Origin of the sequence: Thermosipho sp. 1074 (genome assembly GCF_001999655.1) — a bacterium.
GTDB classification, from domain to species: Bacteria; Thermotogota; Thermotogae; order Thermotogales; family Fervidobacteriaceae; genus Thermosipho; species Thermosipho affectus.
In genome coordinates, this window is sequence record NZ_LBEX01000003.1 from 57672 (window position 1) to 115342 (window position 57671).

Below are 57671 nucleotides of genomic sequence, written 5' to 3' on the forward strand. Positions count from 1 at the left end.
GCCAAGATATTGTAATTTTCTACAATTTCTTCCACATCTACGTGTTTTATAAATTCACAGTACTTGTCTGAAAATTCATCGTCAAAATAAAACTTCATATGAGTTAATATAACAGTTAAAACTAAATGATTAATTTTCAATCTCGTGGCTGTTGAGCTTGCTAAAAACGGCTCAGTTGTCAAATAAACAGCTTCGTTCAAATCATCCGTTTTACTAACTATCACACCATAAATTGGATATTTCGTTGTGTAAATAACGAAAATATCACCTGCAACTAATCTCGAACCGTTGTTTATTTCTATAAAATCCGCTTTAAACTCTTTATTATATTCTTCATAAAGTTCTAATTCACTTTTTAAGAAATTCATAATACCCTCCTTTTTTATTCCTCTCTATTTATTATTACGTAACTTTTCACAAATTTCTGACATATAAATACGGATAGCCAACAAAAATTCTTTTTCAGTGATACCATTTTCTTGAACAAGTTTCTTTAACTTTTCCTTTGTTCTTTGGATAATCTTATATTTTGCATTTTTTGTTTTTTCAGAAAAACATATTTCTTCAGAACGTGATACTTTGTATAAATAAAAGCACAAATACTCATCATTCATTTTACATAGCTCTTTAAAAAAATACTGTGCTACAACCACAGTTTCAGAGCTGTCACTTAAACTGTCATTTAAATCTTCTGAATGAAAAAAATATTCAATTCTATTTTCAAAATCATCACTTTCATTGTCTAAAGAAATATTAAATCTATAATTCCTCAAAATATCCACAATATGATTTTTTATCATGGTATATAAATACGCGCCATGATTATCTGATAAATTTTTAAATATATGTGCTTTATTCCTTATTTTTATCAAAATATCGTTTGATATCTCATTTATTGCATCTTCAATACTTCCGTAACATGCCTTAATCCCACTTTGATATGTTTTGTTTTTTGAAATAATACTTATCACAATTCCTTTTACAGAATTTAAAAATTTTTCACTAACTTTATTATTTATAATATAATTCAACAACTCTTTCCTAAACAAATCTTTTTTCAAGTTTTCTTCACCCCTTTAAAAAGTCATCTAGATTCTTCTTACATACCCCACACTTTTTAAAATATTTATCTACTATCTCTCTTGGGATACCATCAAAAATAAACTTACCTTTCTCCTTAAAAGCATAAGACATTTTATTTAAATTACATTCTTTCGAAACAGAACACTCCCTTCTTATATCTATCTTTATTTTGGAATAATTTTTTGTTGATAAGAACAAAAGTCTACACGTATTATTTTCTAAATATTCAACAAAAACAGGCCTATTAGTTCTAGGCCTCTCTTTTGATCTCCAAAGTGATTGTGTTTTTACTATTTTCGAAAATTTCCTCAACCCTGTCATTATACCTATTACAGATTTAAAGTATCTTTTAAATTCATTTTCAGTTTTAAATATTTCATCAATCAATTTTTTAATTTTACATCACCGTAAAGATTATAACATATTCAATAAAAATTACAAAAGATTATTTGAAACAATCCATTTTACTTTTCCATCAACTTCTTTATTAAAAACAGCACTTGAATTAAAGTAATATATTACAACACTATCCTTTCTTTCATCAATTACTCTCTTTAGTCTTCCTATTAACTGTTTTAAATTTGATTGTGTTATTTTTCCTTCAAATGTTGAATTTTGTTGCCATACAAGATATTCTTTTACAATTTTATGTACTCTACTTACCCTCTTTTCATTAACATCATATGTAAGAAGAATGTATCTAATAAACTCACCCCCTATCCCTAAAACCCCGATAATTTTCTTCACCCTTGAGATGCCTTATAAGTTTATAACATTCATGTAATATAACAGTTTTAAAAGAAACTTTTTGATTTGGATATATTTCTACTGTTTTTTCTAATCTTTTTTCAAGTTCTAAAACAAATTTCTTTTTTCCTTCTTTTGACAGATAAATTCCATCACTTATCGGTTCAAAATCAGATTTCTGGACAATTTTATTGTTTACCAGATATAAAATTACCTTATCAACTATAATAGGTTTAAAAATTTCAGAAATATCAAGTTGTAAAGAAAATTTTTTGTTTTTAGGTTCATGTAGAAAACTTATTTGAGGTTCTAAAGAAGTCTTATAAATCTCAGATAACACTATATTGTACAAAATTGTATTTCCATAACTTATTAAAGCATTTATTTCGTCTTTCGGAGGTTTTCTTTTTCTTTCCTCAAAACTAAAATCTTTCTTACCAACTATCTTTCCAAAAGCTTTGTAATACCTTTTTCTTATATTTCCTTCAATAGCCATTAAAGCTGGAATATTTGTCTGTTTATCAAGCGTTGATTTAATCTTTTCAACATACAGTATTTCATCATATACCAGTTTCTTAAAATTCCTTAAAACTTTCAACATATTATGAACAGCAGCTTTTAATATCTCTTTTGCAATTAAGATACGTTTTTCCATATCGTTATAATGTTCAAATTGCAAAAGCAATGTCTTTCCCGTTTTATTCTTTTCCCTTGGATAAAAAGTTCCCAGATAATTTCCATAATAGCCAAAAAAATGCAATGGTATTTCTTCTTTACAGAGCATTTCTAAAAACCTTTTATTTATACTCACTTCTGAAAAAATCATAATAGAACTAACATTTTTTAATGGAACAATCATTGGTTTTTTTTCTTCAGATTTTGGAATCAAATACATCGCATTATTTTTCTTTCTGATTTCGCCATCTGTAAAAACATATAATGTTTCCATAAACTCCCTCCTATATAATACTGGAAATTGTTGATTTGGGTTCACCAATATAGTGCCTATAAGGAACAAACTCTTTTTTTAAAATATACCAATATATACTATCCTCATTTTCAACAATTATGTTCTGTATTTCCATTCTCAATTCATTAAAATCTTTCTCTGTTATTCTACCCTCAAAAACAGATCTTTGTACCCAACGTAAATATTTTCTAGCAATTCTTAAAACTTTTGAAACCCTTTTTCTATTAACATCGTAAATCATAATAACATACATAAAATTCCCTCCCAATTAACTCTCCTTTCATTTATAATTACGAATCTAAACAAAAAAATCTGACAAAATAAAAAATTTTTTCAAATAAAAATTTTACATCCCATTCCTCATAGGTATGTTCTAAACCTTGCATGGAAGAAACGGAGGTGCTGCGGTGGGAGCGGTTTCCATTCCTCATAGGTATGTTCTAAACTTACTACATAGACTTTGTTCCAAACGTACAGTTGGCAGTTTCCATTCCTCATAGGTATGTTCTAAACGAAAATATGGAAAGATATCTAAAAACAAGATTTCATGGTTTCCATTCCTCATAGGTATGTTCTAAACGAGATATTATGGAAATCATGGTGAAATATGTAAACTGTTGTTTCCATTCCTCATAGGTATGTTCTAAACGAATTTATAAAAGAAAATCAAAAAAATAATTCTTGTTTCCATTCCTCATAGGTATGTTCTAAACTGTCTTTAGGGTCAAATATGAACTGCCCATTATTGTCTTTGTTTCCATTCCTCATAGGTATGTTCTAAACTGAAATTCATGTGAGCAAGTATGTAGTTGATGAAGAATGTTTCCATTCCTCATAGGTATGTTCTAAACCGTTAAATCCTACCAGGATGACCTTAACGTTAACTGAGTTTCCATTCCTCATAGGTATGTTCTAAACAATGAAACCATCTAAAAAAAAGAATAAACTTTCAACTTTGTTTCCATTCCTCATAGGTATGTTCTAAACTGAAGTTAAAGTTTTTGAAAAAGACGTAGAAATCAGTCGTGTTTCCATTCCTCATAGGTATGTTCTAAACTGATATTTGTAGAAAGATTTAATATTCAATATTGGTTTCCATTCCTCATAGGTATGTTCTAAACTTTAGAACAGAAAGTTTATGATAAATTCTTTAAGTTTCCATTCCTCATAGGTATGTTCTAAACCAATTAAAAAACCTCATAAATTATTATGAACCAAGATATTTTCATTTTGATTAACCGGAAGTTACCTAAAAGTAAACATGTTATTTTAAGCCACATACAAGCTTTTTGTTAACGGAAAAGGTCGTTGAAAATCTTATATATTTTTTATCTTAACCTAAACGTTACAATTGGTTACAATTAATATATTATTAAATAAGGTATTTTTGATGAGTTTGTGTAAATGGAAAACCTATTAGTTAATTTATTTTTATTTATTTATAATTAACAAATTAGATTAATTTTTATTTTGTTTTACATTACGTAATTTTATTTTTATTATTTATAATAAACGATATTATTTTTGTTTAAAAGCGATATATATGTTATTAGATATTAAGTAATATAATCATAATATTATAATAATTAAATGATTTGTTGTTAAGATAAATAAAATATATAATTAACTATAGAAAATAAAATTTAATATCATTAAAAACAAAGAAAAATAATGCTTAAAAGATTTCATGAAATATTATTATTGGCAATGTAAAATAAAAGCTGTAAAAACAAAAAGTGACATGTGTTTTGGAATAAATAAGTGAAAAAACTTATTACAAATGAGGAGTATATGGCGTGGCACGGAAATCAAAAAAAGAATAAGTCAAAATTGGCTATACAAAAATAAAACTTATTGGAATTAAAAAAACACAAATTATAGCTTCTTCATTTTTTTCAATTATATAAATTATCATTTTAAAGCTATAATTTGGTTTATATCCATTAACAAAATAATATTTTCAAGAATTCCACAACTAAAACTCAAATACACTTCCTGCAAGACATTCACAAATTTTTGTTTTTAGGTTCTTTTTAAAAATGTCAATTGCAATATCTCCCGTACAATGACAAGGATAAAGCACATCAATTTGAAAATCATTTAAAAGATTTGAAATTTGTAAAAGTTCCTCATTTGTCTTATTTAAAAGATGAAATCCTCCGATAACTGTCTTAATCTTACCTTTTTTTGATAAATGAAAAATTATATTTACTATTCCCCTGTGAGAACAACCTGTAAGTACAATAGCACCATCTGATGATTCAATAAAAAGATATAACTCATCATCAAACAAATCCTGTTCTTTTTTAGAACCAATTTTAAATTTTTTCTCTGAATATTTGGAAGTTTTCAAAGGTGCAGCTGTAATAATCTTAACACCTTTAAATATTTCCAAATCATTTTGAACAATCTCAAAATTTCCACCAATTCTCTCGTAGAAAATTCTATTATGTTTAATACCAGCATACTTTTCTCCACTATACCTAAGGTTAAAAAATCCATCTCCTACATAAATTTTTTTAGGCCCAATTTTTTTTAATAAAAATTCCAATCCATTTCCGTGATCATAATGTCCATGACTTATGACAACTGCATCTAAATCCAAAAGATTTAAATCCAATTTTTCTACATTTTTTAGAAAAAGATCGCTTTGTCCTGTATCAAAAAGAATTTTCTTCCCATTAACCTCAGTTAATACACTAAAACCATGTTCAGAATAAAACCCGCTTTTTGCTTTATCATTCATTAAAATCCAAATCTTCATATCCTCACCACCGATTAAATAGAGATTTGCTCTTAATTAAAAATAACTTATTTTTCAAGTGGTATTTTTCTTATTGAAAAATTTTTTTCAAATAAATATGCTAAAGAAAATAATTTTTCCTCTTCAAATTCTCTTGCAGAAAAAGTTAATCCAAAAGGTCCTGTATCGGTATACCCAGCAGGTACAGTTATTGAAGGATATTTTGCCTTTGCAGTTATGTGAGCACCATAATTTGCGGGAAATAAAAGTGCTGTTAAGTTATATTTTTCAAATAACCAATCTATTCCCCCTTTTGCATACTTTCTATCATTTAATAATGACTCTATATATTCTCTTTCATTAATATCTGTTGTATCTGATCTTAATAAAATACTTTGTCCATATGGAATTGCATCTTTATTTTCAAAATTAAAATTAATTACATCTGTTAGCGTTTTAACTTGCAAATCTTTATCCTTCAAATAATTATTTATTCCATGTTTAAATTCATAAAATAAAACATTTATATTATTTATCTTATCAAGATTTTCAAACTTTATTTCAACTACTTTTCCATTTAATTTTTCAACCTTCTTCAAACTATCTTTAAATAACAAAATCTGTTCATGTGTCAACCAATTAAAAAATTGTTTGCTATATCCAAAAATCATTCCAGAATAATCAGATATTTCTTTTATCTTTTCTGGAACTTTTTTATTTTTTACTATATAAGTTGCAGGATCATTTAAATCAAAACCATATATAATCCTAAATACTTCAAATGCATCTTCAACTGTTCGAGTTATAGGTCCAGCTGTATCCTGTGTATATGATATAGGAATAATTCCATTTCTACTAACTGTACCAACAGTTGGCTTTAATCCAACACATGAATTACTACTTGAAGGTGAAAGTATTGAACCTGATGTTTCAGTACCAATTGAAACAAGCGCAAAATCAGCTGCAACAGCCACTGCAGATCCCGAACTTGAACCACCAACATCAAAATTTCCATACGGGTTTTTCGTCTGTCCACCCAACCTACTATAACCATTAGGCATCTCATACGACACAAAATTTGCAAATTCAGTTAAATTTGACTTACCAATTATAACCGCTCCAGCTTCCCTTAATTTTTTTACTAAAAACGCATCATTATTCACATAATTTCCTAAAAGTGCCTTTGCACCTCCTGTTGTTTGCATTTTGTCTTTTGTATCAATATTTCCCTTGATTATTACCGGAACCCCATGCAAGTTACTCCGTTTTTTGTTATTTTTTCTTTCCTCATCCATTGCTCTTGCGATAAATAAGGCATCTGGATTAATTTCCAAAACAGCATTTAAAGAAATACTTGAAATACGTTCCAAATAAAATTCCACCAATTTTTCAGAAGTTATTTTACCTTCATCGTATAGTTTATTAAATCTCTTAATAGTTAAATCTCTCAAAATAATAGTTAAATTTCTCAAAAAAATCACCCCTTAACAGATCCAGCAGAAAGACCTGCAATAATCTTCTTTTGAAAAATCAACACAAGTGCTACCAATGGAGTAGTAACAATTACAGCAGCTGCCATAATCTGTCCCCACGGTATTTCATACTGTGAAGCACCTTTAAACAATGCAATTGCCACTGGAACCGTATATTTACTGGGCCTTTGCATAAACGTAAGTGCATATAAAAATTCATTCCAAGCTGATATAAAAGTTAAAAGTCCAGTAGCCACAAGCCCTGGAGCAGACATAGGTAAAACAATAGACCATAAAGTTCTAAATCTTGAACAACCATCAATGGCAGCTGATTCCTCAACTTCTTTAGGAAGTTCTCTAAAAAAATTCTGTAAAATCCAAGTAGTCAACGGAAGCGTCATAGAAACGTATGGAAAAATAAGTCCCGAATACGTATTTATCAACTTAAACTTTCTTAAAATTACAAACAAAGATCCCAAAATGGATACCTGTGGGAACATACTAACCGCCAAAATTAAAGACATAACAACTATTTTTCCCTTAAATTTAAGTCTTGCAATTGCGTATGCAGCAAGTGAACCAATCGCCAGTGAAAACAACGTAGTAATTCCTGAAACAACAATACTATTCCAAATATTTATATGAAAAGGCCTTTCAGAAAAGACTTTTATATAATTTTCAAATGTAATTTGCCTTGGAAAAAGTGAAGGATTTAATTCGAATAAATCCTTGTCCGGTTTTAAAGATGACACAATAGCCCAATAAAACGGAAAAACACACCATATAAAAATCAAAATAACTGCTAAGTACAAGAAAAATTTATAAATCACTCTTTTATATTTCACGATTCTCACTCCTTAGTCAATCTGCAATTTTAACGATTTAATATAAATTATCGCAAAAATGGAAATCAACAAAAAAATGACCACAGAAAGACTAGAACCGTATCCAAACCATCTTCCTGTAAAAGCCCTGTCCATCAAAAGAGACCTATTATACACAGATAATGTTTCGGTACCTACACTCCCACGCGTCATAACATATACAACATCAAAAACTCTCAATGCATCTAAAGTTCTGAATATTAAAGCAATCCCAATAGTTTGCATAATTTGAGGTAGGGTAATTTTAAAAAATCTCTGTACCATGTTAGCCCCATCAATTTTAGCAGCTTCGTACAATTGTTCTGGAATTAACTGTAACCCTGCTAAAATAAGTAGTGCCATAAACGGTGTAGTCTTCCATACATCCACTTGTATAATTGCCCATAAAGCAAGTCCCGGTCTTCCTAAAATTGGAGTCCCAGGTTTTATTATTCCTAGAGCCTCATACAACTTAGAAATAATACCGAATTGATCGTTAAACATCCATCTCCACATTTGAGAAGAAATTGCTGTGGGAATCGCCCATGGAATTAACATAGCAGCTCTTACTAATCCCCTAAATTTAAAATTTTGATGCACCACTAAAGCAATCAAAAGTCCCAAAACAGTTTCAAGCAACACAGAAACAACTGTAAAAATTATTGTTGTTTTAAATGCCGCCCAAAATCTACTATCATTAAATAGTTTAATATAATTTCCAAAACCAACAAACTCTCTTTTAAACATAGGATTCAATCCAAAGTCAAAAAAACTATCGTAAAATGTCTTGAACAACGGAAAAAACGCAATAACTGAGATCACAAAAATGGCAGGAAAGATCATCCAAAAGGCCACAATTGGTTCTTTTTTATTCATTCCTCTACCACCTCACATTAAAATCGGGGGGTATTCCCCCCCAGATTTTTTTATTTATTAAGAAGCATTTTTAATTCTTTTTCAAGATCCTTTATAGCTTGTTCTGGAGTTACCTGCCTTGTTAAAGCAGCATGTACATGCCTTTGTATTGAATCTGAAATTTCAGCGTAATTTACCGCCCTTGGTCTTGGCAAAGCATTAATAAATACATCAAATAATTCGACCATAAATGGGTTTGCCTTTTTTAATTCTGGCACCTCATACACTTCCATCCTTGTTGGATTTTGTCCTGCATTTACCGCCTTATACAACTGTTCCTTTGAACTTGTTAAAAACTTTATTAATTTCTTAGCAGCTTCTTTTTCTTTCGGAGAAGAATTTGCATTTATTCCCAAATTCCAACCACCTAAAGTTGCAGCATGCTTTCCACCAGGACCTTTTGGCAATGGAGCAATACCAACTTTTCCCTTAATTGGAGAATCATCTGAATTTGCAAGTGACCATGCATACGGCCAATTTCTCATAAAGACTGCATTACCACTCTGGAATATCCTTCGTGCATCTTCCTCCATATACGTAGTCACACCTTCAGGTGAAATTCCATCTTTATAAATTAGATCTACCATAAATTGTAATGCTTCAATAGCTTTTGGATTGTTTACAATAATATTACCATTTTCATCAAGTACGTCTGCACCAAATGACCACAAGTACTCCATAAAATCACAAACAAGTCCTTCATACCTTGCTCCTTGCCAAACAAAGCCTTCAATTCCCTCTGCTTTTGAGATCTTTTTAGCCATTTCTACAAGTTCGTCCCATGTTTCAGGTGGTTTTTTGTAACCATACTTCTCAAGCAAATCCTTTCTGTAGTACAAAAGACCCGCATCTGTAAACCAAGGCACTGCAACAATTCTTCCCATTACAGTAACAGACTTTACAGTTCCAGGTAAAAACTTGTTCAATTCAAAATAATCATAATCAGCTGTTAAATCTTCTAAAAATGGAGCAAATTCTGGTGGCCAAATAACATCTAGCATCAAAACATCTGGATCACTTTCTCCTGCAGCCAAATACGTAACGTATAAATCATGCCTTTCTGTTGACGAATCAGGCATTGGTATTACGGTTACAACAATATCTGGATTTTGCTTCATAAATTCTTTTAACTGAGCATAAAGTACCTCAAGTTCTTTTCCAACCCCACCCGATGTCATTGTTATGGTAGTAATAGCAAATGAAAAAGCAAACACAAATACCAACATACTCAAAACAAACAGTTTTTTCATATTAAAACACCTCCTTTTTTTGATGTTCAAAGTAATAGTAACATAATACAATGGAAAAATCTAAATTATATAAGATTCAGAATTTTATCAATAATAAAAAATATATTCTTATAATACCGGATAACTCAAAATATTTAATATTGGAAATGTTTCAAATAAAAAGATTTACACTTAGAAATTAATAGAAAAATAATATATTATTCTAAATTATCCTTAAATACATATTTTAAATTATTTATTACTTCAAATTGCTTAAATTTGCTCTATTTTTCAAATACAATTAATGTGTTAGAATTATTTCGATAATCAAAAAAAGTCGGGGGTGCTTATATATGAAAGTACAACTTCCTCAAAAAAGTATAAAAGATTACTTAAAAATTGCCAAAGAAGATGTAGAAGAGTTATTTGAAATGGCAAAGGACTTAAAAGATCTAAAAATAGTACACGTAAATGCAACATCATACGGTGGTGGAGTTGCTGAGCTTTTATACACCTTAATTCCCTTAATGAACGACTTAGGTATAAATACCCAATGGGAAATACTTGAAGCACCTATGGAGTTTTTCAACGTAACAAAGAAACTACACAATGCATTTCAAGGTGCCAAAGTTGATTTAATTGATGAAGAACTTGATCTTTATGTTAAAATAAATAAAGAAAATGCAAAGAATTTAGATTTAGATGCAGATGTTATAATTATACATGATCCACAACCTTACTTAATTCCAATATTTAAAGAGGGTAAATACATATGGAGATGTCATATAGACACTTCTACGCCAAATAAAAAGATATGGAATAAAATAATACCCATGGCATGTGATAAATATTCAAAGGCATTATTTCATCTTGAAGAATACATACAAAAGCCTTTTGAACAAATTGCCATAGAATTTCCGCCAAGCATAGATCCACTAAGTCATAAAAACAAAAAGCTCTCGAAAGACCAAATACAAAAAATAGCAAAAAGGTACAACATAGATCTTGAAAGACCGATAATCACCGTTGTAGCAAGATTTGATCCCTGGAAAGATTTAAAAAGTGCTATTGATGTTTATAGAATTTTAAAAGAAAAATCTGACATTCAACTTTTAATAGTTTCTGCAATGGCAAAAGATGACCCAGAAGGTTGGATTTTATTTGAAGATATTTTAAGATATGCAGGAACAGATCCTGATATACACTTTTTAACAGATTTAAAAGGTGTAGGACATTTAGAAGTTAATGCATTTCAAACTATTTCTACTGCAGGACTCCACACAGCAACTAAAGAAGGATTTGGTCTTGTAATTGCAGAAATGTTATGGAAAGGAAATCCTATAGTTGCAAGACCTGTTGGTGGTATAAAATTACAAGTAATTGATGGATACAATGGGTATTTAAACACAGAAGTTAATGAACTTTCAAACGCATTGTATAAAATAATTTCAGACAAAAGTTTAAAAGATGAACTGGGAAAAAATGCCATAAAGAGTGTAAAGGAAAAATTCTTGACAACTTCACATTTAAAAAGATATTTGCAAATCATAAAAGAGGTGGTTTAATGGAACTTACTACAACAAAAAAAATACTTTTAGAATTACTTATTAAAAAAGAAACAAGTAGAAAAGAACTTGAAAACGTATTAAACATTACATCTTCCACCCTTTCATATACATTAAAAAAAATAAAAGACTACATTCTAATTTCCAATAGAAAAAGTATTGGTCTTGGAAGACCAACCCAATATGTACTTTTAAATCCAAATTATTGGTATTCAGTTGGAATAAAAGTGGGAAGAGATTACATAAATGCCACAATATTTAACTCAAAATTTGAAATCTTAGAAAAAAATGCATTGAAGATCACAAAAGAATACATGGGAAATGAAAACATTTCCAAGCTACTAGATTCCGTACTCTCAAAGCTAAGTCTAAAAGACAAAATAAAATCCATTGGCATAGCATTTTCTGGTAATGTAATTGATAAAAAAGTTAATTCCTATATATTAAAACTTAAAGACTACTCACCAAAAGATATCATTAAAAAGCATTTTGGTAATATCCCATTTACAATTTTAAATGATGTTGAAGCAATAGCAACGGAAGAATTTGTAAATCACGCTGGAGAAAAAATACTTGTTTTAAACTATGGAACAGGTATTGGCGCTTGCTACCTAGAATCATTAGACTATTTCAATAAAAACTATAAAAAAATAATAGAACTGGGACACTTTTACGCAGGTGGCAATGAAAAATGTTATTGTGGTTCAACAGGTTGTCTTGAAACTCTTGCATCAGAATACGCTATACTAAAAAAATATAAATTTAGAGACTTAAAAATTACAGAATTTATAGAAAATGAGGAACAATACGAAATAGATTTGAAAGAAATAAGAAAATTATATAAAAATTTCAAAAAGAAAGCTGAAATAATTTATGAAGATGTATTTAAACATCTAACCGTGTCTATTATTAACACGTTTAAACTCTTATCACCCAAAAAAATAATTTTGACAGGTGAGGGAGTTACCCCTTGGTTTTCGCAAGTTCTACAAAAAAAAGTTCTATCTGTTAGTAAAGAACCTATACCAATTGTATATAGAGGAATTGAAAGCAACATAGAACTTGGTGCAGCAATAACCGCATTGCAATATTACATTATTCAAAGCAAATTATAACTTCCGTACCTATTAAATAATCGGAGTTTATCTTAAGCTCACAATTTAAAATCTTACAAATATGCTTTACAATTGATAATCCTAATCCAGAACCATATGCCATTTTAATAGCATCTTTGCTTCTATAAAATCTTTCTGTAACTTTTTCAACTTCTTCTTTTTTTATTCCAATTCCACGATCTTTAACACGTATTTTATCTTTTTCAACGGTAATATAAATTTTGGAATCTTCATAAGAGTACTTTATAGAATTAGAAATAATATTTTTTAAAATTGTGTATAACATAAAACCATCGTTAAAAAATTCCTTTTGAAATACTGATATTTCAAAAGACAATCTTTTTTTATTAATCCTTTCAGAAAATTCCTCTAAAATTTCTTTTAAGATTTTTTCCACATCAACTACATTTTTCTGTGGAGTATACATACCAAGTTCCAACATTGCGATAATTTTTAACTGCTTAATTATCCTTTCCATGCGTTTTATAGCATGTTCCATTTGTTCCAAAGGTTCTATATCTCCAAAAGTATCCCTTAATAGATACAAATTCCCCTTTATAACAGAAAGTGGTGTAAAAAGTTCATGTGAAACAGATGTTGTAAAATTTACTTTTGCCTCATTAATTCTCATTTCATCTGTTAAATCTTTAATATAGATAAAACCGTTAAAATACTTTAATCGAACATATCTTTCATCTGAAAGATAAAAGAAATAAAACTTATCTTCTATCATAAAATTTTCTTTTTTGATTATTTTCTCCACCACTACATCAACTTTCTCAAAAGTAAAAACCGACAGTATGTCATTTCCTTCAAAAAAACCAAGAGATTTCGCAACTTCGTTAGAATTTAAAATTTTCAAAAAATCGAGTTTTATTATCGCATCATCGAAATTTTCAAAAAAACTAAAGTCTTCCATTATATCCCCTCGCATTAAATTTATAACCTGCTCCTCTAACAGTAATTATCCATTCCTTCCCCAATTTGTTTCTTATATTACTTATATGTACATCCACCACTCTATCGGAAATGAACTCATCCTTCCACACTAAATCTAATATTCTATTTCTCGAAAAAACAACATTTTGATTTTTTGCAAGTAGACATAAAATCTCAAACTCCTTAGCCGTCAAATCCACTTCTTGACCTTCTTTTAATACCACATAATCATCACAGTATATTTCCAAATTACCAAAGCGCAGTACTTCTTTCTTCCCGGAAACCCTTCTAAAATAAGCCTTTATTCGTGCCACTACCTCTCTTGGATTAAAAGGTTTTGTAATATAATCATCAGCTCCTATTTCCAATCCAAATATTTTATCACTATCACTATCCTTTGCAGAAATTATAATAATTCCAACTTCGGGATACTCTACCTTAATTTCAGGTAGTTCATCTGTAGATAATCCATCTGGCAACATTATATCTAACAGTATTAAATCGTACTTTCCTTCCTCCAATTTTTTTCTCAAATCAAAAACACTTTCAACTTCATCAATTTCAAATCCTTCTAATACAATATATTTCTTTAATACATCTCTTATCAAAGGATCATCCTCAACTATTAATATTTTTTTCATATATCTAACTCCTTCAATTCTTTACCTGTTTCAATGTAAACAATTTCCTCACACAAATTATTTAAATGATCTCCAATCCTTTCAAGATCTCTTGCAATTAGTATGTTAGTAATCATTATATCTTTCTCTTCCAATTTCGATTTTTCTCTTATTTCAATCTCTATTCTATCTAATTCTTTATCGCGTTCCCATATCTTCTTTAAAAGTTTTACATCTTTTGTTGAAAACGCCAAAAATGTATCGTGAAGCATTTTCAATGCAACACCAAACATTTCCTTTATCTCTTTAATTATCCTGTATTTTATTCCTTTTTTTGTAACATCCAAAACCTTCTCAGCTATATTACAGGACAAATCGGCAATTCTTTCCAAATTATTCGAAAATTTTATCATCGTAATCACATATCTTAAATCTTTTGCTTTGGGGTTATATCTTGCTATAATCTCATAAATTTTCTCTTCAATTTCCCTATTTAAAAGATCTATTGCATCATCATCTTCTATAACTTTATTTGCAAGATTTACATCTAAAAACTCCAACGAATCGATTGAACTTTCAAATGATTTTGAAACAAAAGATAACATCTTTGAAATATCTGCTTTCAAAAGTGCATATTCTCTTTCAAAATGTAATGTCTCCATCTTATCACTCCTTAACCTATTTTTCCATTCAAATACGCTTCTGTTAATTTCGATTTTGGCTTTTTCACCATAGAAGAAGTATCTGAAAACTCCACTAATTCTCCCTGGTACAGAAAAGCGATATAATCTGATATCCTTATTGCCTGTGCAAGGTTGTGAGTTACTATTACTATTGTATAACTTTCAGATAACTTTTCCAATAGAGATTCTATCTTTTGAGTAGCAATTGGATCCAAAGCAGAAGTTGGCTCATCTAAAAGCAATACCTCTGGTTCGATAGCTAGAGTTCTTGCAATACAAAGTCTTTGTTGTTGACCTCCAGATAGAGCATTTGCGCTTTTTTTCAATTCATGTTTTACCTCATTCCATAGAGCTGCTTGCTTCAGAGACTTCTCTACTATTTCGTCCAATTTATTCTTTCCTTTTATACCATGTATTTTCAATCCAAATGCAATGTTATCATATATACTCATAGGAAAAGGTACGGGTTTTTGAAATACCATTCCAATTTTCTTTCTCAAAATAGTAATATCGTCTATTTCTCTATAGATATCTTTTCCCTCAAATAATATTTGACCTTCAACTCTAAATCCAGGAATCGTATCATTTATTCTATTGATACTCCTCAAAAGTGTTGACTTACCACAACCAGATGGTCCAATAATAGCGGTAATTTTATTTTTTGCCACATTAAAACTTACATCTTTTACCACCTTTTTATCGCCATAGTATGCACTAAAATCCTTTATTTCAATCATCTCTTGATACCTCCAATTTTAAAAGCTAAAAAATATAAAATTAAAACAAAAATCAGGAGTAACGCCGCACTTGCGCTAGCCATCCAAATTGAACTCTTTCCATATGCAGCTATAAGATAGTAAATATGTGTGGGCAAAGTCATAACTGGAGAGAAGATGTTTTTTGGTAATGAAGTTGCGTAAAAAACAGCACCAGTAATTAAGATTGGAGCGGTTTCTCCTAAAGTTCTACCAAAACCTATCAAAGAAGCAGTAACTATACGTGTTCTTGCCGCAGGAATCAAAACTTTAAAAATCACCTCATTTTGCTTTGCACCTAGCGCATAAGCTGATTCTTTCAACTCATTTGGTAAACTTGATAAAGCCTCCTTAACCGAAGAAGAAATAACAGGCAACGTCATTAAAGAAAGAGTAAGTGAAGCAGAAAGAACACTTGTTCCAAATCCCAACGCAATGGAAAACATAGCATATCCAAAAAGTCCAAATACAATTGAAGGAAGTCCACTCAAAGAAGTTACAGCCCAATCAACTATCCTAGATAAAATACTATTTTTATATTCTTCTAAAAAAACGCCTGTAAAAATCCCAAGTGGTATTGAAAAAGCTGCACTCACAGTCACTATATAAAAACTTCCCAAGATCGCCGGAAAAATCCCTCCTTTTTTCATTCCATCTGAAGGATATTTAGTAAAAAAATCTAAAGAAAAATACCTTATACCATCGAATATTACAGACATAATAAGTGCTAATATTAAAAAAACCACAAAATAAGTTAATACCTTTAAAAAATAATTCATAAACCTATCCATCTATTCTACCCCTTTTCTTTGCATAATAAGTAAGTATTAAAGATATACACAAGAGTATTAAACCAGCAAGGAACAAAGCATGATAATGCATACTATTTACACCTGCTTCTCCAATTTCACTTGCAATTGCCGCAGTAAGAGGTTTTATTGGATCAAAAATTGAAGTGGGAATTATTGCCGCACCACCACCAACTAGTAACACAACCATTGTCTCACCAATAACCCTATTTATAGTTAATACCGCAGCATTAAGTATTCCATTTATAGAAGCCTTTGTTGTTATTTTTAGTGTTGTAATAAATTTACTTGCACCAAGTGCCAGTGAACTTTCTTCTAGCTCTCTAGGTACATCTTCTAACGAATCTGTCATTAATGATACTGAATAAGGCAACGAAAGGAAAGATAACCCTAATACAGCAAGAAAAAGATTTTCCGTTGACCAAATATCAAAATTAAGTAAAATAGGAGAAACAAATATTAAAATTGCTGCACCAATAATTACTGATGGAACACCAGATAAAACTGAAATAATGTATTTTATTATATGTTTTTCTCTATCGCTTGCATATGTATGCAAATAAAAGGAAATAAAATAACCAAGTGGAATGGTAATCACAGAAGAAAGTACAGTAACAAGCAATGTATCCACTATAAGTGCAAGCATTCCAAACTCTGGTGGATCGTAAGTAGGATACCAATACAAACTTATAAAAGGTTTTATTTTTAAATGTATAATTGCAGGCAAGGATTCCTTTACTATGAAAAATATCAAAAAGATGAGCGCTGCAATGGAAAACAGCGCGAATGTAAACATTAAAGTCAACTGAAAATAATATTTTATATTTCTCATATAATTCCTCCTAAAATCCGTATGCTGCTACATATCCAGCTTTTTCAACTAATTCTTGCCCCTCTTTAGATAATCCAAACGTAATGTACTTTTTTATAGCTCCTGAATCTGGATATCCATTTGTTGCATCCAAAAACATATAAAGTGCTCTTGAGATTGGATAAACTCCATTTAAAATATTTTCTTTTGTTGGTAAAATACCTTCAACCTTTAACACTCTCACATCATCTGTAACATATCCAATGCCAACGTATGCTATTGCATATGGATTCTTTTCAACTGTTTCCAATTCAAATCTTGTACTTTCAACCATACGTACCCACGGTGCCATCTTTTCTTTGTTTAAAACAATTTTTTCAAATGTTTCAAAAGTTCCAGATGCTGTGTTTCTTGAATATATCTGTATTTGTTTTTTAGGTAAATTTGGATCAACCTGATTCCAATATCTAATTTTTCCAGTATATATTTTCTTTAAAGTATTTAACGATATTTTTTCTAAGTTCAGTTTTTTATTTACAATTATGGCAATACCATCATATCCTATAACAATAGGTATAAAATATCTTCCTTCTTTGTGCATCTTTGCAATTTCACTTTCCTTTAACCATCTACTTGCATTCGCTATATCCGCAGTTTTGTTAAATAAAGCTGCTATTCCCGTAGATGAACCTGCTCCTTCTAATGTTATTTCAAGATCAGGATAAATCGTTTTTAATTTCTCAATCCAAAGCTGTGCGATAGGAAATATGGTATTTGAACCCTTTATCACTAGAGTTTCCGAAAATAAAAACACAGTAAATACAAAAAGAATTAACACAAGAAACTTTCTCATAAAAAACACCTCCTGTTTTTAGTCTCCAGGAGGATTTTCTCAAAAATTTATTTAAAGTATTTTAAATTATATTAAGAAATGTTAAGATTACTTCCATTCTCTTCTTAAAAGTCCCATTACAATTACATCCCAATATTTTCCATCCCTAAATAACTCTTCCCTTAAAACTCCCTCTTTTTTAAAACCAAGTTTTTCATAACTCCTTATAGCCCTTTGATTAAAAGAATAGACATGTAACTTTATCTTATTAATATTCATTTCTTTAAACACAAAATCTACTAAAAGTTCCATTGCTTCTGTTCCATATCCTTTATTCCAGTAAGACATTCCAAGAAAAATACCAAGTTCACACACCGAATTCTTCCAATCTACCTTATTAACACCACATCCTCCTATATACTCATTGTTTTCTTTTAACTCAATTGCAAAAGAATAGTTATCAGAAAAAGCATTAAAACCCTCATACCATTTTATTTCATCTTCTACCTTTAGAGGATATGGAATACCGGGCATTGTGTATTTTAAAACATTGTTCACCATATTTCTTGCTTTTTCTAAATCCTCCCTTCTGTATTCCCTTAATCTAACCTTTTTACCATCTAACACAAATATTCCTCCTTTCTTACAAAATGTTATAATATACTTAGGGGGAAAATAATGGATAAGAAAAAAATATTCGAATCAATTTTTAATTTAGTAGTCAACTTTACACAGTTTTTTCAACAAAATAGCACTTTTTCGAAGATGACAACAAATGAATTCTACTTATTCTTATTCGTCAATTTTAACTCACCTGTATCTATGAAATATTGCTCTGAAAAAATGGGACTTTCCAAAAGTGCTATTACCGTACTTATTGACAAATTGGAAAATAAAAAATTGGTTAAACGAAACCGTTCAAGTGAAGATAGAAGGCTCATACTTATTTCCCCCACCAATAATGGTAAAAAGCTCTTTGAAAGTTTTTCAAAGGATTTTTACAAAATAATAGATTTTACTATTTCAAAGATCCCAGATAAAGAACTAGAAATTATAAATAAAGGATTTGAACTACTTCTTAGAAATATCTCCAAAAAATAACTCTTCTTAATTTTACACCAAAAACAAAAAATTTTTTAAATAACTGTTCATAATCGGCTTTAATAACTTAGCCAATAATTTTGTTTTATTTTATAAATAGTTTATAATATAAACGATTCAAAATATAAACTATTTAAGAAGGTGAAAAAATGATATTTATAACAGGTGGTTCTGGACATTTGGGGAATGTCTTAATAAGGAAATTAATATGTAATGGTGAAAAAGTTGTAACTCTTGTTCACCCAAGTGATAAATGCGAAAGTTTAATGGATTTAGATGTGAAAATTATAAAAGGTGATGTTAGAGATTATAATTTGGTAAAAAACATAGCAGAGGATGCCGATATAATAATACATCTTGCTGCAATTATTTCAATCCTTCCATGGGAAAAAAGACAAGTCTTTTCTGTTAATATAAATGGTACAAAAAACATATTAAATATTGGAAAAAGGCTTAACAAAAAAATAATTTACGTTAGTTCAGTACACGCATTTATAGAACCTAAAAAAGGTACAACAATTGATGAAAGTATAGAAATAAATCCCAAAAAAACCGTTGGAATTTACGGAAAATCAAAAGCTTTTGCTGCACTTGAAGTCTTAAATGCAGCAAAATCCGGCCTTGATATCATAACAATATGCCCAACAGGTATTATTGGACCATATGATTTTAAACCATCTGAAATGGGAAAATTCTTTATACACTATTTACAGGGAAAATTAAAATACATAATAAATGGCAGCTTTGACTTTGTCGATGTAAGGGATGTTGCAAATGGAATTATAAAATTAATAACCTATGGAAAAAAATCGGAATTTTATATTTTAGGGAATGAGACTATTTCAATAAAAAGGATTGTAAAATTATTAAACAAAATTACAGGAGAAAAAAAATTCCCAAAAACAATTAACTCACGCTTTGCCTATTTTATATCATGGCTTGCCGCAATATATGGTTTTTTTACAAATACAAAACCTCTTTTTACACCTTACTCAATCCACACACTTACTAGAAATTACAAATTTTCACACAAAAAAGCAAAAAAAGAGATTAATTACACTCCTCGCCCAATTGAAGAGACACTCTTTGATACACTTGAATGGTTTAAAAATTATCTAAGAAATTCTTTAAATTTCACTTATTTCCACCATGTTTAACAAATCAATTACATCTTCTTTTTTACATAATTCTGTGCCAGGCGTCATAACAGCTGCAGTCCCAGCGGCATTTGCCCATCTAAAAGCTTCCTTTCTTCCTAGTTCTCTTTTTAACACATAAGCTGCCAAAAAGGAATCTCCTGCTCCCACAGCACTTTTCACTTCTACATCCAAAGGCTTTGCATAATAACATTCATCTTCTGAAACTAACATAGCACCCTTACCACCTAAGGTTAAAAGAATTTCCTTTAAATTAAACCTTTTCAAAATCTTCTTACCTTCTACTTTAAAATCTTCCAAACTCTTTAATTTTTTTCCGACAAGTCTCTGAAATTCATGTTCATTTGGTTTTATAACATCTGGATTTCCAAGAAGTCCCGCCTTAAGCTTCTCACCATCTGCATCAAAATATACATATACTCCCCATTGCTTTAACGCAAATATTATTCCAGTGTAAAAATCTGGTGAAACTCCTTTTGGAAGGCTTCCTGAAATTATGATTACATCACCTTCTCTAACAATTGCATTTAAAACTTCAAGAATCACTTGTAGTTTCTTTTTCGAAATCTTTTCACCTGGCATACTAAATCTATACTGTCCTTCTTTTGTCTCCATTATTATATTAGTCCTTGTTTCAACTTCTACCCTTATAGTACTATAAATAACACCTTCTTTATCAAGCATTTCCTCAATTCTTCGCCCAGTTTCACCACCAAGTAATGAAATAGCAACAGATACTCCCCCAAGTTCTTTAATTACTCTTGAAACATCTATACCTTTTCCCGCTGGATAGTCAACAACATTTTTTACACGAATTGTATCATCTAAAACTAATTTATCAACGTATAAATACCTATCCAAACAAGGATTCATCGTAAGCGTAAAAATCAAAATTTCACCCCTTTCAAAAAGGCCAGATTAAATCTGGCCTTAAATTACTAATCCACCATCCACTCCTATTACTTGACCTGTAATGTATGAGGAATCATCAGATGCTAAAAATAGATAAACCTTTGCAACTTCTTCTGCTTCTCCCATTCTTTTTAAAGGTATTTTTTCATTTAAAGCTTGTATTATTTTCTCAGGAACTTTTTCCGTCATTGGTGTTTTAATAAACCCGGGAGCTACTGCATTTACCCTAATTTGTGCACCTTTTCTTGCAAGTTCTTTTGCCCATGTCTTTGTCATACCAATTATACCTGATTTTGTTGCGGCGTAATTTGTTTGGCCTATATTTCCATATACCCCCACAACTGATGAGGTATTTATGATACTTCCCTTTCCATTTTTTAACATTATTGGTGCAACAGCCTGTGTCATGTTAAAAACACCCTTTAAATTGACATCTATTACTTTATCCCAATCTTCTTCTTTCATCTTTAACAATAAAGCGTCTCTTGTAATTCCAGCATTATTTACTAAAACATCTATTTTACCGTATTTTTCGACTATTTCGTCCACCATTTTCTTAATTGCACTCCTATCACAAACATCTAATTTATAAGTATCAATACTTTCATTTTCCTCCTTTAATTTTTTTAAATTTTCCTCAACTACATCACAAGCTATCACTTTTGCCCCTTCTTTTGCAAATAACAAGGCTGCAACCTTCCCTATTCCACTACCTGCACCTGTAATTATACAAACTTTTCCTTCTAATTTCATATTCTAACCCCCTTAAGTTAGTCTTGTTTAACATTTTAATTATACAATCTCTATAACTTAAATACAAGAATAAAAATTAAAATAGAAATTGAAAAAATTAAAAATAAAGTATCCCGAATACTCCAACATAATTTATAATAGCTTTTTCTCTCAAATAGCCCGTATTTTCTTGCTTGCAATGCAATTGAAATTTCTTCTGCCTTTCTTATTGATGAAACAAGAAGAGGGACGATTATTACAATTATCGCTTGAAGTTTATACTTTAGCCCTTTTTGGTCAAATTTTGCCCCTCTTGCAATTTGCGCTTTAATTATTCTATCAACCTCATCAAACAAAATAGGAATAAATCTAAAAGAAATGGTCATAATCATTCCAAAATCGTCTCTGTATCTTTTTTTTACACCAAAAAATTTTAAAAGATCAGATAACCCTCTTGAAATCAACAATGGTGAAGTAGTAAAAGTTAAAAAAGATGCAAAAAGTACAACAAATACAAGTCTAAGTGCTATAAAAATGGACATTTCAAGTCCACTGACAAAATACTGCACTACTGAAGCAAATAATATTAAAAACCACATGTTTTTCACAGATCTCAAATACAAAGTAAATCTAATATTTGACAAAAACGATATAAGCAAAAACACAAAAAAGAATATCAAATACCCTGTTAAATTTTGTACAAATAAAACAGCTGACACTAAAACAAAAGAAGAAATAATTTTTGTTCTTGGATCTAACGCATGTATTATGGAATTTCCTGGTACATATCTTCCAAAAGCAAATTTCATATTACTCCTCCATTAAAAAATGTGAAATTCCAAAAATAAAGGAGCCAAAATTAATGAAATAACAGCCATTATTTTTATCAAAATATCCAAACTAGGTCCAACAGTATCTTTTAATGGGTCACCAACTGTATCTCCTATCACAAGTGCATCGTGTTCTGTTGAGCCTTTCTCAAGCCCTTTAATTTTCCCCTGTTCTAAATGTTTCTTTGCGTTATCCCACGCACCACCGGCATTTGCACTAAATAACGCTAACATTATACCACTTAACGTTGTTCCAACCAATACACCACCGACAAACTCTGTTCCAAGTAAAAATCCAGAAATTATAGGCGTAAGAACTGCAATAAATATAGGTTTGCTCATTTGTTTAATTGCCCCTGCTGCGCTTATCTTAACGCATGTTTGATAATCGGGCTTTTCATCACCTGTTAAAATACCTGGCCTTTCTTTAACCTGACGTCTAATTTCATCTACCATTAATCCTGAACTTTTTACAACAGACTCTATCAAAATCCCACTAAACATAAACGGTAAAGATGCTCCTAAAATAGCCCCTGAAAGTGTTTTAGCATTTATGATATTTAAATTCAAAAGATCAAAAACGTTATTAAAAAACGCACCTGGAGATGTTTGGGAAAAAACATACGAAGCAAAAAGTGACAAAGCAGCCAATGCAGCAGAACCTATCGCAAATCCTTTACCAATTGCGGCAGTGGTATTACCAACCATATCCAATTTATCCGTAATCTTCCTAACATCTTCCTCTAACTTTGCCATTTCACTTATTCCACCCGCGTTATCCGCAATAGGACCATACGAATCAACGGAAACCGATGTTGCAACAAAGGAAAGCATACCTATAGATGCCATTGCAACACCGTATAACCCTGAAAAATAATTTGCAAGTAAAATCGCTATAAATAAAAATATTGATGGTAAAAATACACTTTTCATACCAAGTGCCAAACCACCAGATATTACAATTGCAGATCCCTGCTTTGATTTATAACTCAACTCCCTTGTAGGCCTAAAGTCATCTGAAGTGTAATATTCCGCCAATAACCCAATAATAATTCCTACAAAGACCCCTAAAACTGAAGAAAAATATGGTGAAAACTTTCCAAATCTAAACCCAAAAGTTTCCAAATTTTTTACATCTGACAAGTAATAATTAGTCAAAAGAAAATTTCCAAACAAGCTTAAAATTGCAGATAAAAACAAAGAACTGTTTAAATCTCTATGTGGATTTCCAGATCCTTTCTTTAATATTACAAAATAAATTCCAAAAATACTCCCGATCAACCCCACAGTAGTATACAAAAACGGGTAATAAATTAATTTCTTTACCGTTTCATAGTATAAATTACCCGATAGTGTAAAAATATAAGATGCTAAAACTATAGCAGATAGTATTGAACCCACATAACTTTCAAGCAAGTCTGCACCAAGTCCTGCAACATCTCCTACATTATCCCCTACGTTATCCGCAATTGTTGCGGGATTTCTTGGATCATCCTCCGGTAATTTTAACTCCGTTTTCCCCACTAAATCTGCTGCCATATCTGCAGCCTTTGTATAAACTCCTCCTCCCACTCTATCAAACATGGCAATTATGGAGCACCCTAAAGAATATCCAGAGACAGTCATCGCAAATGGTATAAAATTAATTCCTAAATAATTCTTTATAATTACTAAATTTTCTTTATCAAGTTGATAAGAAAAAATCCAAAAAACTATACCAAGCCCCAGTAGTGCAAAAGAGGCAACAGACAACCCCATAACAGATCCACCCTGGAAAGCAAGTTTTAATGTTTTGTTTAAATCACGTGTTTCACGTGCAATATTTGAAACTCTTACATTTGCCCTAGTTGCAATTTTCATCCCTATAAATCCTGCAAGTGAACTCATCAACGCACCAATCAAGAAGGAAACTGATACATACCATGCAGTTATAAAACCAAGAATTATAGCAATGGGTATAGATATTTTAAAAACAACCGCATATTCATGTGAAATAAATGCATCTGCACCTTCTCTAATTGCAAGAGAAATCTCCTTCATTTTGTCGTTCCCTTCGGATTTTTTTGTGACAAAATAAAAATTTAATAACGCAAGCCCTATCCCCAATATAGGTATCAATAAATAAACCATCAACATCCCTCCTTTTACCAAATCTTAACTTAATTATAACAAGGTTTTGTTCCAAATTTATGTACAAGTATTTCCAATTTGTTAAAAAATATGATATAATGTTTCAAGAAGATATCAGTTAACATTTGAATTTGAGAGGAGGTTCCTTCTATGGGAAAAAGGAAAGTTATGGTTATTGATGATCAACCGGAAATTCTTGAATTAATTAGTTTCACGCTCGAAAAAGAAGGATATGATGTTATACCCGTCGAAGATGCCGAGAAAGCTCTTGAAGAGATTAAAGATAAAGATGTGGATATGTTTCTCGTTGATATAATGTTACCTGGAATGGATGGCTTTGAATTTGTAAGAAATATTAGAAGTCAAGAGAAACATAAATTTACACCTGTAATCTTTTTAAGCGCTAAAGGTGAGGAATTTGATAAAGTTTTAGGTTTAGAATTGGGTGCAGATGATTACATAACAAAACCATTTAGTATTAGAGAACTCCTTGCAAGAATCAAAGCTGTATTTAGAAGAATGCAGCTTTCCACTCAAGTAAAAGAAGAAAAGCCAAAAAAGATAGTTGCAAAAGATTTGGAAATCGATGTAGATAAATACGAGGTAAAAATAAAGGGTAAAAAAGTTAATTTAACCCCATTGGAATTTGATCTTTTAAGATTTCTAGCTGAAAATGAAGGGAAGGTATTTTCCAGAAACGTGCTTTTAGACAAACTTTGGGGATACGATTATTTTGGTGACACAAGAACTGTTGACGTTCACATCAGAAGACTTAGAACAAAAATAGAAGAAGATCCTTCAAATCCTAAATATATAGTAACAGTTAGAGGAAAAGGTTATAAGTTTAGAGACCCTGGAAAGGAAGAATAATCAATGCTCTATTTGGTAATTACTATATTTGTACTATTAATGTCTCTCTTTTTTGTAATACACAAATTAAAGGAAATTAAAAAAGAATACGATATATTACAAGTTTCAATGAAAAAAATAGAAAAATTGATAGAGGAGGGTAGGGATTCTCCTCCTCTTTATATTTCAGAAAAAATCAGAAAGAAAATAACGGCTTTAGAAGAAAAAATATATGAATTGGAATTATCACTAAAAAACCACTTGACTATTTTAAATAATATAGTTGATCCTATAATAATAGCGAAAAAAGATGGAACTATTACATTTGCCAATATTGAAGCTCGAAATATTACAAGACCTGGAGTTGAAGGAAGAAAACTATACGAAGTCTTTGAAGATTATTACGTAAATCAGATGTTCGAAGAAGTTCAAAGCAAAAAAGATCTGAAATCCGGAGAAATAAACCTCTTTGTCAATGGTGAGAAAAGATATTACGAATTAAAAATAGTACCTGTTACACTGGAGCAAAATAACGAAAGGTATATTATAATACTCCATGATGTAACACAAGAAAGAGTTTTGGAAAATGTAAGAAAAGAATTTATTTCTAATGTTTCCCATGAACTTCGAACACCGCTTACTTCAATTCACGGATATGCAGAAGCACTTCTTGATGATTCTCTTGAAGATAAGGAATTAATAAAAAGATTTTTAACGATAATTGAATCTGAAGCCGCAAGAATGACCAGATTAATCAACGATTTACTTGATCTTGAAAAACTAGAATCTGGAAATACTCAATTTGTATTTGAAAAAATCAACTTTACCGAGATTCTTGAACATGTAAGAAATATAATAGAACCATTGGCAAAAGATTACAAAGTTGAAGTCGAGTTTGTCTACCCAGACAATATCGAACTTATAGGTGATAAAGATAGACTAACTCAAATGGTACTAAACCTAGTTGATAATGCGGTAAAATATACTTCACTAAAAGAAAAAGGAGAGAAAAAAGTAACTGTTGAAGCATACAAAGAAAATGACAGTGTAAAACTAATTGTAAAGGATACTGGCGTCGGTATTCCTGAAAAAGCACAAAAAAAACTTTTTGAAAGATTCTACAGAGTGGATAAAGCCAGAAGCAGAAAAATGGGTGGAACAGGTCTTGGATTATCAATTGTAAAAACAATTGTAGAAAAGCACAATGGTGTAATTGAGTTTTCAAGTAAAGAAGGAGTAGGAACAAAGTTTATCGTTACTTTACCAACGGGAGGTAATATAGATGAGACCGTATGATATTATTCTAAAAAAAAGAAATGGAGAAACTCTTAATAAGGAAGAAATAGAATACATGGTAATGGGATATGTAAATAAAGATATACCAGATTATCAGATGTCCGCCTTTTTGATGGCAATATTTTTCAAACACTTAAACAACGAAGAAAGGGCTATTTTGACGGAAATAATGGCAAAATCTGGTGATATGTTAGATTTATCAAAAATAGAAGGAAAAAAAGTGGACAAACATTCAACAGGTGGTGTAGGTGATAAAACAACATTAGTTGTTGCCCCAATAGTCGCATCACTTGGTGTTCCAGTCGCTAAAATGTCTGGTAGAGCTTTAGGCCATACTGGAGGTACCATTGACAAATTAGAATCAATACCTGGATTTAAAACTTCGTTAACGCTAGATGAGTTTTTTGAAAATGTAAACAAATACAAAATAGCTGTTGTAGGACAAACTGCAAATCTTGCACCTGCAGATAAAAAGATATACGCTTTACGTGATGCAACGGCAACAGTAGACGAAGTCTCTTTAATTGCTTCAAGTATTATGAGTAAAAAACTTGCTGGTGGAGCTGATGCATTTGTATTGGATGTAAAGGTAGGTTCAGGTGCATTTATGAAAGACATTGATTCTGCAAGAGAACTTGCCAATGCCATGGTAGGTATTGCAAAAAGTCACAACAAAGAAGCCGTTGCTGTTTTGACTAATATGGATGAACCTCTTGGTTTCTTTGCTGGAAATTCTTTGGAAGTACTCGAAGCAATTGAGACCCTAAAAGGAAATGGAGATAAAAAATTCGTTGAGTTATGCCTTACTTTATCCGCATGGATGTGTTATCTGGCTGGAAAAGAGTCTTATGAAAAATGTTATAAACTTGCGTATGATTCGCTAAATAACGGAGACGCTTTAAATAAGTTTAAAGAATTTATAATCGCACAAGGTGGCAATCCAGATGTAGTACAAAAACCGAAAGATATATTACCTATTTCCAACAATTTTGTAGAATTTAAGGCAAACAAAGACGGATATATATCAAAAATAAATACGGAAAAAGTAGGAGTTGCTTGTAATTATTTAGGCGCAGGAAGAGTAAAAAAAGAAGACAAAATTGATCATTCAGTTGGTCTAGAATTTTTCAAAAAAATCGGGGATAAGGTCTCAAAAGGTGAAACAATAGTAAAACTTTACATAAGTGAAAATAGTGATGTGGAAAGTGCCCTTAATCTTCTTAACGATGCGTATACAATAGGTGACAGCGATGTCCAAAAACTCGATATTATTTTGGATATTATAAAGTGAGGTGAATTTTTGAAAAAGATATTTGTAGCATTTATACTAATCATTGCCCTTGTTTTAAGTGCACATACTATAATCTATAAAAAACACGCTTTTTATTCGCAATCTGTGTGGATTAATGAAGAAGTATTAAAACAACTAGGTTTTCGTTTTGTAAAAAACGATAAGATATTTATGGTTTTTAATAATGATCTTATTATAGGCAAAAATGGTGATTTTACGTTAAATTTTGACAAGATTTTTAAAAACGTATATCAAATTAACGATAGTCAACTATACGTTAATATAGACTTTATAAAAGACTATTTTAAACTTAATGAATACTCATTAAATGGTCAAAAGATATTGTACGATACTCTCCCTGAACTAAAAAGTATAAATTTTGAAAATAACAATTTATCTTTGTATTTTTCTTCAGAAATAACAAAAGAATTCTTAAAATTAGAAGTGGAAAATAGAGATTTAATCATCACTGTTGAACCTGTAAATGGGGATCCAATAGTAATAGGAAATGTTAATTTACAAAAATCCCAAAACAAATTTTTGCTTTTTATATTAAACAACAAATTAAAGCCCGTTCCCATTACTTCATATCAAAAAAATATAGTAAAAATTGCCCTAAACTTTACAGAAGAAGAAAAAAGGATTATAAAAGATGGACTTGTTTGGGAACGAAAAGTAGAAACATTTAACAAAGTAAAATATCTAATCAATTATTTAAAAATTGATCCAAAAAAAGTTGAAATACTACCGGTATTTCCACTTAATGGAATTGGTACAAGAGAAGATTTAAGAGAAATATTAAAAAATAACGGTTGCATTGCTGGAATAAATGCAAATTATTTTGATCCATCAAATAATTTACCTATTGATCTTGTAATAAAAGACGGAAAAATATTATCAGATAAATACGGATTAAGACCATCATTTATACTGACATACAACAACGAGGCTTTCATAAAAAGAATAAATCTTGAAATTAACATTTACATTGGTGATCTGCTCTTTTTAGTTAAAGGTGTAAACACACTGGCAAAAGGTGAGGTATTGCTATACACAGATGAATTTGCCTTAAAGATACCAAAGGATGAACAAAAATTATACTTCATCATTGAAAACAACAAAATAAAAGCAATTGGGTATATAGATAAGGTCCCAGATGGTGCCATGGTTTTATCAATTGACAAAAAATATAAAAAATATTTAAAAGATGTAAAAAGTGGAACAAAAGTAGATTTAATACTAAATTCGGATTTTCCATTTCCCATAAAACATGCAATTGGTGCCGGACCTCTACTGGTCGAAAATGGTAAAAAACTAATAGACAGTGCAGAGGAAAAGTTAAGATATGGTAATGGAATAGCCACTTCAAAAACAACTAGAACTATTATTGCTCTAACAAAAGAGGGGAAAGTTGATTTTATAGTAATAGAAGGATATAATAACAACGGTGGAATGGATTACGATATTGCTGCAGATTTTCTTATATCAAAAGGATACTTTTTTGCAATGATGTTAGATGGTGGAGGATCAAGTGCTATGGTTATTCAAGATGAAGTAGTTAACCAAGATGGACAAATACAAAGAGGTATACCAGTAGGTTTAGGAGTAAAATAAAAAAACGGAGGTGCCTACATTGGAACTTAAAAAATTTATAAGAGACATTCCAGACTTTCCAGAAAAGGGAATTATATTTAGGGATATTACACCGCTTTTAAAAGATGCTGAAGCATTCAAGTTTTCTATTAATAGTCTTTCGGAAAAATTAAAAGATATCGACTTTGATATTATTGTTGCACCTGAAGCAAGGGGATTTATTTTTGGTGGAGCACTCTCATACAAGTTAAACAAAGGATTAGTTCCCGTAAGAAAACCTGGGAAATTACCATATAAAGTAATTTCTGAAAAATATTCACTTGAATACGGAGAAGCAGAACTTCAAATGCACATTGATGCCATTTCAAAAGGACAGAAAGTAATAATCTTTGATGATGTGCTTGCAACTGGAGGTACTGCACTTTCCTTAAAAAAATTAGTCGAAAAATCCGGTGGAGAAGTAGTAGCTATGTCATTTTTGATAGAACTTAGTTATTTAAATCCAAGAAAAATCCTAAGTGACGATAAAATTATATCTCTTATTGTATACTAAAGGGGGAATTTTCATGCTAAAGTTTGATTTCACTAATCTATTTAGTGAAAAAGTTTTTGACAACATAACAATTGAAGATGTTAAAAATTACGAAGAAAAAATCAATAAAATCGCTAATGAAATTGATAAAAATAAACCTGGATTTGCTGAAATTGTATTTTCTAGAAAATGGATTGATTCAGTCTTAGATTTAAAAGATTTTATCTTTGAATTTGATAATTTAGTTGTTTTAGGAATTGGTGGTTCAGCTCTTGGTAACATTGCCTTACAAAACACATTAAAGCCATTTAATTGGAATTTCCTGTCAAAAGAAGAAAGAAAAGGAAAATTGAAAATTTTTGTGATAGATAATGTAGATCCAGATTACGTTGCTTCAATACTTGACACAATTGATGTAAACAAAACATTATTTAATGTAATATCAAAATCTGGTAGCACAGCAGAAGCAATGTCAAATTATCTTATAGCACGTGGTATTATTGAAACGTATGGATTAGATCCAAAAAAACATTTAATATTTACCACAGATCCAGAAAAAGGAGTATTAAGAAGTATCGCAAACAAAGAAAGTATAAGGACTTTGGAGATTCCTCAAAACGTCGGGGGAAGGTTTAGTGTTCTTACACCTGTGGGATTGTTATCCGCATATGCCGCAGGCATAGACATTGAAGCATTGTATGATGGAGCTAAAAACGCTTATAAAAAACTATTAAATCCACTGTTTGAAAACCCGGCAGCTTTAATAGCACTTACACACTATTTATACTACAACAAAGGTAGAAATATCTCGGTTATGATGGCTTATTCCAACAAATTATATTATTTAGCAGATTGGTATAGGCAACTTTGGGCAGAAAGTTTGGGAAAAAAATTTGATAAAGATGGCAACAAAGTAAAAGTTGGTCAAACACCTGTTAAGGCCCTTGGAGCCGTTGATCAACACTCTCAAGTGCAACTATACAATGAAGGACCGGATGATAAAATAATTACGTTCTTAAAAGTTGAAAAGTTCAAAAGAGATATTAAAATTCCGCATGTTCATGATGAAGAAGCCCTCTCTTATTTACAAGGAAGCAAATTATCAACTCTTTTGAATAATGAACTTCTTGGAACTGAAAATGCAATACTTGAACATGGTAAACCATCTTTAAAGATAACATTCCCACAAATCGATGAATTACATGTTGGTGAATTTTTCATGACGTACGAACTTGCTACAGTAATTGCTGGAAGTCTTTTTAACGTTAATCCATACGATCAACCTGGAGTAGAACTAGGTAAAAAAATAACATACGCATTAATGGGAAGGCCAGGTTTTGAAGAATACAAAATAAATCCAAGCAGTGAAAGGATAGAGTTATAATGAAAATTATTAAAATACTAATAAAAGAATTTAATCCCGTTGAAATTTATGAATCAGAAGAATACATAACTTTAATTATAAACGATGAAACAAATATAGCGGAAAAATTAAAGCAATTTCCCAAAAAATATGAAGTTGAAAAAAGTCTTAGGATCTTAACCACAGAAGAGCTTGAAAAAATTTCTGAAAAATTAGGAGTGAAAGTGTATTGAAATACACCATCTGTGTTACTGGAAAGATAGGTACAGGGAAATCAACTATTTCAAATTTTTTCAAAGAAAAAGGTTTTAAATACATAAATATGGATGAAATAGGAAAAGAAGTATTTTACTCAAAATCCAAAGAAATAAAGGCACTTTTTGGAACAGACAATAGAAAAGAAATATCCAAAATTGTATTTACACAAAAAGATATGTTAAAAAAATTAGAACAACTTCTACATCCACAAATGCTAAAAAAATTGGAAAATTTAACTCAAAATAACGGTTTATACGTAATAGAAGCAGCAATAAAAAGAAGGTTGAAAATTACATGTGATCTCACAATAACGGTAACTTGTTCAAAAGATGTTATTCATAAACGATTGGCAAACAGAGGGCTTAATAAAAGTATGGTGGATAAAATTTTGGAAAATCAAAGTGACATCTTAGATGAAGGAATTATAATCAGAAATGATTACTCTTTAGAACTATTAAACGAAAAATTAGAGAAAATATTTGCAATTTTAACTAAAACACTCCCTTGTTAGGGAGTGTTTTAGTTTAGTTTCTTTATTATTTTTTGTCTATACATTTCTTTATCAGATTTATTTATTGCCCCAATTACATCATCAAAACTCCCCGGTATATTTACAGATCCCCATGAGAATTTCGTTTTTGTATTTTTTTCAATCCTTTTCACAACCTTTTCTCCATATTCTCCATTCAAAAAGATGACAAATTCATCTCCACCCCATCTAACTATAAAATCTCCTTTTCTAATAAACTTCTTAACTGTTGAAACAAACTCCCTTAAAACTTTATCTCCCTCAAGATGTCCATAAGTATCGTTTATTTTCTTTAATCCATCTAAATCTACAAAAACTATTGTTCCTATTTTATTTTCCCTTTTTAACTCGTGATATTTTTTAAATAGTAATTCCATACCTGCCTTTCTGCTCAAAGCACCTGTAAGTTCGTCATAAAAAGCATTCTCTTTCATCGTTTCAAATTTTTTTACATTTTCATAATGGATTTCAGCTATAGCTAAAATGTACTTCAATAAATTTTCTTCAAACTGACTAATAGTATTGTAGTAAACTACTATCTTTAAATTATCAAATATATATTCACTAGAATTTCCCTCAACTTTTCCAAATTTATAAGCGCTTTCCCCATTCTCAAAGATTTCAACACCTAAAATAGAATGCAATATATTAAATATACTCTTGCTAAGCTTTTCTAAAAATTTAATTTTCTCAATTGTTCCAACAATATCTACAACAAAAATAGAAAAAAGCGGAAATAGTGCTTTCTCTTTTAATTCCTCGTTTGCTTTTAATATAATATCCCCTATCTTTTTCATGTGCTATCACCTCGTTTGGTTTATCGACTAGTTCTTTAAATTCTTTAACTTTTCCCTCACCTTAAATAGTTCATCTCTAATACGTGCTGCATCTTCATATCTTAATTCAGATGCAGCTTTGTACATTTCCTCTTCTAATATTGCCAGGTATTCCTCCAATGACAATGTTTCTTTTAGCATAAACACATCCAATTCTTTTTTATTGTCTTCTTCATCCATAAATTGTTTAAATATCTCTTCATTCAGTGGTTTTACAATACTCTGTGGCTTTATATTATACTTTTTATTATATTCCAATTGTATTTTTCTTCTTCTATTTGTTTCTTCAATTGCTTTCCTCATTGCAGGAGTAACTCTATCTGCATACATTATCACTTTACCATTTTGGTTCCTTGCAACACGTCCTATTATTTGAATAAGAGTAGTTTCACTTCTTAAGAAACCTTCTGTATCAGAATCAAGAATTGCAACTAGTGAAACTTCTGGTAAATCCAGACCTTCTCTTAATAAATTTACACCTACAACTACTTCTATATCACCACGTCTAAGTTTTTTCAAAACTTCTACTCTTTCAATAGTATCTAATTCTGAGTGCAAATACAAAGCTTTTATTCCATATTCTATCAAATATTCTGATAATTTTTCTGCAGTTTTCTTTGTCAAAACCGTTACGAGCGCTCGTTCATTTTTCTCCCTTATCTTTAAAATTTCTCCAATTAGATCATCCACTTGATTTTGCGTTGGTCTAACCTCAACCTCTGGATCTACCAAACCCGTAGGTCGTATAATCTGTTCAACCACTTGATTTGAATTTCTAATCTCAAAATCACCTGGTGTTGCAGAAACAAAGATTATTTGATCAATCTTTTCCCAAAATTCATCAAATTTTAAAGGTCTATTATCAAATGCACAGGGTAATCTAAAACCATATTCTACCAAATTTTTCTTTCTAGAGTAATCTCCTCTGTACATAGCCCTTAACTGCGGAATTGTTATATGTGATTCATCTATAAAAATCAAATAGTCACTACCAAAGTAATCCAAAAGACTGTACGGAGGTTCGCCAGGTTTTCTACCATCAAAGTGTCTTGAATAATTTTCAATACCATTACAATACCCCAAAGTTGTAAGCAATTCTATATCATTCATGGTACGCTGTTTTAATCTTTCCGCCTCAAGTATTTTTCCATTTTTCATAAAATATTTTACTTGTTGTTCTAGTTCTTCTTTAATAGTATTAACGGCATTCAAAATTTTTTCTTCTGTTGTTATAAATTCCTTTGTAGGATATATTATTACCCTATCAAGTTTTTCAATAATAGTTCTATTCAATGGATCAAAAGTAAAAATTCCGTCCACTTCATCTCCAAATAATTCTATTTTTATACCCTCATCTTGATAACTTGGAAATATTTCTACAGTATCCCCTTTTAGTCTAAAAACACCTTTTGATTCTATGTCATCTTTCCTTTCGTATCCAATCTTTGCAAGATGCGTCAAAAACTTTCCCAATTTAATATTTTGACCTATTTCTACCTTAAAATTTAATGCACTAAAATCTCTTGGATCACCACAATTGTATATAGCAGACACACTTGCTACTACAATGACATCTCTTCTTGTGAGTATAGACTTTATAGCACTCATTCTCATACGAGAAATAATCTCATTAATATCCGCATTTTTTTCAATATACAAATCTTTTGTTGGAATATAAGCTTCTGGTTGATAATAATCGTAATAGCTTACAAAAAATTCCACCTTATTTTCTGGAAAAAAACCCTTAAATTCAGAATACAACTGCGCGGCCAAAGTTTTATTTGGTGAAATAATTAAAGTAGGTTTTTGAATACCTTCAATAACCTTTGCCATTGTAAATGTTTTACCACTACCTGTTACCCCCAACAATGTCTGAACTTTGTGTCCACTTTTTAATCCATTAACTAATTTTTCTATAGCTTTAGGCTGATCCCCAGAAGGAACAAATTCAGAAATTACCCTAAACACCTTATAACCTCCTAGGTTCCACAAATAGTGTTTTGTAATTACTATATAAAACAAGTCCAGGTTTTAACCCCTTTGTTTTTCTAACATTCTTTGCCTTGGTATAATCCACAGGCACTTTCCCAGAATTTTTTCCTTTGCTATAACCTGCGGCTAAACTTGCTGCATATTCTATAACATCTTGATTTATTTCCTTTCCCGCATACTTTATTATTACATGTGCACCTGGCATCCCACTAGCATGGAACCAAATGTCTTCATCATTTGAATCTCTCACTAACATATCATTTTGCTTGTTGTTTTTTCCAATGTATATTACATACCCATCATACTCAACTTTTATAGGCTCAGATTCTTTACACCTCTTCTTTCTCTTCTTTGATCTTACAAGCCCAACATTTTCCATCTCATTTCTTATATCTTCAAGTTCGTTAAATTCATTTACCTCGTCTAATGTATACCACAACTGATAAAGATAATCTAATTCCTTCTCTAAATATTGTTTTCTCCCCATTAAACCTTTCACTTTTACTTTTAATTTGTTATACTTTTTAAAATAAAAATTTGCATTTTCAATGGCATTTTTATTCTTATCCAGTTCAACCAAAACAGTTTCTTGTGTTTCCCAATCTACTAATTCAACTCTATCAACACCTTTTGGGACTTCATAATAGTAGGCCTTTAAAAGCTCTCCATACTTTCTATAATCATCGTAATTTTTTGCCTTTTCCAATTCTTTGTTTATCTTTTCAAGTGCATTTTCAATTTTAATAATTCTTTTCACAATTACATTTTCAAGATTTTTTTTCATTTGAAACAAAACACTCTTTTGTTCCTTAAATTCGAAAAACACATTAATAGCGTCTTCTATTTTATCACAATGCCTTTTTCCACTAATTTGTAAATGACGTAAAGGAAACGCGGAAATCTCAACAGGCATGTTATTTTCATAGTATAAAAATAAACATCCCTTCTCAAAATCATTTAAAATACTTTTCAGTGCTTCATTAAAGCTCGTGTTCTGCATCCTAAACATTAATTCTCTTACCGTTATTTTTGAAAAACCCTGCACTCTTTTATACAGCATTCCTACATCACTTTCATCTTTTACTTCATATGGTGTTATCTTTTCGGACTTATAAACAATAAATTTCTCACCAGGATAGATAGTTCTATATCTATTCTTTATTCTTTTATACGCATCTAAAATCAACCCATTTTCAACCAAAATTATATTCGAATGTTTCCCCATAATATCAATATACAACTCATATACGTGTTTTTCACCTACTTCATCAATTTTAAATACAACCAATTTGAGTGTCCTTTCAAATTGAAAATCAATAACATCAAAAACAATTCCTCCTCTTAATCTACTTCTTAAATATTCTACAAAATAGTGTCTTTTTGGATCTTGCGGAAGATTTCTTTTTTCAAACGTAATATACGAAAAATTTGGATTTAATGATACTTTTAAATCAAAGCGTTGGAAACTAATATACACAACATTATTTTTGTAGTAAAAATTCCTTATATGCGCATTTAACAATTTTTCTCTTGCATAATCTACAAATCTCTTCATTACAAAACCATCATATGGCATTTTCTACCTCCTCTCACAAAATAAGTATATCATAAAAAAAGCGGCCCAAAGGGCCGCAAGCTTAATTATATCCAATAATTATTCTTTTCCTTCGAACCAGTATGAATAGTAGTCATCACCTGGTCTCATTGCGTTTGGATACCAACCTTTAAGCCATTTCCTGTGTACCCTTACTCCAACAGGTTGATAAAGTGGTACACTAATTGCGTAATCTATTACAAACTTTTGTACTTTTGCATACAGTTCTGCTCTCTTTGTTGCATCTGTTTCTGCAGCTGCTTGCTCAATCAATTCATCCAAGCTTTTTCCTCCAAGTTCTGGATGAGGAGTACTTACAAATTCGCGGAACTTTTTACCTTGTCTTGGTCCATAATCACCTTTAGAATCATAATATGTAAAGATAAAGTTATCTGGGTCAGGGAAGTCTGCAAGCCATCCAAGAATGAATATTGGGAGCTCACCACGTTTTGTTGCATCTAAGAATGTTGGCCATTGCAATCCAACAACGTCTATTTTAATCTTTGGATTCAACATTTCAAGATACATCTTAACCATCTCTGCTGTTCTTTGTCTTGCTTCGTTACCAAGGTTATATGCAACAGAGAACTTAAATCCTTTCTTCCAAGCTTCACCATTCCATGCTTTCATTAATTCTTGTCTTGCTTTAAACAAATTGAAATCGTAAAGTGGAAGTGATGGATCAAATCCAAGTAATCCCTCTGGTAATGCTGTTGGAACTCTCTTTGCAAAGCCTTTCAATACTTCGTTGATCAATGCATCGTAATTTATAACGTGTGCAATTGCTTTTCTTGCATGTACATCGTTAAAGAAATCAACTGGTATACCATTTCCATCAAGTTTTCCACTACCGATATACTTACTATCTTCCCTAATTGTCCAATTGAATCCCAATGCAGTAATTGAAAGTGTTGGAAGCCCTTCAATAATTTCAATATCTGGATTACCTCTAACTTGATCAAGGTATTGTATTGGGATATATGCAATATCTGCGTCACCTTTTTCGAGCATTGCTTTTCTCGTTGAGTATTCATCAATACCCCAAATTATCACTTTCTTAATCTTTGCAGGTTCTCTCCAATAATTTTCATTTGCTTCTAATATAACTTTTTGTTGTGCTCTATCCCATTCAACAAACTTGTATGGTCCAGTCCCCATTGCTGTTTGATAAAGTGGTGAATCTTCTTTTCTTTGATTGTGCCATTTCCACCATGTAGTTGGTTGTCCATCCCAAAGTCCTTGTTCGATACACCATTCTTTATCAAGGATTGCTCCCCAGTGTGCAGATTGTGCGATTACGTTCAAAAATGGACCATATGCTCTTTTAAGATGAAATACAACATTATCCCCTTCAACTTCAATTGCTTTATCTACTTCATCGTATACTTTCTTGAATACTTCCTCAGCTTCTGGAAGTGGGTTTCCATTTTCATCGAATAACTCATCATAATCTTTACCAGAAACTTCCTTTACTAGATCCTCAACACTCCAAACACCGAAAATTGAATACCAGAGCATCCAAACTGGCCCGCCAGCAGGATTGTAAAGTAATCCTCTTTCAAAACTGTATTCTACATCTTCTGGTGTTAAATCATTTCCATTGTGAAATTTGACACCTTTTCTAATTGGGAAAATATATGTTTTTCCGCCATCTTTAATAAGTCCGTTTTCAACTGTAGGAACTTCAGTTGAAAGTCTTGGTAAGAATTTGTTCAAACTTGAGCCATCGTATTGGATAAGGTTTTCGTATACTTGATAAAGAACCTCACCGCTTGCAGTATCATATGCCAAATGTGGATCAAGGGTATCTGGTTCACCAATAGTTGCATCCACCAAAACGTTCGGATCAGCTGCAAACAATGCGACAGCTAAAACTACCATCAAAAATACCAAAATCTTTTTCACAAAAATCCCCCCTCTTCTAGAGTATAATAGTGCTCGTAATTATTATACCACAAAAATTACAAAAAAATCAACTCTTTTACACTTATGAAAAAAATATTTCTTTTATTTAACTTTCATATATTTTGCCGTTGGAATAAACACTTTTATCTTTGTCCATGGTAACTCAACAATCTTAAAATTTGCATATAAAACTGTCCTATCAACTAATACTTTTCCAATTGGATCAGAAACACTTCCCAAAAAATACACTTGCTTATCTTTAAAGTTAACCTTATTTGGTGTTATTTTACCAAAATTCTTATACTCATATCTTTTATTTCCATATTTGAAAATTGCAATATCAAACAAAAAGATTTCATCTTCAAAAATAAAAGAAGAAATAGTGTAAAGTCCGCTTAAATCATTTGTTATTTCATATGCATAATTTAAATCAAAAATTACCTTCTTGACGGAACTAGCTGCAATATGTTCCAAATCAGCTATGTATTTATAAAAATTACCTTTTGAAAAATCAAATGAATATATAAAAATTTCCGCAATATCTTCACCATAAACTACTTTAATTGCAGGTAATGGGATAAATTTTTCTCGTTCGATAACACTAATATCTAAATTTTCTCCTGGTATATCAATCTTCAACCTCTTTTTCCTAAGTATATCCCCCAAATACGGGAAAATGTATCTCGCAAAAAATTGCTTTTCTCCATTTCCAAACCTTGAAAAGTATTCTTCTATCTTTACACCATCAACCACTAACAATTCAACATCATTTTTCAATTCACATTGACTATTTATTATAATATATTTACCATTTACGTATCTTAATTCAAAAGGCAAGACATTTGTTGTTTTCGCGGAAATAGGCAAGAAAAAATATACACCTGGAAGACTTGAAAAACGTTTTAAAAGAAAAACATAGAATTCATAACGATTCATGCGTTTGTAAATTTTTATATAGTCACTTTGAAAATCTTCCACATAGTGTATCTTCAGCTGACTTATTAAATAATCAACATCTTTTTGTAAGGTTTTCTGTGAATATGGCATATATTTAAATAAATAAGGTGAAACTATAAAAAAAACAATAACTACACTTACAAATATCAAAGAAAAATTTAAAAATTTTCTCACAAAACTCCTCCCATTTCCACATTATACAAACATATTATACAAAAAAGTTCTTGATAAAAAAAGAGATTTATGGTATCATTTCAATGCATGGGTGCGTAGCTCAGTGGGAGAGCGCTTCCTTCACACGGAAGAGGCCGCAGGTTCAATCCCTGCCGCACCCACCAAAAGGGGCCTTCTGGCCCCTTTTTGTGATAAAATAAATTAGGGGTGAAATCTTGAAATATATAATGTATATTTTTGGAACTATATTAGCAACATTTGGATTTATATTATTTTCTTTATACATTTCACTTTTCCTTTTTTCTCCAATAATAGAAAATATTTTTGCAATTGATATGAATATATCATCTGCACTATTGATAATTTCGGTATCTTTTACAATAACCGGTATTTTCCTAGGATTTTATTCTATTTCAAAAGATAATTGGGAATATGCCAATATATGGATTTTTGTATCTATTGTTCTAAGTGTTACCTCTTTTATATTTCAACTCTATAAACTTGCATCGCTAGGGCCAACATGGATTGGAATTGAATTTTTTGGAACAGAAGGGAATAAAATTGAAGCAATGTATATTGACATGCTTCTTTTTATAGTAAATCTTTGTGTTTTAGTAATAACATCCACAGTTGGTTATAATATAAAAAGAGGTAAAAAATGAAAGTTTTAGGTCTTATTGTTGAATACAATCCATTTCATAATGGTCATTTGTATCACTTAAACAAAGCAAAAGAAATAGTAAAACCAGATTTCACCATTGCCGTTATAAGCGGTAATTTTTGTCAACGTGGTGAGCCTGCAATAATTGACAAATTTTCCCGTGCAGAAATTGCACTTAAAAATGGTATTGATGTAGTTTTTGAACTACCTGTTGTTTATGCACTACAGGATGCCGGAGGTTTTGCATATGGCGCTATCAGTCTTCTTGATAAATTAAAAATCGTTACCGATATTGTCTTTGGAAGCGAAAGCGCCGATAAACAATTTATCACAGAAGTTGCAAAAGTACTTTCAATTAATTCTACAGAATTTGATAAATTACTAAAAAAAGAACTTAAAAAAGGCATATCATTTCCAAATGCCAGAAAATTTGCTTTAAAAGAATTCCTAAAAAAAGATGTAAATTTTATCAAAAAAATAGAAAATTCAAATGATATACTGGGAATTGAATATGTAAAATCTATACTAAAACTAAATAGTAACATAAAATACAACGTAATCAAAAGAATTGGTGCAAGATATAATGAATTAAACCTAACAAATAAATATTCATCTGCAACTGCTATTAGAAATGCAATAAAGATGGATAAGGAGTTTAAAGAATTTGTACCGGATTCTTCATATGAGATTTTAAAACATACCTTCTTAAAAGGAAAAGGTCCTGTGTTTTTAGAAGACATGGAACAATTCATACTGACATTTTTAAGATTAAAAAGAAGAGAAGACCTAAAGAAAACATACAGTTTTAATGAAGGATTAGATCAACGATTCATTAATGCAATTAAAAATTCTACAACACTTTCTGAATTTCTCGATAATGTAAAAACAAAAAGATTTACTTATTCAAGAATTAGAAGGGCAATATTTCACGCAATATTCAATTTTGAAAAAGAGTACATTGATTTTTCAAATAAGTTAGGTGTGCAGTACGCCAGAATTCTAGGCTTCACAAGAAAAGGACAAAAATTACTCTCCAAAATCAAAAATGTCTCAAAAATTCCAATAATTTCAAATCCTTCATTAAAAGACAAAATTTTAAAAAAGGCACTATCTAGTGAAAAATTCGAAATCAACAAATGTTTATTTAATTGGCAATTTAAAAAAGATATCTTGGCATCAAATATATACACAATGTTTTATCCTAAAAAAACTCAAAGAAAATACGGAGTTGATTTTAGAAAACCAATAATAATTGAGGGAGAAAATGAACGAAATAATTATCGTTCCGACAGAAAAAGAATGTAATATAAACGGGTATTTTCACATTCCATCTTATGATATCTTCCCATTTGAAGAAATAGAAAATTCTTGGTATGTACGCTCCAAAAGAATATACGCGCTTTATCTTGCACTTGAAGGAAAATTAAAAGCCGTTTCCACACTTTATTCCTTAACAAGATACGTCATGCCGCCTAACGTTTTCAAAAAATATATTTTTAAATTAAAACCAGGTGATAGACTCAATTCACCTGAGATGTTATTTTCAAATTTAGGATATGAAAGAACATACAACGTAACAGAAGGAGGACAATTTTCAATAAGAGGAGATATAATAGATTTTTTTGGTCCCAGTAACATTCCAACTCGTATTGAATTATTTGAAAATACAATAGAAGAAATAAGAATATTTGATATTGCAACCCAAAAAAGTATTAAAAATATCAAACATGCTCTTATCCTACCGGCCAAAGAGTATATTGGAAAAGTAACACATGAAACTATCTTAGGCGAAAAATACAACGGTACATTTATAGACTATGATATAGAATTTAAAATAGTGAATACAAAAAGATGCATTGAGGAATACGTAAAAAAAGAAAGGGAAATAAGAGAACTTATAATAAATCAAGACTTAAGAAAAAAGTATATAAAATTTTCGGGAATAGATTACACAAAAATTATAACTCTATCGAAAGAAAGCGACATAGAATTAAAACCTGTGAAAAATGAAAAAGAAATTAATTCCATACCAGTTATAAGCGAAGAAGAGTTTGAAATAGGAGAACTAGTCGTACATAAAGAATACGGTATAGCAAGATTTGAAGGTATTACAAAAATATTACAAAAAGGTCTTGAAAGGGAATTTTTAATACTTCAATTTAAAGATTCAAAACTATTTGTACCAACTGATAGATTAGATTTAATCCAAAAATATATTGGAGCAAAAGATACCATACAATTAGATAGTTTGAAAAAAAATAACTGGCAAAAAAAGGTTAAAAAAGTTAGAAAAGAAATTCAAAATACAGTAAAAGAACTCTTGAGATTAAATGCCCTACGAAAAAAAACAAAAGGGTTATCACTACCAGGAGATCCTGAACTTGAAAAAGAGTTTGCAAAAACTTTTCCACACATTGAAACAGAAGATCAACTAAAGGCTATAGAAGAAGTAAATAACGACTTAATGTTAGATAAAAACATGGATAGACTTATTGCTGGAGACGCCGGTTATGGAAAAACAGAAGTTGCCATGCGCGCTGCTTTTAAAACTGTTGTTTCCGGGAAACAAGTAGCAGTTTTAGTTCCGACGACTGTACTTGCAAGACAACACTTTGAAACATTTAAAAAAAGGTTTGAAAAATTTGGAATAAAGGTAGAACTATTCGACAGCTCTCTTACCCAAAAACAAAAGGAAAAAGTCAAAGAAAATATAAAAAAGGGGATCACAGACATTGTAATAGGAACACATGGAATCATTTCCTCGATAAAATTCTCCGATTTGGGACTTTTAATAATAGATGAAGAACAAAGATTTGGTGTCCATCAAAAAGAGTCATTTAAAAAAGTAAGAATAAATTTGAATATCCTTTCAATGAGTGCTACACCAATTCCGCGTACTCTACATATGGCATTAAGTGGTCTTAAAGACATGTCCATTTTAAAAACTCCACCTATTGGAAGAAAAAATATACAAGTTTTTGTAAGTAAATTTGATGAAAAAATTACTAAACATGCTATCTTAAGAGAAATAAACAGAGGAGGTCAAGTAATATACGTACACAACAGAGTAAACTCCATTGAAGAAGTAGCAAATAACCTTAAAAAGATAGTTCCAGAAGTAAAAATAGACATAGCCCATGGTCAACTTCCAAAAAGAAAAATGGAAAAAGTCATAAAGGAATTTTACAATGGAAAATTAGATGTACTTGTTTCAACATCTATTATTGAAAATGGAGTTGATATACCAAATGCAAATACATTAATAGTTGATGATGCTCACAGATACGGCCTTTCACAACTTTATCAACTAAGAGGCAGAGTGGGAAGATCAAAAAAAAGGGCATTTGCATACTTTTTTTATCCAGAAAAAATAAATAAGGTTGCAACAGAAAGGCTTAAGGCAATTAAAGAAATTATGGGACCGGGAAGTGGTTTTCAAATAGCTTTAAAAGATATGGAAATAAGGGGAATTGGAAATATTTTGGGACTTGAACAACACGGCTTTATAAACGAAATAGGCTTAAATTATTATTTTGAAATACTAGATGAAGTATTATCAAATATGGAAGGGAAAATACAATCAAAAGTAACAACAGAATTGTTAGGAATGAAAGGTTCAATTGTTATTCCAGATAATTATGTAAATGATCCCGTTGAAAGGCTCAGACTCTATAGAAGAATTTCTTCTTTTTCTAATGAAAATGAAATAAATGAAATATTCGATGAATTTAAAGATAGATTTGGAACACCTCCTCAAAGTGTTTTAAATCTTCTAAAATATGCCAAAATAAGAATTTTAGCTTCAAAAAAGGGTATTTCAAAAATTATCTTTAAAGATGAAGCAATAATTGCATACACAAACGGCAATTTAAAAATTGACCTTCCTCATATATATAACGAAAGAGAAAAATCATATATAATATACTCAGATGAAGAAACATTTCTAAAATTTTTGCAGAAATAAAGGAGAGCTTTTCCTAAAAAATACCAAAAATTTTTTTGATTGGATACTCTACATTATAACTTTTCTCTATTTTGAAAAAAGCCTCAAGCTAAATAAAAAATTTGAAATTTTTCAAAAAAGATCACTTAGAAATTTTATTTCTCATAGAATTTATACTATCTATTATTGCCGTAGCACGCTTTTCTCCTATACCTTCAACCTCTTTTAATGCGGAAAAATCAGCGTTACTCAAGGAAAAGACATTTCCAAATGCCTTGACCACATTATGCGTTATATTCATTGGGATCTTTGCCACATTTCTCAACAACCTATATCCCCTTGATTGTACATGATAATCACTTAATTGATTTATATTTGCAACGTCATCATATCCTAGCAACCTTGACGTAGATATTGGCCTTCTTTCTTTATAATTTTTTAAAGTACTTATTATTTGTTCTACTACATCTTCATCTTCTATATCTTCTTTGTAATAATCCAATATAAGGTTTTTGATTATATCTTCGATATCGACCATTATTTCTTCCAGTTGCATTGATGCTAACCTTCCCTCAACTCCGAGTTCTATTACATAAGGATCTATTTCCTCTCTAATTTTTAAAATTTCAATGCCCTTGTTTATAATTTCAACCACATCAATTAAATTGACCCTATTTTCAATTTCAAGAATATCCAAATTCAAGATCATTTTATCAAAATTTTGTCTGTATTTTTCCAGTGTATTTAACGCTTGATTAACTCTTGTAATTAAAAAGTTAATATCGTTAATTATATACCTGTAATTTTTGTAATACAAACTAATAATGTTCCTTCTTTTTGATACAGCAATCACCAATTCTCCTATCTGCTTTGCCACTCTCTCTGCAGTTCTATGCCGTGTACCCGTTTCACTAGTTGGTATACTCGCATCTGGCACAAGATGCACATTTGCAGCAAGTATTTTTGTTACATTATCATCTACCAAAATTGCACCATCCATCTTCGCAAGTTCATACAGTTTTTCTGGCATAAAAGGTATATCAAGCTTAAATCCTGCTTGAAAAATTTCCTCATTTTCTTTAAATTTTTCCTCGGGAATAAAAACAATTAAAGCACCAAAATTTGCCAAAACTATATCATCTAATGCCTTTCTGAGTTTTGTACCTGGTGCTAGCAACTTTATTTTTGAAACCAATTCTTGCGGAATAGACATAAAACCCCACCTTGTATTTTTTTACACAAAAAGATTATAACATAAAAAAACGTGCTTGGTAAAACCAAGCACTTTTATTTTACCATATTTAAGAAATATTCGTGCACTCTAGTATCATCTGTCAATTCAGGATGAAAAGATGCCACAAGAACATTCTTTTGTCTTAACAAAATTGGCGAATTTTCATAAGTTGATAAAACTTCCACATTGTTTCCATAATCCACAACCTTTGGAGCTCTTATAAACACCGCCTTATATGGCTTTTTAAATCCTTTTATTTCAACTTCCGTTTCAAAACTGTCAACCTGTCTTCCATATGCATTTCTCTCAACTTTTATATCTATGACTTTTAGGGAATCCTGTTTGAAATTTACCACTTCTTTCGAAAGTAATATCATACCTGCACACGTACCAAAAACTGGAAAACCATTTGAAATTCTTTCTCTTAATTTTTCATATAAATTTACCATTCTCATTATTTTTATCATTGTAGTAGATTCCCCACCTGGTATAACCAATCCACTAACTTCATCTAAATCTTCGGGTTTTCTGACTATCAAAACCTCCACACCAAGTCTTTCAAGCATTTGTTTGTGTTCTCTAAAATCTCCCTGTATTCCAGAAACTCCTATTTTCAAATTACCATCCCCTCTCTTGGAGTCTCACATCAAGCTCCTCTATTTCAATCCCCTCCATTGGTTGACCTATATCTTCTGAAATTTTCAACAACATTTCTGGATCATTCCAATACGTTACAGCCATAACTATTGCCTTTGCCATTTTAGCTGGATCTTTAGATTTAAATATACCACTTCCAACAAATACCCCATCAGCTCCCAACATCATCATCAAAGCTGCGTCTGCAGGAGTGGCAACTCCACCAGCTGCAAAATTAACAACGGGCAGCCTTCCAAGCTCTTTTATCTTTGCTACCAAATTAACTGGTGCACCTATATTTTTTGCAAAAGTTACAAGTTCTTCGTCTGGCATGTTTTTAACCATTCTAATCTCATCCATAACTGTTCTCATGTGCTTTACGGCTTCAACAACATTTCCCGTACCTGCTTCACCTTTCGTTCTAATCATTGCAGCACCTTCCGAAATTCTTCTCAAAGCTTCTCCTAAGTTTCTCGCTCCACAAACAAATGGCACATTAAAATCCCATTTATTTATATGATATTTATCATCAGCTGGTGTAAGCACTTCTGATTCATCTATAAAATCAACTCCCAAAGTCTCTAAAATTCTTGCTTCTGCAATATGTCCAATTCTTACTTTAGCCATGACTGGAATTGAAACTGCGTCCATAATTTCTTTAATTTTAGAAATACTTGCCATCCTTGCAACTCCACCTGCTTTTCTTATATCAGCAGGTACTCTCTCCAAAGCCATTACTGCCACTGCACCAGCTTCTTCTGCAATTTTTGCTTGTTCTGCAGTTGTAACATCCATGATTACTCCACCTTTAAACATCTCGGCAAATCCTTCTTTGACCATCCATGTCCCCTTTTCATTCATTTTAAACACCTCCAAATCATATTATTATTGTCTCCGTATATTCCCCAAACACTTCTCTTAATGCATTACTAATTTCTCCCACAGTTGCATAAGATTTCACTGCTTCAATAATATAGGGCATCAAATTTTCATCAGAAGATGCCGCTTTTTTTACACTCAAAAGTACTTTTTTTACTTTTTCGTTATCTCTCTTTTCTTTCAACTTCTTCAACTTTGCTTTCTGCTTTTCCTCAAGTTCCGGTTTTACCTTCAATACCTCTTTTTGTGATAAATCTTCTTCTATTTGGAATTTATTTACTCCAACTATTATTTCTTCTTCATTCTCTATAGAAAGCTGCATTTTGTACGCACTTTCATGTATCTCTTTTTGCACATAACCCGTTTCAATAGCTTTAACCATTCCACCCATTGCATCTATCTTTTCAATATACTTCATTGCTTCTTCTTCTATTTTGTTCGTTAAGGATTCAATAACATAAGAACCACCAAGTGGATCTATGGTATCTGCAACACCAGATTCATACGCAATAATCTGCTGTGTCCTCAACGCAATTCTAACTGATTCTTCAGTTGGTAAACCTAATGCTTCATCATAACTATTAGTATGGAGTGACTGTGTACCACCTAACACAGCAGCAAGCGCTTGCAAAGTTACCCTTATTATGTTATTTAAAGGTTGTTGTGCAGTTAATGTTGAACCACCTGTTTGAGTGTGAAATCTCAACATCATTGCTTTCTCATTTGTAACACCAAATCTCTCTTTCATAATTTTCGCCCAAAGCCTTCTTGCAGCCCTAAACTTTGCTATTTCCTCAAGGAAATTATTATGCGCTGCAAAGAAGAAAGAAAGTCTTCTTCCAAATACATTTGGATCTAAACCTGCTTTAATTGCTGTTTCCACATAAGCAATAGCATCTGCGAGTGTAAATGCTACTTCTTGTACTGCTGTGGACCCTGCCTCTCTTATATGATAACCACTAATACTTATCGGATTCCATTTTGGCATATTCTTAGAACAGAATTCAAATATATCTGTTATTATTTTCATAGAAGGTTGTGGCGGGAAGATATATGTTCCTCTTGCAATGTATTCTTTTAATATATCATTTTGAATTGTACCAGATAATTTTTCCATTGGAACTCCTTGTTTTTCTGCAACTGCAATATACATCGCAAGAAGAATTGAAGCGGTACTATTTATAGTCATTGAAGTGCTAACTTTATCAAGTGGTATCCCATCAAAAAGCACTTCCATATCTTCCAGTGAATCTATAGCAACACCTACTTTTCCAACCTCACCTTCGGCCATTGGATCATCTGAATCATATCCTATTTGAGTTGGTAAGTCAAAAGCAACAGACAACCCCATCTGACCTTGTTCTAGCAAATATTTATACCTCTTATTTGATTCTTCTGCTGTTCCAAATCCCGCGTATTGTCTCATAGTCCAAAACCTTGCCCTGTACATAGTAGGCTGAACTCCTCTTGTGAAAGGATAACTACCAGGAAATCCTAGATCTTCTAAGTAATTAAACCCCTCAATATCAACCGGAGTATACAACCTTCTAAATTCATATCCAGAAGTAGATTTAAATTCACTCTTTCTTTCTGGAAATCTCTCAACGGCCTTTTTTACTTTTTCTTCATAATCTTTCATTTTTGTCTCTATTTCTTTTAGTTTTTCTTCATCGAACATATTTTGACCTCCTTGTATTGTCTTACACAAATATTATCCAATATCTTTTTTAATCTGTCTATAACCGTTTAAATACTTATTTCTCAGTATGACCGCGTCTTCATAACTAATTGTCGAAAAATTTCCAATATTCAAAGTATATAAATATATTTCAGCTGTCTTTTCACAAACTAAGCTTGCAGTCAGTGCTTCATCAATATCAAAACCTACTGTTATTAGTCCATGGTTTTTTAATATAACTGCATTGTTATCAGAAAGAGCATCTACAACATTTTTTGCAAGTTCAATACTTCCAGGAAGAGCGTATTCTGAAACTTTAATTTCTGGCCCTAAAATCATAACTGCATCTTCTATCAATGGGGGTATTTCACTTGATACTACTGAAACAGTGGTCGAAAACACAGGATGCGTATGGACTATTGCATTAACATCTTTGCGATTCTTATAAATTTCCAAATGCGTTGGAAGTTCTGAGGAAGGTTTCAAACCATCCATCAAACGCCCATTAAAATCAACAACACTTATCATTTCTTCTTTCAACTTATCATACGGTATACCTGATGGCGTTATATAAACATAATCTTTATCCCTAATTGAAATATTTCCCCAAGTTCCTTTAACTAATCCATTTCCCACAATAAATCTAACAGCCCTTAATATCTCTTCTTTCATCCTTTTCCTTTAAACCTCCCACCTTCATTTTCTAAGCCAAAGATATTACCATACCCTTTCAAGGCTTTTTCACCAGCTTTTAAATCTTTGGCTTGAACTTTTAATTTATCTATAATTTTTTTTATCTTTTTCTTTCGTATTTGATCCTTTTCATAAATCAATTTTAACACTTCTTTTGGAAGTTTAGAATTTATAAATTTTTCACGTTCATCAAGTAACTTATTTAACAATTCAAAATCTTCTTTTTCAATACACTCATCTATCTTTCTTTCTAAATCTAGTAACTCTTCAAATTCCAATGTATTACCTCCCAATCTTTTTCAAAACTTTCAGCAAAAGACTTCATCGAAATATTTGCTACGGGATGTTTGAAATTTTCCAATATCTCTGCCATAGGAACCACAAAAAAACTTCTTTTTTCAAAATCATAATGTGGAACTTTCAAATTTTCCATATCAACAACCAAATTACCGTAAAACAAGATATCAATATCTATGATCCTTGGACCCCATTTTATTGTTCTTTTTCTTCCCATATCATTTTCTATTTTCAATAATTTATTTAAAAGCTTCAATGGCGATAAATCTGTATCAATTTCCACAACAATATTGTAAAAATCATCTTGCTCTGTATATCCATAAGGCTTTGTAACATAAATGCTTGATACTTTTAATATCTTCAAATTTCTTTTTTCCAGTAAAGTCAAAGCATCTATTAAATTCTTTTCTTTGTTTCCTATATTTGTCCCCAATCCTAAAAAAACTTTCCCAAATTGACGTTCCAAAATAACAGTGGAAAAGGCAAATGTATCATGCGATAATGATATGTGACAAAAATTAAATCCTCCAAAATCTTTGTGAAAAATAACATAAGGTTTTCCACGTTTATTGTTTAAGATTGAAATATCTTTAAAAGAATTACCGTTAATTCCTGTCCCAAGGGCCTTAAAAAAAGATTCCTTTAGAGAAAAACGCCCAGCTATATATTGGGCGTTTAATTTTTCTTTTTTTTCTATTTCAGTTAAAACTCTATTTGCTATCTTCTCTGAAACACGCTTAATATTAACAATATCTGTACCTAATCCAATAATCAAATGGGATAACCTCCTTCATATTCATCCACCAACGCAAAATCAACGCGTATTTTTTCCTCATATTTTTCCCTAAGATATTTTCTTCCAACTTCACCTAAAATTGCATAAATCAACAAATATTCGTCTGTATCAGCTAATACACCTATTTCTCTCTTCAATTTTTCTAACTCAGGTTCAAGTAAATCTGCCGGTCTACAATCTATAGGTTTTTCATCACCCAAAATTTTTTCCATTAATTCTTTATCAATTGGAGCAGGAGGTCTTCCATACATCCCTTTCGCATAATTCCTCACTTCATTTGTAACCTTTTTATACCTTTCGCCAGATAAAACATTTAAGACCGCCTGTACTCCAACAATTTGACTAGTTGGAGTAACAAGTGGAGGATATCCCAAATCCTTTCTCACTCTGGGTATTTCATCTAAAACATCTTGAAGCTTATGTAACATCTTTTGTTCTGAAAGTTGTTTTACTAAATTTGAATACATCCCACCTGGAACTTGTGAAACTAAGATCCTATAGTCTATACTTTTCATCATTACATCATATTCTTTGTATTTTTCTCGTATCTTTGTAAAATATTCCACAAGATAAGCTATACTTTCCCAGTTTATTTCAGGAATATTTCTATATTCTCTAACTGCATAATACATTGATTCAAATGGTGGTTGAGCAGTTCCAGATGCAAAAGGTGATAAAGCCGTATCCAAAATATCAACACCAGCTTCAACTGCTGAAATGTAATTTAAATCTCCCAATCCAGATGTACAATGTGTGTGTAATTCAACTGGTACATTAAATCTTTCTTTTAATGTTTTTACCAATTCAAAACTTTTTTTTGGAGTCAACAACCCCGCCATATCTTTTATACACAAAGAATGCACACCACGTTCAACTAATTTCTGTGCAAAAGAAATATAATATTCAGTTGTGTGGACAGGACTTATTGTGTAGGAAATAGCCCCTTGCACATGTGCCCCGTTTGCCAAAGCCACCTCTATACTTTTTTCAAGATTTCTTATATCATTCAACGCATCGAAAATCCTTATTTTGTCCACACCATTTTCAATCGCTTTTTTTACAAACAATTCAACTACATCATCGGCATAATGCCTATACCCAACTAAATTCTGCCCTCTAAGCAACATCTGAGTTTTTGTGTTTTTTAATTTAGACTTAATTGTTCTGATACGCTCCCATGGATCCTCTTTTAAAAATCTTACACATACATCAAAAGTTGCACCACCCCAAACTTCCATAGCATTAAATCCCAAAGAATCCATGGATTCCAATGCAGGAATCATATCAATTGTTCTCATTCTAGTTGCAATTAAAGACTGATGACCATCCCTTAGTGTGGTATCTACGAACATATTATTCCTCTCCTTTTTCATTTTCAAAATTAAGTTTTCTAGAAACTTTCTTTAACATTACAAACTCTAGTTCATCACCTTCTTTGATATCATCAAAATTTTCCAATTTAATGCCACACTCTTGAGGTGCTTCTACTTTCTTAACATCTTGTTGGTAATGTTTTAGCGATTCTATCTTTCCCTCGTAAATTAACTTTCCCTCTCTATACAACTTGACCATTCCATTTCTTTCAACAAATCCTTCAAGCATTTGTACACCTGCAATACTTCCAACTTTCTTTATCTTAAAAACTTTTTTAACTTCTCCCCTACCTGTTATTTCTTCTACTTCTTCAGGTTCAAGCATCCCTTCAAGAGCTGCTTTTAAATCCTCTATCAATTTGTAAACTATTGAGTAAGTTTTTATTTGAATACCTTCGGCTTCTGCCATTTTTCTGGCTTTGCCGTCTGCTTTTACTCTAAATCCTAAAATTATCGCATCAGAAGCCGTAGCAAGCATAACATCACTACTTGTAATTGCACCTACACCAGAATGAATTATATTAATTTTAATCTCCTCACTCTGCAACTTATTAATCGCACCCTTTAACGCTATCATAGAGCCCTGTGTATCAGCTTTTAAAATCAACTTTAATTCTTTTTTTTCCGATTCTTCCATCATCTTTAATATTTCTTCTAACTTCATATGTCTTTTTCTCTTTAGCTCCTTTTGTTCCTGTTCCGCAATTTTTCCTGTAATTTCCCTAGCCTTCTCCAAACTTTTTACGGTATAAACTACCCCGTGTGAATTTGGTAACTCTTCAAAACCTACGACCATAACAGGAGTTGAAGGGCCAGCTTCCTTTATCCTTTGACCTTTATCATTTACCAATGCTTTAACTTTCCCCATAACTTTTCCCGAAATTACATAGTCACCCACTTTCAATTTTCCATCTTTAATAATTACATTTGCAACGGGCCCAAATCCCCTATCAAGTTTTGTTTCTATTATCACAGCTCTCACAGGACCATTTGGAAGTCCCTTTATCTCTTGCATTTCCGCAACTAATAAAATCATCTCAAGTAGTGTATCTACATTTTGACCTTTTTTTGCGGAAATGGGAACAACTATGGTATCCCCACCCCACTCTTCTGGTATTAAATTCAATTTATTTACAAGTTCTTGTTTTGTTTTTTCTACATTGGCATTTGGTTTATCTATCTTGTTAATTGCAACAATTATGGGCACATTAGCAGATTTTGCGTGGTTATATGCTTCAACAGTTTGAGGCATAACACCATCATCAGCTGCAACAACGAGAACTGCTATATCCGTTGCTTGGGCACCTCTTGCGCGCATTTCTGTAAAAATTTCGTGCCCTGGAGTATCTATAAAAGTGATAATTTTCCCATTTGTTTCCACTTGATATGCACCTATACTTTGTGTTATACCCCCCTCTTCTCTTTCAGCCACCCTAGTTTTTCTTATAAAATCCAAAAGAGTTGTTTTACCGTGATCAACGTGACCCATTACAGTAACAATAGGAGGTCTTTCTACTAATTCCTTTCCTTCGGAATATTTTTGCTCAAAATATCTTTCAATTTCTTCCAACGGATTTTCTCTAACTTCTTCTTTTTCTTCTACATCAAAGGATATTTTCGCATCATACATTTTTGCTATTTTTTTTGCAAGTTGCAAATTCAAAGTTTGCCCAGGCTTTAGAACTTCACCTTTCATAAAAAAATCTTGTATTATTCTATTTTGAGGAATCCCTATTTTTTTGGAAAATTTATCTAATTTCAAATCTTCCTCGGTAAGTTTAATTATATCCTTCTTTTTCTTTGTTACCTCCTCTTTTTCCACACTCTCTTTTTTCTTTCTTTTTACTTTTTCCTCTTCACCATCAAGAAGCTCATACTCTTCATAAATTAACTCTTCTTCCCCGTACATTTCAAGTAATAAATTTACCGTTTCCTCATCAATATAACTCATATGGCTTTTTATTTCAATACCTAAATCAGCCAATTCCTTCATTAAATCTCTCGTATCCATTTCAAGCTGTCTTGCAAGCTCATATACTCTTAATCGAGCCATTGAATCACCTCCAAAACTCCTATTATTTCCTCATTTTTTTCATAACTTTGTGCTCCTTTTCAATTTCAACTATTAAATCGGAAAGTTTCCAATTCAAATTAGTTGGGGTGGTAGTTGCAAAAATCAACTCCTTTTCTGGAAAATTTTCCTTTAATATCTTCATTACTTTAAATATATCATCTTTTTCAAATCCGTGTAATATAACAAACCTTTTGTCCTCCATATAATCTCACTCCTAGACTATAATTTCAAGTCTTTTAATGACTTTTGGGAATTCACAATAGACTTTATCACTTCTACTATAACACTAAATTCATTAGACGTCTCTGATAATATATTAACCGATTCAGACAAAACTGTTGATTCTTCTTTTAAATTTTCCTCAGTTATATTAAGTAAATTTCTAGAGTTTTCCATAACTTTAATGTTATCTTTCATGTAATCCATGGAATTTGCCAAAGCATTTTGTACCGCATCAAAAAGCTTTTGAATCTCATTTAAAGAACCAAGTGAATCCTTTATAGAAGTAGATATTTCCGCAATAATTTTTGATATATTATTTGATGCACTTTGAGATTCCTCTGCAAGTTTTTGGATTTCTGAAGCAACCACTGCAAATCCTCTTCCGTATTCTCCGGCCCTTGCTGCTTCAATTGAAGCGTTTAAAGCTAATAAATTTGTTTGTTTTGCAATCTTTTGTATAGCCTTCACCAAATCTCCAACTTTGCTAAATTTTTCAAAAGTTTCCGATGTTTTTTGTATAGTCTCACTAAATTTATTTGAAACTGTATTTACATCTGTTCCAAGATTTTTTAAATCATTATCTATCTTTTTATTTATTTCATAGGCATTTTCTATATTTTTCAATATCTCATTACTTTCCCTTGAAAAATTCCCCAAAAGATTATCAATATCTTTGCTTAGCTTTTCAAATCTTTCCGTTATTTTCTCAATTTCCCCTTTTATTTCAGAAATCCTTGAAACTAAAACCTCATCTAATTGATCCATAAAGGATAACATTAAATTTTGCACGTAAAAAGCAGAAGAAAGTGTATTTAACGTATCTTTATCTATCTTCATATTATCATCTCCCGTAAAATTCTTCAATTATGTCAACTCCACATTTTAAGTTTTTAAACCAATTTAAAAAATCTCTTGCTGCTTTATCTTTTAACAATGTTCCATGTTGAGGAGCAATTATAGAAATCTCATATTTTGAAACCATATTCACCCACTTACTACAAGCCTTGTTTGAACTCATATACCTTTTGTGAAATCCTTCCATGTATTCCAACAATTCACCAAAATTATCCTCAATCATTTGTACTCTTTTATTAAACGGTAAAACAGAAACACCGATATCACCCGAAAAGAGAATTTTCGAAATAGGATCATATACATTAAAATTTCCAGGTGCGTGTAAAAAATGGGCCGGAATAAAATCTAATTTATATCCGCTAAAATTCATATTAACATTGCCTTTATCTTTAATTCCAACAACTCTTCTTTTATCATACACACCAAAATGTGGTAAAAATCTCACCCAAAGTTCAGATATATATATTTTTGCATTAGTAGCTATAGAAAGCCACATTGTAACACCAGAAGATACATCGGGATCCTGGTGAGAATAAAAAATACCTTCTATATTCTTCGGAGATATTATCTCTGAGACATTTGCAAGTACTCTCGGAAAGACATGTGCACCACCTGGATCAAGCAAAAAACCTTTATTTCCATGGACGATTAAATACTGATTTGTAGGTACTAAACCACCTTCTTCTGTTTCTTCCCAGCCAAGTAAATAATATTTATGTTCACCGTCATCGTACAAACACAAATTTTTCATATTTGCACCTCCTTCTACCGCTTTATATTATATTATACCAGATATCTAAAACTACCAATTAAGATACTCTTACAATTTTAACAGATTTTACAATATTTTTACTTGAAAAAAAGGTAATTACATTATAGAATTAAATGCTAAAAATTTGAGATAAAAGGAGGAAAAAGATGGAAAAATACTATGAAAAGCTCATTACACTTTCTGGGATTTTTACCGCCGTTATTATAATCTCAAACATTATTGCAGGCAAATTGGTTAATATAGGTCCTTTTGTTATCACTTTATCTGTATTAATATATCCTCTAAGTTTTGGGATATCAAACATAGTATTTGAGATATATGGAGAAAAAATCGCAAAAAAGGTCATCAAGATTGGATTTATATCGTCTTTAATATTGGTTATTTATTCTTATATTGTAATTCTTTATCCACCTGCAAGTATTTTTAACAAAAACACCGCTTATGTAGCTGTATTTAATTCTACTCCGAGAATAATTCTTGCTAGTTTTTTTGCTTATCTTTCCGCACAATATACAAACGTTTGGGCATTTAACTTGCCCAAAAGGTTATTTAAAATAAATAACGTAATATTTAGAAATACATTTTCAATGGTTATAACTCAACTAGTTGACTCTATAGTATTTGTTTTAGTTTCTTTCTTATGGACTTATGATCTAAATGTATTAATGAACATGGTAATATCCCAATATATCGTAAAGTTAATACTCTCGAGTCTAAATAGCCCAATAATAAACATAAGTATTCAAAGATTAAAAAAAGACCTGGCATTTGAAGAATAACCCGCAAAAGTTGCGGGTTATTCTTTTATTTTCTTCATTTAAAACTCACGTGAAAGAGAATATCCAAGTAATCTTGATATTATCCTTGGTATATCCGTGTTGTCCATAAATCCATTGAAATTTTCCGCACCTGGACCAAACGCAAATATTGGAACTGGAGCTGCCGTATGTTTATAAGCAGTCCAACCAACAAGTGCTTTTTCGCTTAATATTCTTCCAAGCAAACTTGCTGCTTTATATGGATTACTTGAATTTTTTGTTTGTTTTAATAATTGAATTTCCTTATCTGAAAGTTCAACGTTGAAATAACGCTTTATGGTTTTCCTAAATTCTTCTTCATTGTTAACATCGTAGTTTTTCATTATCCAGTCTGCTGTCTTTTTATACCCTTTTATTACATCTATATATAATGAATATTCTCCTGTTGAAAGACCTAACCCTCCTGTTTCATGATCACTTGTAATAACAATTAACGTATTTGGATGTGTTTCAAGAAATTTTAATGCCACTTCCACTGCTTTATCAAATTCCATTACTTCTTTCCACACACCATATACATCATTTCCGTGGGCTTCCCAATCAATTTGTGAACCCTCT

General features: G+C 31.0%; 57 protein-coding genes, 1 tRNA gene and 1 CRISPR repeat array (2 of these 59 cut by a window edge). Of the genes, 17 read left to right on the forward strand and 41 right to left on the reverse strand.

Going from position 1 to position 57671, the window contains the following annotated elements; genetic code table 11:
- The 11 genes from XO08_RS00615 to XO08_RS00665 form a co-directional block, all read right to left on the reverse strand.
- Positions 1 to 368, reverse strand: partial view of a hypothetical protein gene (locus XO08_RS00615; protein WP_075665151.1) — the 5' end (the start) only. The gene continues 385 nt to the left of window position 1, outside the view; only the first 368 of its 753 coding nucleotides appear in the window; its start codon is at positions 366 to 368; its stop codon lies off the left edge, out of view.
- Between the two features lie 24 nt (positions 369 to 392).
- Positions 393 to 1061 (reverse strand): hypothetical protein, encoded by a 669-nt coding sequence (locus tag XO08_RS00620; protein WP_075665152.1) that lies wholly within the window; start codon positions 1059 to 1061, stop codon positions 393 to 395.
- A 7-nt stretch (positions 1062 to 1068) separates the two neighbouring features.
- On the reverse strand, positions 1069 to 1470 hold the full coding sequence (locus XO08_RS00625; RefSeq protein WP_077286977.1) for a hypothetical protein: 402 nt from the start codon (positions 1468 to 1470) through the stop codon (positions 1069 to 1071).
- Positions 1471 to 1518: 48 nt separating this feature from the next.
- Positions 1519 to 1830: a CRISPR-associated endonuclease Cas2 gene (gene cas2, locus XO08_RS00630; protein WP_232218198.1), complete on the reverse strand. Its 312-nt coding sequence runs from the start codon at positions 1828 to 1830 to the stop codon at positions 1519 to 1521.
- The gene (gene cas1b, locus XO08_RS00635) at positions 1793 to 2779 is read right to left on the reverse strand and encodes a type I-B CRISPR-associated endonuclease Cas1b (RefSeq protein WP_075665154.1); all 987 of its coding nucleotides are present in this window, start codon (positions 2777 to 2779) and stop codon (positions 1793 to 1795) included. Before cas1b ends, cas2 (XO08_RS00630) begins: the two co-directional genes overlap by 38 nt.
- A 10-nt stretch (positions 2780 to 2789) precedes the next feature.
- Positions 2790 to 3053, reverse strand: coding sequence for a CRISPR-associated endonuclease Cas2 (gene cas2 / locus XO08_RS00640; RefSeq protein ID WP_075665155.1), 264 nt, complete (start codon positions 3051 to 3053; stop codon positions 2790 to 2792).
- 96 nt (positions 3054 to 3149) lie between these two features.
- Positions 3150 to 3984: direct repeats of the CRISPR family, unit length 30 nt; unit sequence GTTTCCATTCCTCATAGGTATGTTCTAAAC.
- Positions 3985 to 4775: 791 nt separating this feature from the next.
- Positions 4776 to 5564: an MBL fold metallo-hydrolase gene (locus XO08_RS00645; RefSeq protein ID WP_075665156.1), complete on the reverse strand. Its 789-nt coding sequence runs from the start codon at positions 5562 to 5564 to the stop codon at positions 4776 to 4778.
- Between the two features lie 47 nt (positions 5565 to 5611).
- The gene (locus tag XO08_RS00650) at positions 5612 to 7015 is read right to left on the reverse strand and encodes an amidase family protein (RefSeq protein ID WP_232218199.1); all 1404 of its coding nucleotides are present in this window, start codon (positions 7013 to 7015) and stop codon (positions 5612 to 5614) included.
- Between the two features lie 5 nt (positions 7016 to 7020).
- On the reverse strand, positions 7021 to 7860 hold the full coding sequence (locus XO08_RS00655; protein WP_075665157.1) for a carbohydrate ABC transporter permease: 840 nt from the start codon (positions 7858 to 7860) through the stop codon (positions 7021 to 7023).
- A 12-nt stretch (positions 7861 to 7872) separates the two neighbouring features.
- Positions 7873 to 8754, reverse strand: a complete 882-nt coding sequence (locus tag XO08_RS00660; RefSeq protein ID WP_075665158.1) for a carbohydrate ABC transporter permease — start codon at positions 8752 to 8754, stop codon at positions 7873 to 7875.
- Positions 8755 to 8804: 50 nt separating this feature from the next.
- Positions 8805 to 10043 carry an ABC transporter substrate-binding protein gene (locus XO08_RS00665; protein ID WP_075665159.1) on the reverse strand — a complete coding sequence of 413 codons (1239 nt, stop codon included), beginning with the start codon at positions 10041 to 10043 and terminating at the stop codon, positions 8805 to 8807.
- Positions 10044 to 10375: 332 nt separating this feature from the next.
- On the opposite strand from XO08_RS00665, the gene XO08_RS00670 reads away from it, so the two are divergent.
- Both XO08_RS00670 and XO08_RS00675 read left to right on the forward strand, forming a co-directional pair.
- Positions 10376 to 11587: a glycosyltransferase gene (locus XO08_RS00670; protein WP_077286979.1), complete on the forward strand. Its 1212-nt coding sequence runs from the start codon at positions 10376 to 10378 to the stop codon at positions 11585 to 11587.
- Positions 11587 to 12702, forward strand: a complete 1116-nt coding sequence (locus tag XO08_RS00675; protein WP_077286982.1) for an ROK family protein — start codon at positions 11587 to 11589, stop codon at positions 12700 to 12702. The genes XO08_RS00670 and XO08_RS00675 overlap by 1 nt, the downstream gene beginning before the upstream one ends.
- Here the strand turns inward: XO08_RS00675 and XO08_RS00680 are convergent.
- The 8 genes from XO08_RS00680 to XO08_RS00715 form a co-directional block, all read right to left on the reverse strand.
- Complete coding sequence (locus XO08_RS00680; RefSeq protein WP_077286985.1) at positions 12683 to 13621, reverse strand: sensor histidine kinase KdpD; 939 nt, start codon at positions 13619 to 13621, stop codon at positions 12683 to 12685. The two genes, XO08_RS00675 and XO08_RS00680, sit on opposite strands and share 20 nt — an antisense overlap.
- Positions 13608 to 14282 carry a response regulator transcription factor gene (locus XO08_RS00685; RefSeq protein WP_075665163.1) on the reverse strand — a complete coding sequence of 225 codons (675 nt, stop codon included), beginning with the start codon at positions 14280 to 14282 and terminating at the stop codon, positions 13608 to 13610. Before XO08_RS00685 ends, XO08_RS00680 begins: the two co-directional genes overlap by 14 nt.
- A complete protein-coding gene (gene phoU, locus XO08_RS00690) occupies positions 14279 to 14923 on the reverse strand; it encodes a phosphate signaling complex protein PhoU (RefSeq protein ID WP_075665164.1) in 645 nt (214 codons plus the stop codon). Before phoU ends, XO08_RS00685 begins: the two co-directional genes overlap by 4 nt.
- Before the next feature lie 11 nt (positions 14924 to 14934).
- Positions 14935 to 15681: a phosphate ABC transporter ATP-binding protein PstB gene (gene pstB / locus XO08_RS00695; RefSeq protein WP_075665165.1), complete on the reverse strand. Its 747-nt coding sequence runs from the start codon at positions 15679 to 15681 to the stop codon at positions 14935 to 14937.
- On the reverse strand, positions 15678 to 16490 hold the full coding sequence (gene pstA / locus XO08_RS00700) for a phosphate ABC transporter permease PstA (protein WP_075665166.1): 813 nt from the start codon (positions 16488 to 16490) through the stop codon (positions 15678 to 15680). The genes pstB and pstA overlap by 4 nt, the downstream gene beginning before the upstream one ends.
- Positions 16483 to 17340, reverse strand: a complete 858-nt coding sequence (locus XO08_RS00705; RefSeq protein ID WP_077286987.1) for a PstC family ABC transporter permease — start codon at positions 17338 to 17340, stop codon at positions 16483 to 16485. The genes pstA and XO08_RS00705 overlap by 8 nt, the downstream gene beginning before the upstream one ends.
- A 10-nt stretch (positions 17341 to 17350) precedes the next feature.
- Positions 17351 to 18172, reverse strand: coding sequence for a phosphate ABC transporter substrate-binding protein PstS family protein (locus XO08_RS00710; RefSeq protein WP_077286990.1), 822 nt, complete (start codon positions 18170 to 18172; stop codon positions 17351 to 17353).
- Positions 18173 to 18259: 87 nt separating this feature from the next.
- Entirely contained in the window at positions 18260 to 18778 is a 519-nt protein-coding gene (locus tag XO08_RS00715; RefSeq protein WP_077286993.1) for a GNAT family N-acetyltransferase, read from the reverse strand.
- Between the two features lie 51 nt (positions 18779 to 18829).
- On the opposite strand from XO08_RS00715, the gene XO08_RS00720 reads away from it, so the two are divergent.
- Positions 18830 to 19252 (forward strand): MarR family winged helix-turn-helix transcriptional regulator, encoded by a 423-nt coding sequence (locus XO08_RS00720; RefSeq protein WP_077286996.1) that lies wholly within the window; start codon positions 18830 to 18832, stop codon positions 19250 to 19252.
- A gap of 149 nt (positions 19253 to 19401) precedes the next feature.
- Complete coding sequence (locus XO08_RS00725; RefSeq protein ID WP_077286998.1) at positions 19402 to 20409, forward strand: NAD-dependent epimerase/dehydratase family protein; 1008 nt, start codon at positions 19402 to 19404, stop codon at positions 20407 to 20409.
- Here the strand turns inward: XO08_RS00725 and XO08_RS00730 are convergent.
- The 4 genes from XO08_RS00730 to XO08_RS00745 are packed head-to-tail and all read right to left on the reverse strand — an operon-like array spanning position 20380 to position 25013.
- On the reverse strand, positions 20380 to 21300 hold the full coding sequence (locus tag XO08_RS00730) for a 1-phosphofructokinase family hexose kinase (RefSeq protein WP_075665172.1): 921 nt from the start codon (positions 21298 to 21300) through the stop codon (positions 20380 to 20382). The genes XO08_RS00725 and XO08_RS00730 overlap by 30 nt on opposite strands.
- A 39-nt stretch (positions 21301 to 21339) precedes the next feature.
- Positions 21340 to 22074, reverse strand: coding sequence for a 3-oxoacyl-[acyl-carrier-protein] reductase (gene fabG / locus XO08_RS00735; protein WP_077287000.1), 735 nt, complete (start codon positions 22072 to 22074; stop codon positions 21340 to 21342).
- 50 nt (positions 22075 to 22124) lie between these two features.
- Positions 22125 to 22862, reverse strand: coding sequence for an energy-coupling factor transporter transmembrane protein EcfT (locus tag XO08_RS00740; RefSeq protein WP_075665174.1), 738 nt, complete (start codon positions 22860 to 22862; stop codon positions 22125 to 22127).
- A gap of 12 nt (positions 22863 to 22874) precedes the next feature.
- Entirely contained in the window at positions 22875 to 25013 is a 2139-nt protein-coding gene (locus tag XO08_RS00745) for a sodium-translocating pyrophosphatase (protein ID WP_198927585.1), read from the reverse strand.
- A 150-nt stretch (positions 25014 to 25163) separates the two neighbouring features.
- On the opposite strand from XO08_RS00745, the gene XO08_RS00750 reads away from it, so the two are divergent.
- The 8 genes from XO08_RS00750 to coaE are packed head-to-tail and all read left to right on the forward strand — an operon-like array spanning position 25164 to position 32706.
- Positions 25164 to 25883 carry a response regulator transcription factor gene (locus tag XO08_RS00750; RefSeq protein ID WP_075665175.1) on the forward strand — a complete coding sequence of 240 codons (720 nt, stop codon included), beginning with the start codon at positions 25164 to 25166 and terminating at the stop codon, positions 25881 to 25883.
- Positions 25884 to 25886: 3 nt separating this feature from the next.
- Positions 25887 to 27158: a cell wall metabolism sensor histidine kinase WalK gene (locus XO08_RS00755; RefSeq protein WP_077287002.1), complete on the forward strand. Its 1272-nt coding sequence runs from the start codon at positions 25887 to 25889 to the stop codon at positions 27156 to 27158.
- Positions 27145 to 28449, forward strand: a complete 1305-nt coding sequence (locus XO08_RS00760; protein WP_077287004.1) for a thymidine phosphorylase — start codon at positions 27145 to 27147, stop codon at positions 28447 to 28449. The genes XO08_RS00755 and XO08_RS00760 overlap by 14 nt, the downstream gene beginning before the upstream one ends.
- 9 nt (positions 28450 to 28458) lie before the next feature.
- Positions 28459 to 30063 (forward strand): phosphodiester glycosidase family protein, encoded by a 1605-nt coding sequence (locus XO08_RS00765; RefSeq protein WP_077287007.1) that lies wholly within the window; start codon positions 28459 to 28461, stop codon positions 30061 to 30063.
- A 19-nt stretch (positions 30064 to 30082) separates the two neighbouring features.
- Positions 30083 to 30595: an adenine phosphoribosyltransferase gene (locus XO08_RS00770; RefSeq protein WP_077287010.1), complete on the forward strand. Its 513-nt coding sequence runs from the start codon at positions 30083 to 30085 to the stop codon at positions 30593 to 30595.
- A gap of 13 nt (positions 30596 to 30608) precedes the next feature.
- On the forward strand, positions 30609 to 31958 hold the full coding sequence (locus tag XO08_RS00775) for a glucose-6-phosphate isomerase (RefSeq protein WP_077287013.1): 1350 nt from the start codon (positions 30609 to 30611) through the stop codon (positions 31956 to 31958).
- A complete protein-coding gene (locus XO08_RS00780; RefSeq protein WP_075665181.1) occupies positions 31958 to 32170 on the forward strand; it encodes a hypothetical protein in 213 nt (70 codons plus the stop codon). Before XO08_RS00775 ends, XO08_RS00780 begins: the two co-directional genes overlap by 1 nt.
- Positions 32167 to 32706, forward strand: coding sequence for a dephospho-CoA kinase (coaE, locus tag XO08_RS00785; protein WP_077287016.1), 540 nt, complete (start codon positions 32167 to 32169; stop codon positions 32704 to 32706). Before XO08_RS00780 ends, coaE begins: the two co-directional genes overlap by 4 nt.
- Positions 32707 to 32714: 8 nt before the next feature.
- On the opposite strand, the gene XO08_RS00790 is transcribed toward coaE, so the two are convergent.
- From XO08_RS00790 to XO08_RS00810, 5 genes are all read right to left on the reverse strand, one after another.
- Entirely contained in the window at positions 32715 to 33521 is an 807-nt protein-coding gene (locus tag XO08_RS00790; protein WP_075665183.1) for a GGDEF domain-containing protein, read from the reverse strand.
- A 27-nt stretch (positions 33522 to 33548) separates the two neighbouring features.
- Positions 33549 to 35528, reverse strand: coding sequence for an excinuclease ABC subunit UvrB (uvrB, locus tag XO08_RS00795; RefSeq protein WP_077287019.1), 1980 nt, complete (start codon positions 35526 to 35528; stop codon positions 33549 to 33551).
- Between the two features lies 1 nt (position 35529).
- Positions 35530 to 37128: an NFACT family protein gene (locus XO08_RS00800; RefSeq protein WP_077287022.1), complete on the reverse strand. Its 1599-nt coding sequence runs from the start codon at positions 37126 to 37128 to the stop codon at positions 35530 to 35532.
- A gap of 78 nt (positions 37129 to 37206) precedes the next feature.
- Positions 37207 to 39051, reverse strand: a complete 1845-nt coding sequence (locus tag XO08_RS00805) for an ABC transporter substrate-binding protein (protein WP_077287025.1) — start codon at positions 39049 to 39051, stop codon at positions 37207 to 37209.
- 102 nt (positions 39052 to 39153) lie between these two features.
- Positions 39154 to 40182 carry a hypothetical protein gene (locus XO08_RS00810; RefSeq protein ID WP_077287029.1) on the reverse strand — a complete coding sequence of 343 codons (1029 nt, stop codon included), beginning with the start codon at positions 40180 to 40182 and terminating at the stop codon, positions 39154 to 39156.
- Positions 40183 to 40271: 89 nt separating this feature from the next.
- On the opposite strand from XO08_RS00810, the gene XO08_RS00815 reads away from it, so the two are divergent.
- The 4 genes from XO08_RS00815 (at position 40272) to mfd (ending at position 44807) form a co-directional block, all read left to right on the forward strand.
- Positions 40272 to 40346, forward strand: a tRNA-Val gene (locus XO08_RS00815).
- 51 nt (positions 40347 to 40397) lie between these two features.
- Positions 40398 to 40844 carry a hypothetical protein gene (locus tag XO08_RS00820; RefSeq protein WP_231450249.1) on the forward strand — a complete coding sequence of 149 codons (447 nt, stop codon included), beginning with the start codon at positions 40398 to 40400 and terminating at the stop codon, positions 40842 to 40844.
- Complete coding sequence (locus tag XO08_RS00825) at positions 40841 to 42148, forward strand: nucleotidyltransferase (RefSeq protein ID WP_077287035.1); 1308 nt, start codon at positions 40841 to 40843, stop codon at positions 42146 to 42148. Before XO08_RS00820 ends, XO08_RS00825 begins: the two co-directional genes overlap by 4 nt.
- Positions 42108 to 44807 (forward strand): transcription-repair coupling factor, encoded by a 2700-nt coding sequence (gene mfd / locus XO08_RS00830; RefSeq protein ID WP_077287037.1) that lies wholly within the window; start codon positions 42108 to 42110, stop codon positions 44805 to 44807. The genes XO08_RS00825 and mfd overlap by 41 nt, the downstream gene beginning before the upstream one ends.
- Before the next feature lie 121 nt (positions 44808 to 44928).
- On the opposite strand, the gene disA is transcribed toward mfd, so the two are convergent.
- The 12 genes from disA to XO08_RS00890 form a co-directional block, all read right to left on the reverse strand.
- Positions 44929 to 45999: a DNA integrity scanning diadenylate cyclase DisA gene (gene disA, locus XO08_RS00835; RefSeq protein WP_077287040.1), complete on the reverse strand. Its 1071-nt coding sequence runs from the start codon at positions 45997 to 45999 to the stop codon at positions 44929 to 44931.
- Between the two features lie 74 nt (positions 46000 to 46073).
- Positions 46074 to 46637, reverse strand: a complete 564-nt coding sequence (pdxT, locus tag XO08_RS00840; protein WP_077287043.1) for a pyridoxal 5'-phosphate synthase glutaminase subunit PdxT — start codon at positions 46635 to 46637, stop codon at positions 46074 to 46076.
- 1 nt (position 46638) lies between these two features.
- Positions 46639 to 47517: a pyridoxal 5'-phosphate synthase lyase subunit PdxS gene (pdxS, locus tag XO08_RS00845; protein WP_077287046.1), complete on the reverse strand. Its 879-nt coding sequence runs from the start codon at positions 47515 to 47517 to the stop codon at positions 46639 to 46641.
- A gap of 16 nt (positions 47518 to 47533) precedes the next feature.
- Positions 47534 to 49213, reverse strand: a complete 1680-nt coding sequence (locus XO08_RS00850; RefSeq protein WP_077287049.1) for a methylmalonyl-CoA mutase — start codon at positions 49211 to 49213, stop codon at positions 47534 to 47536.
- Positions 49214 to 49246: 33 nt separating this feature from the next.
- A complete protein-coding gene (locus XO08_RS00855; RefSeq protein ID WP_077287052.1) occupies positions 49247 to 49885 on the reverse strand; it encodes a class II aldolase/adducin family protein in 639 nt (212 codons plus the stop codon).
- Complete coding sequence (locus XO08_RS00860) at positions 49882 to 50184, reverse strand: RNA-binding protein (protein WP_075665196.1); 303 nt, start codon at positions 50182 to 50184, stop codon at positions 49882 to 49884. The genes XO08_RS00855 and XO08_RS00860 overlap by 4 nt, the downstream gene beginning before the upstream one ends.
- Positions 50163 to 50978 carry a 2-amino-4-hydroxy-6-hydroxymethyldihydropteridine diphosphokinase gene (folK, locus tag XO08_RS00865; protein ID WP_077287055.1) on the reverse strand — a complete coding sequence of 272 codons (816 nt, stop codon included), beginning with the start codon at positions 50976 to 50978 and terminating at the stop codon, positions 50163 to 50165. Before folK ends, XO08_RS00860 begins: the two co-directional genes overlap by 22 nt.
- Positions 50975 to 52351, reverse strand: a complete 1377-nt coding sequence (locus XO08_RS00870) for a pyruvate carboxylase subunit B (RefSeq protein ID WP_077287058.1) — start codon at positions 52349 to 52351, stop codon at positions 50975 to 50977. The genes folK and XO08_RS00870 overlap by 4 nt, the downstream gene beginning before the upstream one ends.
- Before the next feature lies 1 nt (position 52352).
- Positions 52353 to 54425, reverse strand: a complete 2073-nt coding sequence (infB, locus tag XO08_RS00875) for a translation initiation factor IF-2 (protein WP_077287061.1) — start codon at positions 54423 to 54425, stop codon at positions 52353 to 52355.
- A gap of 22 nt (positions 54426 to 54447) precedes the next feature.
- Positions 54448 to 54648, reverse strand: coding sequence for a DUF3783 domain-containing protein (locus XO08_RS00880; protein ID WP_075665200.1), 201 nt, complete (start codon positions 54646 to 54648; stop codon positions 54448 to 54450).
- Between the two features lie 17 nt (positions 54649 to 54665).
- Entirely contained in the window at positions 54666 to 55532 is an 867-nt protein-coding gene (locus XO08_RS00885; protein WP_232218201.1) for a methyl-accepting chemotaxis protein, read from the reverse strand.
- On the reverse strand, positions 55510 to 56274 hold the full coding sequence (locus XO08_RS00890) for an MBL fold metallo-hydrolase (RefSeq protein ID WP_077197762.1): 765 nt from the start codon (positions 56272 to 56274) through the stop codon (positions 55510 to 55512). Before XO08_RS00890 ends, XO08_RS00885 begins: the two co-directional genes overlap by 23 nt.
- 167 nt (positions 56275 to 56441) lie before the next feature.
- Here XO08_RS00890 and XO08_RS00895 point away from each other — a divergent pair, with 167 nt between their 5' ends.
- Entirely contained in the window at positions 56442 to 57074 is a 633-nt protein-coding gene (locus XO08_RS00895; protein ID WP_077287063.1) for a queuosine precursor transporter, read from the forward strand.
- Between the two features lie 38 nt (positions 57075 to 57112).
- Here XO08_RS00895 and XO08_RS00900 read toward each other — a convergent pair whose 3' ends face one another.
- Positions 57113 to 57671: the 3' end of an alkaline phosphatase gene (locus tag XO08_RS00900; RefSeq protein ID WP_077287065.1), read on the reverse strand. Its footprint extends 698 nt past the window's final position; only the last 559 of its 1257 coding nucleotides appear in the window; its start codon lies beyond the right edge, outside the window; the stop codon is at positions 57113 to 57115.

Coding starts and splice junctions, on each gene's coding strand:
- XO08_RS00705 (WP_077286987.1), bottom strand. CDS start 17,340: ATGAGAAATATAAAATATTATTTTCAGTTGACTTTAATGTTTACATTC.
- XO08_RS00870 (WP_077287058.1), bottom strand. CDS start 52,351: ATGTTCGTAGATACCACACTAAGGGATGGTCATCAGTCTTTAATTGCA.
- XO08_RS00680 (WP_077286985.1), bottom strand. CDS start 13,621: ATGGAAGACTTTAGTTTTTTTGAAAATTTCGATGATGCGATAATAAAA.
- XO08_RS00780 (WP_075665181.1), top strand. CDS start 31,958: ATGAAAATTATTAAAATACTAATAAAAGAATTTAATCCCGTTGAAATT.
- XO08_RS00740 (WP_075665174.1), bottom strand. CDS start 22,862: ATGAAATTTGCTTTTGGAAGATATGTACCAGGAAATTCCATAATACAT.
- pdxS (WP_077287046.1), bottom strand. CDS start 47,517: ATGAATGAAAAGGGGACATGGATGGTCAAAGAAGGATTTGCCGAGATG.
- XO08_RS00665 (WP_075665159.1), bottom strand. CDS start 10,043: ATGAAAAAACTGTTTGTTTTGAGTATGTTGGTATTTGTGTTTGCTTTT.
- XO08_RS00670 (WP_077286979.1), top strand. CDS start 10,376: ATGAAAGTACAACTTCCTCAAAAAAGTATAAAAGATTACTTAAAAATT.
- XO08_RS00855 (WP_077287052.1), bottom strand. CDS start 49,885: ATGAAAGAAGAGATATTAAGGGCTGTTAGATTTATTGTGGGAAATGGA.
- cas1b (WP_075665154.1), bottom strand. CDS start 2,779: ATGGAAACATTATATGTTTTTACAGATGGCGAAATCAGAAAGAAAAAT.
- XO08_RS00775 (WP_077287013.1), top strand. CDS start 30,609: ATGCTAAAGTTTGATTTCACTAATCTATTTAGTGAAAAAGTTTTTGAC.
- disA (WP_077287040.1), bottom strand. CDS start 45,999: ATGTCTATTCCGCAAGAATTGGTTTCAAAAATAAAGTTGCTAGCACCA.
- XO08_RS00800 (WP_077287022.1), bottom strand. CDS start 37,128: ATGCCATATGATGGTTTTGTAATGAAGAGATTTGTAGATTATGCAAGA.
- XO08_RS00880 (WP_075665200.1), bottom strand. CDS start 54,648: ATGGAGGACAAAAGGTTTGTTATATTACACGGATTTGAAAAAGATGAT.
- pstB (WP_075665165.1), bottom strand. CDS start 15,681: ATGATTGAAATAAAGGATTTTAGTGCATACTATGGCGATAAAAAGGTG.
- XO08_RS00755 (WP_077287002.1), top strand. CDS start 25,887: ATGCTCTATTTGGTAATTACTATATTTGTACTATTAATGTCTCTCTTT.
- XO08_RS00675 (WP_077286982.1), top strand. CDS start 11,587: ATGGAACTTACTACAACAAAAAAAATACTTTTAGAATTACTTATTAAA.
- phoU (WP_075665164.1), bottom strand. CDS start 14,923: ATGGAGACATTACATTTTGAAAGAGAATATGCACTTTTGAAAGCAGAT.
- XO08_RS00790 (WP_075665183.1), bottom strand. CDS start 33,521: ATGAAAAAGATAGGGGATATTATATTAAAAGCAAACGAGGAATTAAAA.
- pstA (WP_075665166.1), bottom strand. CDS start 16,490: ATGGATAGGTTTATGAATTATTTTTTAAAGGTATTAACTTATTTTGTG.
- XO08_RS00825 (WP_077287035.1), top strand. CDS start 40,841: ATGAAAGTTTTAGGTCTTATTGTTGAATACAATCCATTTCATAATGGT.
- XO08_RS00745 (WP_198927585.1), bottom strand. CDS start 25,013: ATGGTTTATTTATTGATACCTATATTGGGGATAGGGCTTGCGTTATTA.
- XO08_RS00760 (WP_077287004.1), top strand. CDS start 27,145: ATGAGACCGTATGATATTATTCTAAAAAAAAGAAATGGAGAAACTCTT.
- XO08_RS00685 (WP_075665163.1), bottom strand. CDS start 14,282: ATGAAAAAAATATTAATAGTTGAGGATGATCCTTTGATAAGAGATGTA.
- fabG (WP_077287000.1), bottom strand. CDS start 22,074: ATGAAATTAGAAGGAAAAGTTTGTATAATTACAGGTGCAGGTAGTGGA.
- infB (WP_077287061.1), bottom strand. CDS start 54,425: ATGGCTCGATTAAGAGTATATGAGCTTGCAAGACAGCTTGAAATGGAT.
- XO08_RS00895 (WP_077287063.1), top strand. CDS start 56,442: ATGGAAAAATACTATGAAAAGCTCATTACACTTTCTGGGATTTTTACC.
- mfd (WP_077287037.1), top strand. CDS start 42,108: ATGAACGAAATAATTATCGTTCCGACAGAAAAAGAATGTAATATAAAC.
- XO08_RS00645 (WP_075665156.1), bottom strand. CDS start 5,564: ATGAAGATTTGGATTTTAATGAATGATAAAGCAAAAAGCGGGTTTTAT.
- XO08_RS00725 (WP_077286998.1), top strand. CDS start 19,402: ATGATATTTATAACAGGTGGTTCTGGACATTTGGGGAATGTCTTAATA.
- XO08_RS00710 (WP_077286990.1), bottom strand. CDS start 18,172: ATGAGAAAGTTTCTTGTGTTAATTCTTTTTGTATTTACTGTGTTTTTA.
- XO08_RS00890 (WP_077197762.1), bottom strand. CDS start 56,274: ATGAAAAATTTGTGTTTGTACGATGACGGTGAACATAAATATTATTTA.
- XO08_RS00850 (WP_077287049.1), bottom strand. CDS start 49,213: ATGTTCGATGAAGAAAAACTAAAAGAAATAGAGACAAAAATGAAAGAT.
- XO08_RS00720 (WP_077286996.1), top strand. CDS start 18,830: ATGGATAAGAAAAAAATATTCGAATCAATTTTTAATTTAGTAGTCAAC.
- XO08_RS00660 (WP_075665158.1), bottom strand. CDS start 8,754: ATGAATAAAAAAGAACCAATTGTGGCCTTTTGGATGATCTTTCCTGCC.
- XO08_RS00750 (WP_075665175.1), top strand. CDS start 25,164: ATGGGAAAAAGGAAAGTTATGGTTATTGATGATCAACCGGAAATTCTT.
- cas2 (WP_075665155.1), bottom strand. CDS start 3,053: ATGTATGTTATTATGATTTACGATGTTAATAGAAAAAGGGTTTCAAAA.